This is a genomic window from Bacillus sp. PK3-067 (genome assembly GCF_056738645.1).
Window position 1 is genome coordinate 1,201,374 of record NZ_CP096490.1, and the last position, 57,671, is coordinate 1,259,044.

Here is a 57,671-nt window from a genome sequence, read left to right on the forward strand (position 1 = left end):
TGAAAGTGAAAATTTGCGGCATCACTGATGTGGAAACAGCGAAAAGTGCGTGCGAATATGGCGCAGATGCACTCGGATTTGTTTTTGCAGAAAGTAAGCGGGAAATCACTCCAAAGAGAGCGGAAGAAATCATTCAGGAGCTTCCAGCCAACGTGTTAAAAATCGGTGTTTTCGTAAATGAATCAGTAGAAGTGATCCAGAAAATTGCAGATGAGTGCGGGTTAACACATGTACAACTACATGGGGATGAAGACAATTATCAAATTAGAAGATTGAATATTCCGTCTATAAAGTCACTAGGAGTAACTTCAGAGAGTGATATGAAAAACGCCCAAGGGTATGAAGCGGATTATATATTATTTGATAGCCCGAAAGAAAAGTTTCATGGAGGAAATGGAAAGACATTTTCATGGGAACTACTTAGAGATATGCCAAAAGAATTGCGAAAGAAAATGATATTAGCTGGTGGATTAAACGCTCTTAATATAGAAGAAGCAATTCGAACTGTTCGGCCATATATGGTCGATGTGAGCAGCGGAGTAGAGACAGAAGGAAAGAAAGATGTAGAGAAAATAAAACAATTTATTATAAAAGCGAAGGAGTGTTCCAAATGAACTACGCATATCCAGATGAAAAAGGACATTACGGTATATACGGAGGACGATACGTTCCAGAAACGTTAATGCAATCTGTACTAGAACTAGAAGAAGCATATAAAGAAGCGATGCAAGATGAAGCATTTCAAAAGGAATTAAATCATTATTTAAAAACGTACATCGGAAGAGAAACACCGCTATATTATGCTGAAAATATGACGAAGTATTGCGGTGGTGCAAAGATTTATTTAAAACGTGAAGATTTGAATCATACAGGAGCTCATAAAATTAACAATACAATCGGTCAGGCACTACTTGCAGTGCGAATGGGCAAGAAAAAAGTTGTCGCTGAAACAGGAGCTGGACAACACGGAGTTGCAACAGCTACTGTATGTGCTCTTCTCGGATTAGAATGCGTCATTTTTATGGGAGAAGAAGATGTAAGACGTCAAAAATTAAATGTGTTCCGAATGGAATTACTCGGAGCGAAAGTAGAAAGTGTAGCGGCAGGTAGTGGTACATTAAAAGATGCGGTAAACGAGGCGCTTCGTTACTGGGTTTCACATGTGCATGATACGCACTACATTATGGGATCTGTTCTCGGACCACATCCATTCCCGCAAATTGTACGTGATTTCCAAAGTGTAATTGGAAATGAAACGAAAAAACAATATGAGGCGTTAGAAGGAAAGTTACCAGAAGCAGTCGTTGCTTGTATTGGCGGTGGCAGTAATGCGATGGGAATGTTTTATCCGTTCGTACACGATGAAGAAGTTGCTCTTTACGGCGTAGAAGCAGCTGGAAAAGGCGTTCATACAGAAAAGCATGCAGCAACTTTAACGAAAGGAAGCGTTGGCGTTCTCCACGGATCAATGATGTATCTTCTGCAAAACGAAGAAGGACAAATTCAAGAAGCACACTCTATTTCAGCAGGACTTGATTATCCAGGTGTTGGTCCAGAACATAGCTTGCTAAAAGATATTGGCCGCGTTTCCTATCATTCGATAACAGACGAAGAAGCATTAGAAGCATTTCAATTATTAACGAAAAAAGAAGGCATTATCCCGGCGTTAGAAAGCTCGCATGCTGTCGCATACGCATTAAAATTAGCGCCGCAAATGAAGAAAGATGAAGGGCTTGTCATTTGTTTATCTGGCCGCGGTGATAAAGATGTAGAGAGTATAAAACGTTATATGGAAGAGGTGTAAAAAATGGGAGTAGAAAAAATTAAAGCAGCGTTTGAAAATGGCAAGAAAGCATTTATTCCGTACGTAATGGGCGGAGATGGTGGCCTTGAAAAATTAAAAGAAAGAATTCGTTTTCTTGATGAAGCAGGAGCAAGCATCGTTGAAATTGGTATTCCGTTTTCAGATCCAGTTGCAGATGGCCCAACGATTCAAAGAGCAGGGAAACGAGCGCTAGATAGCGGCGTAACATTAAAAGGCATTTTTCAAGCGTTAGCAGAGGTAAGGAAAGAAGTACAAATACCTTTTGTTCTTATGACATATTTAAATCCGGTACTTGCATTCGGAAAAGAGAGATTCATTGAGAACTGTATAGAAGCAGGTGTAGACGGCATCATCGTTCCAGACTTACCGTATGAAGAACAAAATATTATTGCGCCGTTACTTCGAGAGGTAAACATTGCGCTCATCCCACTGGTTACCGTAACGAGTCCTATTGAAAGAATTGAAAAAATTACGAGTGAATCAGAAGGGTTCGTTTATGCTGTTACAGTAGCGGGCGTAACGGGAGTACGTCAAAACTTTAAAGAGGAGATTCATAGTTACTTAGAAAAAGTAAAATCACACGTCAACTTACCAGTAGTCGCTGGATTCGGCATCTCAACAAAAGAACATGTAGAAGAAATGGTTACAATATGCGACGGAGTTGTCGTTGGAAGTAAGGTCATTGAGCTTTTAGAAAATGAAAAGCGAGAAGAAATATGTGAATTAATATATGCAACAAAACAAAAAGAAGAGGCATAGTCTCTTCTTTTTGTTTTGCGTAATAAGTGTTAAAATATACAGAAAATACATATAATTCAGAGGGGGAGAAGGCATGCTAAGACGTAAATTACTATATCTATTTTTAACTGTACCGCTATACGCTTGGCTCATTAGCATGACGAAAATAGAGTTAATGGCTCTATTTTTAGGGTATGTATTCATCTTTTCCAACTTAAATCGCATTCAAGAACAGTCTATTTTAGAAATATGTCTATTTTCGATTAGTATAGAATTATTTAGTATCGTTTCGATTGTATTATTAAACGAATTATTTCTACGGATTCATTCATTTACATTAATGAAATTTTGGAATATTATATTGCAAGCAATATGTACTTACATTGTGTTTGTTGTGTTGAAAGAAATAGTCGGAAAGCAGACAGTTTTTCAGGATAATAGAAAATGGGAGTGAATGAAAAGGAGCCGTTTGGTTCCTTTTTTGAATCTGTTTTAAAAACAATTGAAAATTATAGCATCTGTTATATAATAGTTAAAAATTGTATTTTAAACGAAATGAGATGATAACATGGCCATATTGTTGGCACTTATCCCAATTATGATGATTTTCATTTGTTTATTTTTATTTAAACAAACGTCATTAAGGTCCTCGTTAATTTCTTATGCTGTGTCTGTTGGAATCGTTTTACTCTCGCCAACGTTTCAATTAGGGATAAGTGAAACTGTACACGCAACGATTAAAGGATGGTTAATTTGTTTTATTGTCGGGTACGTTTTATTTTTCGGTATTTTTTTATTTCACCTCATGAACAAAATGGGGTACATCGATCAAGTAGCATGTTTTCTAGAAGAAGTTACTCAGGATCGCTTATTACAAATGCTGCTTATGTGTTTTGGCATTTGCCCGCTTATTGAATCAGTAAGTGGATTCGGTATCGGCTTCATGGTTGCAGCACCTATTTTTCTTTCACTAGGATATAAACCATTTCAAGCTGTACTACTCTCATTCATCGGCTTACTAGCTAGTTCATGGGGCGCAATGGCAACTGGTACGATTATCGGTTCGCAGCTAATAAATATGCCTCTTACAACACTTGGCACAAATACAGCGCTATTAAGTATTCCGATGTTTGCTTACTTCGTTATTCTTTCTTTACACGTTGTTGGCGGCTGGCAAGCGGTTATAGAAAAGTGGAAAGAAGGAGTAGGATTCTTTCTATTATTTTCTCTCGGAATCTATCTTTCTAATGCATACGTAAGTGTTGAACTAGCCGGGATATTAAGTTCTATCGTTACGATTACCTTTGGCTTTCTTATCATTAAATTAAAAGGAAAAAGTGGGCAAAATCTTATAACAGAGCATGCGGCTGCAACGGAGAGAGAAGTATCCATTATAAAAATTATTAGCCCTTATATATTTCTAACAGTTTGTATTTTACTTTCTCGCCTCGTTCCAGCATTACATGATTTGTTCAGATCATATGCGGTTCTTGATTTGAAATCATACTCTTACAAACTAGAGTTACTATATTCACCAGGATTTTGGCTCGGTATGACTTGCTTATTTACTATTATTTTCTTCCGCATCCCGTCTAATATTATTAAACAATCACTCTCACAAACGATCAAACAATGGATTCCTTTTGCGATTACGACGACAATGTTTATCGCCATTTCAGAACTAATGGGTGCATCAGGCATGCATTCATTACTCGCAAAGACAGCTGGTGATACATTTGGAACATTTTTCGTTTTCGTTGCGCCGTTTATTGGCGCTATTGGTGGATTTTTAACAGGTAGTAACGCAGGATCAAATGCAATGTTTATAAAACTACAAATGCAAACCGCACAAAACGTAGCACTCCCGTGGCAATATGTCACAACACTTCAAAACACCGCATCATCAGTAGCGACAATCGCTTGTCCATCACGGATTACACTAGGTGCTTACTTATGTAATATCCCTTACCGTGAAAATGAACTATTAAAGAAGACGACGTTAATGATTTTTGGTGCGGTTTTGCTTGTAGTGGTAGAGGTTATTGTTTGGTATATGTTGAGAAATTAAAAATCCTCCTAACATAGGAGGATTTTTTTTATGAATGGATAATGATTTAAATATGAATAGCTTCTACTCAATGAATAGGAGATGAAATGTATGCCCCTAAAAAACTACGGTGTATTAAAAGGTACAGTTATACAATCAAAGATGGGAAAAGGGAAAACTCCTCATTATCAAGTTCATTTACAAGATGAAGCAGAAGTAGATTATCGCATTGCAATTAACGTAAAGTCGCAAAGTTATCCGTCAGAAGTTTTATATTTTGCGAGCGACAATATTCGGTCAGAGGCGATTCATATTTTACCGACATTACCATTCGGTTTTACAGAAATAAAAAACAATGAACCGAAAGTAGCTTTAGATTATATAAGAGGAAATCTATTTGACTCAAATCAAATGATTCCTTTACCTCCCGAAAAAGCAGGAGCAGATAATGATTTAAATGAAAAAATAGAACGTTATATAAAACGAGCGATAGAAGAAAAAGCAATTATTTACGCATTTGGCGAAAGATGGGGACCAGAAGAAAATACACCAGATTCCTATTTTCATTTCAAACCAGGAAACGGTATACATGATATTCACATGAATCAAGGAAATGTAGAGAAATGGAAAGCTGATAATGGCATATGGCAAGACGGAGGAATACTCATTCACTTCGAGAAGGAAGAAGAATGGATTGGTATCTTTCTGGCATTCCAATCACAGTCATGGTGTACCGATGAAGAAGGGCATGCTCGTGTGCCTGTTGAGCATTGTGATTATAAGGGGAATAATTAACAAGAAGAGGGCGTTCAAAAAGAACGCCCTCTTCTTATTTTATAAAACGAAAAACTAACGAGTGTAGAAAGACAAGAGAACAGCAGTGCCACACTAGAAAACGCAATGAGATACATATTATATTTCATAACCTGTCCAATTAGCTGATTACTGTCGTATTGAAACAGTCCTGCTATTATGTTGAATAAAAATAAAACGATAAACATGACGATAACCCCGTCTATTGATCCTTTAATGTCTGGTTTACTTAAAGCGATATGTGCGGAAATGCAAATGGCGATAAATAAAAATAACCAAAAGGAAGGATTCAATAAATTACCGATTGTAAATAAGCTTTTCAATAATACAAACGTCGACAAGAGCATGTTTTGGATCATTTCTATATTAATAGAAGTAGAAGCAATCGTTTTTTCGAGAGTTGTATTAAATAAAAAATATGATTCTGGTACGAAATAGCGCATTAAAAGGATTAGTGCAGTAATACCAGAAATAATAGGCCCAATGCCGATGAAGAAATTCCCAATCCGTTGATACACACTTTTTTGATTGTATTGATGTTGTACGTAACCTAAAGCCCCTTGACTTGTATCTGTCGGGAAGAACTGCGTTGCTACAATCTTATGACGGAACAGCACGCACATAATGGCATGTCCAAGTTCGTGAATAGGAACACCAATCCAAGCCGTTAATAGGAATCCTTTTCTTCCGAAAGCTCTCGACCAATACATCCGTGTGAGAGATTCTAAATAGCCTAATAGAAATCCAATTACAATGATAACGCCAATTAAAGATAATAATTGGATTACGCTTGTAAGGAGTATTTGAAAAATTGAGTTTACCAATTCCATTGCCAGTCATCCAATCTGTTAAAAATATTATTTATTCTGTTTCATAATAGCATTTTTTTTCAAGATTACTAGCACATATATTTTCTTTCGGAAGAAGGATTTCAGAATCTTTTTCTTGTAGTCATGTTTTATGTCCAAAGTCATATATTGAACTTGTAACACCCTATAAGGTATATGCTTAAGGAGGGATAAGAGAATGAAATGTCCGTCATGTCATACAGAAAATGCAGCGGAGGCAAAGTTTTGCGGGAATTGTGGACATTCGTTAACGGAAGAAGTAGTGGCAAGTAGTGGCCAAGAAGAAGGGCCGGAACAAGTACGTGCGGCACAAGCAAAGGAAGCTCGGCCAAATGAAACGGTAGAGCAAGCGAAGCGGTTCGCGAGCGGCTATTTTCAATTTTTTAAACATGCATTACAAGCACCCACAGCGATTATGAAAAGCGGCGCTATTGAAGTGCGAAATGGAATTGTAAGTCTTGTTCTTATTTGTTTTTTAGGAGCATGTATTTTTTATAGAATGATGAGTGCAGCATCAGCAGTTACGAGAACATTTGCACCAGATATATCTACTCCCACGTTTTTTGGAGAATCTATAACGGTCTTTTTCTTTTTATTAATTTTAACTTTATTTGTCGGATTTATTATTTTTGTAAGTGGTAAGATGATGAAATCGTCTTTTTCGTTTCTTGAAGTATTTGGTATATGGGGAACGATAGCGACGCCGACTATTGTCATATTAGTCCTTTCTTTTCTTTTTAGTTTCTTATTAATCTTTTTCTTACCTATATTATTATCCGTAGCTGCAACTTATATAGGGATTAGTATAACTGTAGCCGTATTAAAGCTAGACAATGGCGGATTAGATCTCGTTTACACACTTATTATTGCAAATGTTTTAATGGGAATTGCAACGTTCATTGTACTTTGGTCTTACATTAGTACGATAATTCAAGCCTTAACAAAGGGAATAACTGGCTTCTAATGAAAAGGTGGTTGACTGAATGAATGTATGTCCAAAGTGCGGAGCTCAGTTTGAAGATGGTGTGCAATTTTGTCAAAACTGCGGGTCGAAGAGGGGACGTCCTGTAGTAAAGAAGAACATGAGCGGCGGTACAAAAGTTGGCATTACACTGTTAGCACTATTTGTTATAGTGATTATTGGCTTGTATTTGTACGGAGCATCGTATTATACGCAGGTGGCACAAGTAGACCGGATGATTACGATTTTACAAGAGAGGGATGGAGAGAAATTAGCTGAGATCGTTACGGCAGATGATCCATCGGTTATGATAACGAGAGAGAGTTTAACGCCTCTATTTTCATATATAAAAGAAAATCCATCTTACGTAAATGAATTAAAAGGATATTTGAGACAAGGTGAAAAACAACGGGACGGAATAGAAAGAGTTGATTTTTCATTAACGAAAGACGGAAAGTATTTCTTTATATTTGATCGATATAAATTGAAAGCGAAGACGTACTATACAACTTTGCTTACAAATGAAAAAGGCGTATCGTTAAAAATGAATGGAAAAGAAATTGATAAGACAGATGACAAAAAGTTTGAGAAGCAATATGGGCCATTTCTTCCGGGAAATCAAGTGTTTCAATCAGATTATAAAAATGACTATGTAAAATTATCTCGTGAGGAAAAGGTTGTACTTATGAAACAAAGCCAATATAACGTAACGATAGATTTAACGTTGCAAGGTCAATATATTACAGTTCAAACGAACGCGCCTGGTGCAACATTGTACGTAAATCAAAAACCGGTTACAGCGCTGGCAGGAGAAGAAATTACATGGGGGCCTGTAGCGACTGATGGAAGTGCGACGATTTATTTAGAACGAAATGGAGAAAGCGGACGAGAAACGACACAAGTAGAGACGATAACGACACTTTCGTCTTATAATCTTCCATTCCAAAAGAAAAGTACAGAAAAAACAGTTGTTTATAATGTTACTCCAACGCCCGCGACTGGGCATGTATATAATGGTTTCATCTTTCCTGATAGTGATATTCGAAAATTAACGAGTGCAGATTTAACATATTTATCGAAAGAGCAGTTGAAAATTGCTAGAAATGAAATATATGCAAGGCATGGACATATTTTTCAAACGAAAGATATGCAAGCGTATTTTGCAAAACAGTCTTGGTATAGAGAAAATCCTTATTTTAAAGGAACGTTAACAGATATTGAAACTTATAATATTGAACTAATCAAATCAAGAGAATAGGCACTTGAAAAAGGTACAGTGTATATTGCTGTACCTTTTCTATTGTTATTTAGCTGGACCAGGATCCCTTGAGAAAAAGATATGAAAGAGAAATGTGACTTTACTTGATCCTCCTGATGTACTAGCTTGTATATGTGATAAAGGACCAGACGTTAGAGCAGCCTCGGAATGGGGTGGTACGACTATTTTGAGCGCATGATCTGATTCTGGTGAAGCAGTAACAGTAATTGTATCATCAGAGAAGTTTATAATTTTAACAGAACCGACTGGAAAGATGGACTTGCCAGCATGTGATGCTGAAGCGAATTGGGTAGCTTTCCAAATATCTTGCGCAAACGTATCATCGTTAGATAACCAAGCACGAGCGCTATATATTGTTGCATTAATGGAAAATTCTTGGTCAAGTGAGACGGCGGGTTTCGGTTCTTTTGGTTCTTGCGGTTCATCTGGAAGCTGGGCGAGAAGGCCGGCGCACATATATTTCACCTACTTTCAATAGTAACTGTTATAGCATATTAAACATGTTGTTTATAAGACACGACAGTTACCTATTCATACATAAGTTTGTGCACCAAATTTGAAGATAAAATTCTCTTTCTTTACAATGGAGGTAGGTGTTATTTTTATAAAATATGGAAAACGTAAAGAGTATGTAAAAAAGAAGGAGTGGTAAAGTGAACTATGTCATTATTGGCGGAGATGCAGCTGGTATGAGTGCAGCTATGCAAATTGTTAGAAACGATGAAAATGCAAATGTTGTGACGCTAGAAAAAGGTGAAATTTATTCGTACGCACAGTGTGGGTTACCGTATGTCATTAGTGGTGCTATCGCTTCAACGGAAAAGTTAATCGCGCGTAATGTAAAGACGTTTCGTGATAAATACGGAATTGATGCGAAAGTACGACATGAAGTAACGAAAGTAGATACGGAAAAGAAAATGGTATACGCAGAGCATACGAAGACGAAGGATGTCTTTGAATTTCCATATGATCGATTATTAATTGCGACTGGAGTGCGTCCTGTTATGCCAGAATGGGAAGGACGGGAATTACAAGGCGTTCATCTTTTAAAAACAATTCCTGATGCTGAGCGCATATTAAAAACGCTAGAAACGAATAAAGTTGAAGATGTAACGATTATTGGCGGTGGCGCAATCGGACTGGAGATGGCAGAAACATTCGTCGAACTTGGTAAGAAAGTAAGAATGATTGAGCGAAATGATCATATCGGTACGATTTATGATGCAGATATGGCAGAGTACATACATAAAGAAGCAGATAAGCATCATATTGAAATTTTAACGAATGAAAATGTAAAAGCGTTTAAAGGGAATGAACGAGTAGAAGCAATTGAAACGGATAAAGGTACGTATAAAGCAGATCTTGTTTTAGTGTCGGTAGGAGTGAAGCCAAATACTGATTTTCTTGAAGGGACAAATATACGTAAGAATCATAAAGGGGCAATTGAAGTAAATGCATATATGCAAACGAATGTGCAAGACGTATATGCAGCTGGTGATTGCGCAACACATTACCACGTTATAAAGGAAATTCATGATCATATCCCGCTCGGAACGACTGCCAATAAACAAGGCCGACTTGCTGGACTGAATATGCTTGATAAACGAAGAGCATTTAAAGGTACGTTAGGTACAGGCATTATTAAATTTATGGATTTGACGCTTGCAAGAACAGGATTAAATGAAAAAGAAGCGAAAGGGCTACACATCCCGTATAAAACAGTCAAAGTAGATTCGACTAATATGGCGGGCTATTATCCAAATGCGAAACCACTTTACTTGAAATTACTATACCGTTCCGACACGAAACAATTATTAGGCGGACAAGTAATTGGAGAAGAAGGTGTAGATAAACGGATTGATGTAATCGCAATGGCACTCTTCAATAAAATGAGCATTCACGATTTAGAAGATGTCGACTTAAGTTATGCCCCACCATATAACAGCGTTTGGGATCCAATTCAGCAAGCGGCAAGGAGAGCGGAATAGCACTTTTTAAAGTGCTATTTTTTTTACAATGAGGGAGTAAATAAAGTTTCACTTTATTTTGAATATACCGTTTCCCCTTGAAAACATATTACGTATCGCTTATATTTTCATATAGTATTTATTTTTTAAACGAAGCAATGAACGAACCAGGGGGCGCAGTATGGCAATTAACATGAAAACAATCGAAGAATGGATTGCTGAATCAAATGCAAGACATGAAGAAGACTTTGGACACGTTGTGGAAGAAATGAAAGAAGTATGTGTCGGACTTGATAACGCGACATTAATTTATACGAAAAATGTATTTTGTTTCGGTAAAAAAGTAGAAGTATTTTTCTTCTTCCAAGACCATGTCGTGATTGGACAAGAAAAAGACGAATATGTTGAGATTGAAAAATTAAAGTATGATGCCATTACAAATAGTAACTTAAAAACAAATGACAAAAATACTACGTTAGAATTAAAGTTTGCTAACGGACAATCTATCAATTTAGATAGTTTAAATGATAACTACGGTACGAAAAATTGGTTATTTGCTAGACAAATTAAGAGTATTTTTAAGTTAATCTAGTAAAAAAGCACGCCGTCTACCGGCGTGCTTCTAATTATGCAAAGCCCCTTTTAACCAATTCCGCGCCCGATACGCCCCAACTGGAACTTGAATAAGAGACGTTTCATTCCCAGCATCTATTCCGTACAATTGATCACATGAATTTGTATCAAAACTAAGTAAAGGATGCCCGCCCATCCCCATCGCGGTCGCTGCAAAAACGAGTTTATGAACAAGTATACCTGCTTCCATTTGATGAATACGATACCCTCTATAGCCTAATGCATTTGTATAATAATCTTTCTTTCCAACTACATGTAGGCAAAGTGATACTTGAAAAAGGTTTACGTTATCCATCGTCATACTAGATTGAAGAGGATAACGAAGGTCCCCATATCGAAGTGGTTGTATGGAATGCGTTTTACTGTTATAAGTGTAAGCGCCGTTTTTTATATCTTTTACATTATAGAAACATCCATATAATGAAACGCGCGCATTTTCATTTATATACTTACCATCAAGGTCGTTGGAATAAGGGAGGGAGAGGCTCGCTTCTTGTAGTAAAGTAGCGAGCTCGGCTGCATCCCATTTCGTTAAAGTAAAGTCAGCATCAGGGGAATACCGTTTTCTGCAAAGTTGTAAGAAATCATAAGATAAACGCTCTACTTTCGGCAGTTGTACAGCATGCTCATGATATTGATAGTGCTCTTCATGAGCTAGTGTTTGGAAGTGTGCTGTCGATTCGATCATAGAAGCTTCATTTATTTTTGTTATCATCGGATATTCATCTACATGTTTTGAGCGAACGAAATGTTCATGTGCGAGCGGCGGAATTTGTTGCAACAACTCATGAGAAGTAACTGTTTTATTTTCATGGTAATCATTGTGAAACCAATTAGTTTCTGGCTCTGTACTTAAAGGAATAACGGCATACACACTTTCTTCACCTTCTGACAATCCGAGTAAATGGTTCAGTGCACGGTCTAGAAATTGAAAGTATACGCCGTTCGTATAACCGAACTGTTTTGCACATTCAAGTAATTGTCCAATGAGAACCCCGCTATCTAATCCTTGAAGGCGATATGAAAAGTTATTGTATTTAAAGAAGTTTTTCCAAAACATAGTGGATACGAATGCGGCACCGAAACAATCATGTATATTACAGCGATTACCGAGTGCGTCTGCTAAATAAGAATCGAAATTTCCTTCGCGAAGTAAAATAAGCCGGTGATGCGCGGCGTCATAATGGTAAATGCCGTCTGGATAATCGTCAATCTTTAAATAGATATACAATTCATTCGGGTATAAGGCACCGCCTGAAGGAATGGATCTACGTAATACATTTCTCCCGCTATTTAGCTGACATAATTGTGTTACACCAAATGAATACCAAAGGTAGTGACCAATCTCATTTAGAGTAGGTGTAGTAGAAGAGTTCGATAAAGATAACGGGATTTCTAAGGAGAGCGGGATGGTAGGTACATTTCGATATAATTTATAAGGAAGCGGTGCGTCTTTCCAGTCCACCTCATGATTTGGCATAATTTCATCGATAGAGAAATGGAGATGATGTAAAAAAGTATTTAGCTGCATGAAATCCCTCCTTTACTATGGAAACGGATGTGGATGTGGATTTAATTTTTCATTTGTTAAAGGTTCGTCTGTATATCCAAGTGTCATCGGTATGGTATATACCCGGTCCAGTCCTGTAACCCGAGTAAGATGGTGTCCGAACGTCATCGGTAACATACCTGGAATAATAACTTTTACACAGTGTAGTCCGTTCTTTTCTATAAGGGGAACGGTTTGATCTACAACGATTACTTCAAGGTCAGATTGATGCAAACGATTTAAAAGTTGGTGGAGATCGGATGTTAAATCCATATCAAATGATTGTGATACATTCATTTCTTGGAACATTTGCACCGGTGCATCTTCTCGTAAAAGGAAGTGAAGACGTTCTTCCGTTTCTTTCAATCCATACAGCATACTATGGTCTTCCATTTTATTAACGAAATAAGGATCTTGTAAGCATTTTTCGTAGTATTCTCTTTTGTGCTCGAGCTCATCGTCTGTTATAAGTAACATGCCTGCTATTTCTTGAATGGCACTTTTTAAAGCTCGAATAGGATCTAAATGAGCGCCTCCTGCACAAACAACGTTCATTCCATTTTCACGCGTATTTTTTGCAATTACCCATAAGCTAGGGATGCCGTGTTCCATCGTCGCGTTAAAAGCGTGTAATTCATATCCGGTAATCGTACGTAACCGCTGAATCATTAATTGTAATTCTGTATCATTTGCTGAACTCAGATCAAGGCGGGGAAGAGGTAATTCTGCATACCAAGTGAGTAAGAAGGCATCACGCTCTACAATTTCTAAAATGCCGTGAAAAATCGCTTCTTCTAAACTACCGCCAATTGCACATCCATTTGATGTTTCATATACGAAAGCGTCTCGATGACCGAGGCTATAATAAGCAATTGATTCAGGAACTAAAAGCGGTCTGTTTTGTGATAAAGAATATCCCCATACCCAGTTTTGCTCATAATCAGGATCAAACGGTTTAAATGGAAAATTATCACGATTGTAATGTTCATTTGTATGTACACCGAGCGAGAGGGGATTTAGTGCGTGTTCTTCTAAATCATGAAAACTACCATGCACATTTGTCTTTTTCCCGCGAGGCGACATCCCGCAATATCGTTCTAAACCTTCTAAAATAGCAGTTGCTTCACTCACTGCAAATGAATGAGTTCGGCCTGCAACACCTTCATTTCCGAACATTAATGGCATGTTTATAATGACGTCAGCGAATGGTAATAATGAATGCTGCATTTTGCCGTTCAACATACCGACCCGATAATCTAAATAGTCTCTCGTTAAAAATGTGTTTAATTCATGAATGGAACGGCAGCGATACGTTTCGGTGCTTACTTTTAAACTCGGTTGTAAAGAAATTTCCGCCGCATCCGCAGTATCATTAGGTAAATTACTACATACAGGACAGAGAGGATCTGGAAGAAAAGAATGCCGCGTACATTGTAATGTTTGTAAGTTTAGTAAAATAAGTTCATTTTCTAAAGAAGAATGGTTATGAGTTAATATTTTTTCTGTTTCTGCGCAAATAAGATGGCACATTTGTAACATTCCATTTTGGGTGGCACGTACATCACGCCTCGTTACATCATCTGCTTTAAAGGCATATTTCCGCTGTAGTTCCCACATTTCTTTTTGGTCAAAGCCAGCGATAAAACGGCGTCCATCAGAACAATGGGAACATCCGGGCGTAAGAGGATGAATGTAAGGACCGATAATACCTTCGCCAAATGAAGTAAAACCACGTAGCCATGGAATATGATTTGACCGAAAAATTAGCTCAGCGTCATGATGAATAGTAGAAGGAGATCCGTCATGTAATACGAGAGCGAGATGAATATTTTCAGGAAGTACTTCTGGAAGGGTATGCTGACGAATGATGGAATATTGTTTGCATAATTGATCATGTACATAGTCTGCAAGAAGGCCATCTCCTATAAGCAATATATTTTGAGTCATAGACCGTCCTCCTTTGCAATTAATACCCCATACACACCGTCTAAGTTTTCTTTCAAAAATGGTTCGATTGCTAAATCAAACACGAAGGGATAAAAATTATGTTCTTCTAAATGCTGTAAGGCAAGCTGTAAAGATTGCACACTTGGAATTTCTTCTTCCGCTTGTATTTCCACTCTAAAAGAATCCGTGTCATATAAAATAATAGATGATTCAGGCAAGATATTAGCTCTGTAAGGAGTCTCTTCACTTTGAATGTGGAGCAGTGATAGTTGTAGTGCGTTCCGTAAGGCTAACGTCATATTAATATTAGATGCACCGTACCATCTATCATTTATACCAACCCAAATGACTGGAAAACTGAGAATCTCTTCACTCATTGCAATTTTAGGTGTTTCATGAATTGTAGCAAGAGCATCGTAATAAAATCTACAATGTTTATCGTGAATATCAGTTAAATCAATCGTTGTAAGTTCTTCTAGCATATGTGACTGCCGCTCATACAGTTTATTGTTTAAATGTTGTTGTAGTGCCCGGTAAAATCCTTCTGTCATCGTTTCTCCAGCACCGATACCGATATCGTTATGTTCAGGAATAAGGCGGTGAATGATTTCTGCTACATATGTTTCAATTCCTGTTAAACCGGCTTCTCGGCGTGCTTCATTATGAGTCAATCCACTGCAAGTCATAAGAGGCAGAAGGGGAGCTGGGCCATCTGATAGTGGAGTGGCTACTTGAATATAGCACTGTGATAACGGTAATTGATATGAATCTTGTTCATCCCATACATGGAATATACCGGCTTCTTTAGAAGTTAATGAGTCGAAAAAGCGGAATATATCAGTTGAAGTATGTTGGCCATACCGATGCTCAAGTTTTTCAGAAAGATTTTCTATCGTATCAATTGTAAAACTTTCATCAGTTGCAAGAGGGTGTTTTATAAAAGGATGCCACGTTCCTTCAAGTGTTTCATAGTTTAATAAAAAGAATTGTGCTTCTTTTTCACGATAAGAATCATCCGCGACATGTTTAAACAATTCAAAAACGATTACATTTGCTAACATGGCAGATGTAATTTGTGAGAAGGAATCCGATGAATTTTCATTTTGCAAAGTCGTTTCATGTAGCCGATGCCATGCGGATTCCCAGCATTCATCACGATTTTCCATTACGACAGGTCCAGCTATACCGAGTGTTGATAAACAAATAGCTGGTATAAAATTCTTTTTCGTTTCTCTACAAATAGTGTGAACTGTTTTTAAACCGTCAATGTCTCCATTTTGAGAAACATATAAAATCCAATCAAAAGGTTCGAATACTTCATGTAAGGGACGGTCAATTGTAGTATCGATTTCTTGAAGGAGTACACTGTTATCAACTTCATATGCACGTTCTATTAGCTCATGTATTCTGTCATAGTTTGTTTCATCTCGATCTGTAACGAGGTAATGAAATGTAGGTAAACCAGATTCTAATAAAGAAGAAACTAAGGAAGTGAGCATATCCCCAGAACCAAGTACAAGGACATTTGCTCCGCGGTACGTTTCGAATTTTAAAGCACCTGAATGAGAATCGGCTTCTAAAAATTCAATTTGCGAAGCATATCTGTCGAGTAATGTACTGTTTAATTCATGAGGTGCATCTTGATTTGCATCACGCACGAAACCATTTTCATATAAAATCTCTCCAATTTCAAATACACGGTTTTGATAGGGGAGAGGGAGGCCATCGGTTATTTCTGCTAAAGAATAATTCCCGTTAAACATTGGCATTAATTTTTCAATCCAGTCATAAATTCCATCACCGTCCATGCGAAATGAACTGGCGTTATTTCGAAAATAGACACCCCCGTTTGAATCGGGGAGGAAGAAAGTATCCTTATTTACTTTAAGTTTTGCATGAATTGGAAGGTTATTCATTTTAATCCTCCTTACGTTTAGGCATACATTATTACCTTATGTCATGAAATTTGTCCCGTATGAACACAATAAAAAAAGGCTGTAGAATGAATCATTCTACAGCCTTTAATAGATTTTTAATCTATCAACCTTCTAATAATAATGACTTTGGATCTTCAAGCATATCTTTAACAGCAACAAGGAAGCTAACTGCTTCTTTACCATCAACAATACGGTGATCGTAAGATAAAGCAATGTACATCATTGGGCGGTTTTCCATACGCTCGTTATCAATTGCAACTGGGCGTACTTGGATTTTATGCATTCCTAAAATACCAACTTGAGGGCTATTTAGGATCGGTGTTGACATTAGAGAACCGAATACACCACCGTTTGTAATTGTAAATGTACCACCTTGTAGTTCTTTTAATGAAAGTTTGTTATCGCGTGCTTTTTTACCTAATTCACGAATTTCGCTTTCGATTTCAGCGAAGTTTAATTGGTTAGCATCGCGTACAACTGGAACAACTAATCCATCTGGAGCTGCTACTGCAATACCGATATCATAGAATTTTTTAATGATAAGCTCGTCACCTTGAATTTCAGCATTTAATAATGGGAATTGTTTTAATGCTGCAACAACTGCTTTTGTGAAGAATGACATGAAGCCAAGACGTACATCATGTTTTTTCTCGAAAGCATCTTTGCGTTCTTTACGTAATTCCATGATCGCACTCATATCAACTTCGTTAAATGTTGTTAACATTGCAGATGTTTGTTGAACTTCTACAAGACGTTTTGCAATTGTTTGACGGCGGCGGGACATTTTCACGCGCTCAACTGGTTTTTCGAATTCCGTTTTTGCAACTGGAGCAGGAGCTGGACTCTTTGGAGCAGCTGGTGCTTCTTTTGGTGCTGCAGCATGAGCTTGTACATCATGTGGTCTCACGCGTCCAAGTGGATCTGTACTACGTACGTCGTTTAAGTCGATTCCTAATTCACGAGCCATCTTTCTAGCAGCTGGTGATGCGATAGGACGGTTTGTATTTGGTAACCCTTGTAGTGTTGTAGTTTGCTCAGCACTTGGTGCCGCAGCTTTCGGTGCTTCAGCTGTTTCTTGTTTTGGTTGCTCAGCAGCCGGTGCAGGTGTACTTACTGCAACTGGTGCTCCATTAGCATCTAAAATTGCGATAGTTGCGCCAACTTCAACTGTATCCCCAGGTTCGCCTAGTAACTTCGATACAATACCTGAATCTTCTGCAATGATTTCTACATTGACTTTATCAGTTTCAAGCTCAACAACGCTGCCACCTTTCTCAACTTTGTCGCCTACGTTGATAAGCCATTGTGAAATAGTTCCTTCAGTAATAGATTCTGCAAGCTCAGGTACTTTAATTTCGATCATTTTAAATGTCCTCCCCTTATTTGCCTAACGGTGTGTTTTTTCTTCTTTTGTCTTCGGTAATCTCCATTTGTTAGCCTGGCCTTGGGCAGATATTCTGCCCAAGGAACAAGCTAGAAACCTTCATTGTTACTTTTTAGTTGCTGTAAACTTCAATTTCTTGTTTATCTTGACGGAAGTTATACTTCACATCTAAAGCATGTGCAACAATTAGCTCTTGCTCAGCTTTGTGAGCGAATGGATCGCCGCCAGATGGACTAGAGCGATCAGGACGTCCAATGTAGCCTGTTTTCACTTTATCTCCAGCAAGTTCGAACAGAATTGGAGCCATGTAATGCCATGCGCCCATATTACGAGGTTCTTCTTGAACCCAAATGATTTCTTCTAAGTTTTTAAAGCGTTTAATAATAGATTGAACTTTCTCAGCAGGGAATGGGTACAATTGCTCAATACGAACGACATGAACTTCGTCTAAGTTGTACTCATGTTTACCCGACTCGATTTCTGCTGCTAAGTCAATCGCCATTTTACCTGTGCTTAAAACAAGACGTTTTACTTTATTTGGTTTCATGCCAAGGTTTTCTTGTTCTAAAGCAGGTTGGAAACGTCCTTCGCTTAACTGACTAGCAGTTGAAAGCGTAAGTGGGTGACGTAATAAACTCTTCGGCGTCATCAATACTAATGGTCGAACAGCTTCTGTTCCTAAGATAGATGCTTGACGACGCAGGATATGGAAGTATTGAGCCGCGCTCGTTAAGTTTGCAACTGTCCAGTTATTCTCAGCAGCTAACTGTAAGAAACGCTCTGGACGTGCACTAGAGTGCTCTGGTCCTTGACCTTCATAACCGTGTGGTAATAGAAGAACTAAGCCAGATTTTTGACCCCATTTTGCTCTTCCAGCTGAAACATATTGATCAAATAATGCTTGCGCAGTATTTGAGAAGTCACCATATTGCGCTTCCCACATAACAAGAGTTTCTGGAGCGAATACGTTATAACCATATTCGTAACCAACAACAGCAGCCTCTGATAACGGACTGTTATGAACAGAGAACGATGCATTAATGTTTGGTAAGCGATGTAACGGTGAATATGTTTCATTTGTATCAGTATCGTGTAATACGATATGACGGTGTGCGAATGTACCACGCTGTGAATCTTGACCAGTTAAACGAATTGGCGTACCTTCTTGTAAAATAGAAGCGAATGCTAACGATTCAGCAAGTGCCCATTCAATTTTACCGTTCTCTTCAAGAGCATCTTTACGGCGCTCAAGAATTTTCTTCACTTTCGGATATACGTTAAATCCTTCTGGCCAAGATAGTAGACCTTCATTAATTGCACGAAGTGAGTCAATCTCAACACCAGTATCAATTGGTTGAATACCTTTTGCAACAACATCTGGTACTTTAACGTGAATTGTTGCGTCGCTCGTATCAGCTGGTGGTACTTGTGCATAGTCGGATTTTAATTGCTCTTGTGTAAACTGTGTAATTGTTTCAACCTCATCTGCATTTAGAACACCAGCAGCTTGTAATTGATCTGCATAAATTGCCCTTACAGTTGGATGGTTTTTAATTTTTTTGTACACTTGTGGTTGCGTAACTGCTGGATCATCCATTTCGTTATGACCGTAGCGGCGGTAACCAATTAAATCGATTAAGAAATCTTTTTTGAACAACATGCGATATTGAATCGCAAGGTTAGCAGCTGCAAGACAAGCTTCCGGATCATCAGCGTTCACGTGAACAATCGGAATATCGAAACCTTTTGCAAGGTCACTAGAATATTTCGTAGAACGAGAATCATAGCTATCAGTCGTAAAACCAACTGCATTGTTTGCGATAACATGAATCGTTCCGCCTGTTTGATACGCGTCCAATCTGCTTAAGTTGAGTGTCTCAGATACAATACCTTGACCAGGGAATGCAGCATCACCATGAACTAAAATTACGAATGATTTTGAAGTATCTTGATCTGGAAGACCAGATTTTTTACGATTCTCTTGAGCAGCACGTGCGAAACCTTCTACTACAGGATTCACGAACTCAAGATGACTCGGGTTATTTGCTAATGTCACGCGAGTGCTAACTTCTTCGTTACTAACGACTTGTTCTCTACCTAGGTGGTATTTCACATCGCCAGTCCAGCCAGAATTAGCCACTGCGCCTTCTATTTTTGCATGTTTGAACTCAGCAAACATGTGGCTATATGGTTTTTCTAATACGTGAGCAAGTACGCTTAGGCGACCGCGGTGAGCCATACCAATCATGACATCCTCAACGCCGTTTTTAGCACCTTCTAGAACAATTTCATCTAAAACAGGTACAAGCATATCAACGCCCTCGATAGAGAAACGTTTTTGCCCAACGAATGTTTTATGCAAGAATTGCTCGAAACCTTCAACAGCTGTTAAACGTTTTAAAAGAGCAGTTCGTTTTTTATTTGATAGTGGTTGACGCAATGAATTTGATTCCACCATTTGATGCAACCACGCGCGTTCTTCACTATCTTGTATATGAGAAAATTCATAAGCTAAAGATTTTGTATAAACGTCTTTTAATCTATGAATTACATCAAGTGCAGTGTGAATACCTTCTGGTGCATCTGGCCATACTGTTTTCGCTGGAATCGCTTTCAAGTCAGCATCGCTCAGTTCGTTCAATGCTTTCTCAAGAAGAGATTGTCCATTTGCAGCATCTTCCATCGGGTTGATGTGAGCCAACGTGTGCCCGAAAGAACGAATCTGCTCAACAAGTTGAACGACTTTAAGAATTTTTTCAATGTTACCTGTGTTTTGAGGAGAAAAATGTGTTGCTGTGTTGTCCCCTGTTACGACATCATCTTGAAACGAAGGAGCTCCAAAAATTTCAAAAAGCTCTTGTAATTCCGGATCAACAGAACCTGCTCCAGTTACGTAAAGATCATACTGTTCAATAACATAACCAAGGTTCGGACCGTGGAACTTGGCCCAAGGGTTTGTCGTTGTATTCTTCCTCGTCATTTGTTTAAACCTCCCAATGCATATAATCCTTTTCCATACAAAGGTGCATTTTGCTCTTTTTCAATAAGTAATGAATCAATAATCAATGTAAATGTTTTCTTTACTCTTATGTTATTACAATAATTTACATAATACCAAACACTATTACTTATCTGTTTTGTAAAAAAACATTCACAATAACTTATCACCCAAGTTAATCTTTCATGTTATAAAGTAATTTTACAGAAAAATGGGGTGGATATATTTGGTATGCCTATACTAATAGCTATAATTGTTGCATTTAAATATAGGTATAATAGTTAGAATGTTTCGATAAAATTAGTTTGAATTATGTATATTGAAATAATAAGCGCTTTCATAGATATTATACAACAATATAACGGAATATAGTATAAAAAATAAAAAATTATGAATTTATCGTAAACTTTATTTAGATAGTGTTAAATATTGAAAGGAAAGTGAAGGATTTCTACAAAAAAAGTTGCTAAACATAAAAAATGCTCCATAAACAGTTAGTTTCTATAAATATGACGAAAAACACCGTAAAACCAATAACACATTTCATCTAATAAAGAAGAGAATGAAATATTTTAAAAGGATAAAACAAATATGAAGATATTAAATTTTAAAAAAGGTGAGGAGGAAATATAGTAACGATTACATACAGTGTTCCATGTTTTATTACAAAATAGACGTGCTCAAATCGAACAAGTTTCTTCTATATAAATAGAGTGAAAAATGATTGGAATAAATGTAAAGGAACCTTGACGTAAAGTTTACCTTACATATATACTCGATATATGGAAGGAGGGAGAAATTTCCTTGGAAAATAAAATGGTCGAATACCGAAAAAAATTTGGACTATCTCAAGAAAAGTTGGCTGAGAAACTTGGAGTTTCCAGACAAACCATCATTTCAATTGAAAAAGGGAAATACGATCCATCACTTCCGCTAGCCTTTGAAATAGCAAAAACATTTCAAACAACGATAGAACATGTATTTATTTATGAAGGAAAAGAAGAGGTGGAATAGGGATGAATTATTCACAAAAGTACTTTGTAATTATGGGGATTATTTTTCTATTTATGAGTGGATTTATGATATTAACAGGTATAATGACGCATTCTGCACCGCCAAGTCCTACTTATACGTTACTTGCAATGATGGTTATGTGTTTCTGCCTTAGTTACTTACACCCGCAATTTAAAGAAAAAGACGAGCGAATGAAACTTATTCGTTATAAAGGAATGTTTGTAACCTTTTTTGCATTAACGGCATATTATCTTCTTTTCTCTATCGGCTTAAACTTAAAAATACTTACACTATCTGCTACTGAATTATTGAATATACTTATGGCACTTACGATGAGTACCGTCTTTATCTCATTTGTTGTTTTGGCAAAAAGATATTAAGATGGAAGAGAGAAAGGAAGATTAACATATGCAAATGATGTATGCTTTTGGCATTGGGCTTGTATTATTTTTAGCAGTATTCTTATTTATTCGTAAAGACGTTCAAGGCGGGACGTTAACGAAACGAGGATTTTATAAAATGATCGGCTGTTTAGTTGTTATGTTTATAGCGATTATTGTAATGATTGTTTTAATAAGTCGGTCACTATAGAATGTAAAAACGAAACCTTACTTCGGTAAGGTTTTTTCTTTATTGTTCAACCTAAAAATTACCACTAAATCCATTTACTATAAATAACTTATATTATATAATCCAATGAAATGATAGATAAGGAGTGTAGTATATGAATAAAAAAACTATCTTCTATTTATTAACTTGTCTACTACTTGTAGCTAGTACTACTTATATAATATGTAACAAACGAGAACAAGTGCCACCTATGTTAGTATGGGACGAACAAGAATACTATGTTACGAATGAATCTGCCAAAATAGAAGAAGTTGGGCAAAAACTTGGCGAAGTAACAAAGGAAATTAAAACAAGTAGAAAACCTACTAAAAATAGAGAATCTAATACATTACAAGAGAAAACAGAAGTATTTACAATGATTGAGGAAGAAAAAAGTGATTACCCGCCTTTAATCATAAAGGAAGCTTATAGTGATGAATATAGGGTAGTGAGGCCGATGTTGAAGCAAGTATTGTGATGAAAAGGGGATTCATATGCAGACAGTAATTTCGTATCCGTGGGTGTTAAGAAAAATATTTGTCTTTTTCCTCCTATCGGTGCTGTTTACATTTTGATGAATAGAGGAGCGATACAAAAGAGAGATTTTATATTTATTATTTGCTGCTATGAATATATCACTTTGGTTATTGCTTATGATTTTTGATTGGAGTATGTGGATGGTAGTAGGGCATTATTTGTTTGGAGCAGTTGTTATTGTTTTTTCGAATATGAATAAGAGCTAAGCCAGCAACCTTAAAGTTGCTGGTTTTTATTTTGCTATTTATAATGAAGAAACAAATTTTTAATAGAGAGTAGTGGGCGTTATGAGATGGAAAGAGGGAACGTTTGAAAAAATAGACACGAATAACTCATCTGTTGAGCAACTTATAAACACGTTTAAGGAACAAAACTTAATTGGTGGAGCAATAATAAGCTGTTTTAAAGTGCATAACGAAAATTTTTTAAAGAAATACCACATTCGAAAGATGGACATGAGCACTTCTTTAGAAGAATTTTCAACTCTTTAGATATAATCAATAACTTAGAAGAGTTAAAAATACATACATCAGACAAATATAAGTTTCGTTTTAAAGAGCAGCTGGCAGTTATGCTTGATGGTAGCATTGCTGCGCAAATTTTGTGGGGCGGAGCATATGAAGGGTTTAAGGAACGACCAGTTATCGCAAAACAATTAGCAGTCAATGTATGTCAATATATGTTCCAAGATCGATACGAAGATATTAAAGTGTTCGAAAGCTATCGCCCTTGGACAGATTGGTTTTACGATGTTGCGTGGGATGTTACTTGGATGGTGTTAGATAGTAGGGAACAGAAAATGTGGTTCATTTGTGCTACGGATACAGATTGATAGAAGAGGGACCTTGTAGGAATGCTGCAAGGCCCTTTATCTTTTGGGAATTAATAGAAAACGAATCATATAAATGCTATACTAAAAAATGTTTGTAATGTCAGTTTCATAATATTGTATGATGCTGACTTACTAGAAAAGATAAGAGGAGAATGAGCGTGCAAAAGATAAAGAGATTATTGCTATTAATGATGGTAGTAGGATTAACAGCAGGTGTTTTAGCAGGGTGTGCAAATCCGAAAGATACTACAGAAGAATTTTTAACAGCGATACAAAAAGGTGATGTAGAAAAGGCTCGTACATTTGTTGAGAGTGACAAGGAATTTAATAAGCTAAATGAAAAAACAGATGATGCTGAGGCAAAAGCAATGCTAAGTGCAATTACAAAGAACTTTAAATTTGAAAAGCTAGAAGAAGTATCGAAAAAGGATGACAAAGCAGAAGTGAAAGTGAAAATTACATCTGCTGATCTATCCGTTGCTGTAACAAAAGCAGTGGGAGAAGTTATGCCAATGGCCTTCGCTAGCGCATTTAGTGAAGACAAAGAACAATCTGAAAAAGCAATCGAAAAAACAATGACCTCAACCATCATCAAAAACTTAGCAGATAAAGATGCAGCAATGGCAACTCGCGAAGTTACATTGAACTTAAAGAAAGACAAAGATGGCGACTATAAAATCGTTGCTGACGATAACTTGAAAGAAGTATTGTTTGCAAATGCGAAATCTTTGGAGAAGATGTTTGGTGGGAAGTAATTGAATTAGATAAAAAAGAGACACTATATCACGTAGAAGGTTGATATGGTGTCTCTTTTTTATATGACCCCGGAGAGGCTCGAACTCACGACCTCCACCCTGTCAAGGTGGCGCTCTCCCTGCTGAGCTACGGGATCCCAACTATAAATGTTACCATCAGCAATGTATTTTCATTTCATTCGTGTAATCGGAGGATTTGTACAATTTGTTGAGTATTGTAACATTTGATGTATTCCTATAATAGCAACAAACTTTAGTAGTGTAAAGATGTAATTTTCTGAATATTATCATTCTAATTTGTATATAAAAAATAAGCCCCGAAGAGCTTATTTCAATAATAATAATATCACCGCAATTATCAATGATATCATCAAAAATACAAGTATAAATAATGGAGCTTGTTCATAAGCTATCGTCCTGTAACTGTCATTCCTGCTGTGTAAATTGTATCAATAGAACCGTCAGCGCCTTTTATTTCGACTTTATAACGATATGTTCCATCCTCATAAATATCATCGCCATATCCTGTGAAAGTTGCAATTTCATCATTGCTTCCAGCTGGGACCCATTGATTTTGCCAACGGAAGTTGGTTTCAAATTCTCCCCATCTATCGCCATATTTCTTTTCAAGGCTGACATTGTAATGAATTTCTTCAGCTCGGTCATTTGTAATTCTTGCAATTACGCTATTACCAAAAGTAACTTGTGTAGAGTGTACCTGAACTGTAACACCGTTCACCGTTTCACCAGGACCACAAATGTAATGACAACCATCCCATTCGTCAGCATGTGCTTTTGGTGTTTCAATGTTCATAACCGTTAAACCCCCTAAAGCTAAAGCTCCTGTTAATAATACTTTACTAAATGCCTTCACTTGAAATTCCCCCTAAGTATATTCTCAATTCGTTCGATAGATATCACATTAAGTAGTTTTATAACATTAATCTAATCGAACACTTTTTTCCTCGAGTGTATTCGCTATGAATCTTTCATCTTGTAGTAATCTAACCTCTACATAAAATTTCATAGTTTTGATTTCATATATGTATCATGATTTACATAGAACAAATCTGTTAATACGTTTTGGTTATTTGCTTATCCCACTACTCTTTATTACCTTTTATTGGTAAAACGTTGGTTTTATTATATACCATTATTATCTATTTACAAGAGAAAACAATACTGTATGCAAAAATGCATAATAAAAAACACTACTTGTATTCTGAATTACAGAATACAAGTAGTGTTGGGTTTCAATTAATATTTAATTGGAACCTAATGCTAATTTTTTATGTTTAACAGTATACATATATCACTGTTTTTTTAGTCATAATTGATAAAATTTGTTCAGGGGACGCTCTTCCTGTTGAGCTATGGGATCTTTAAAAGGGAAAGTATAAGCGATTATGAGAGTAATGTATGAAGGGATAATGATGAGAAGCGAATTTAGTAGAAAGTAGTCTTTGGATGTAGAGGTTATATTATTTCCGATACCAATCCAAAGGACCTTCATCACTCAAATCAACAAGAAAAGGGAACAAGAAGTGTAAAGGTAAGCTTATAAGTTCTGGCATAGCGTTCACTGTTTTCTTTGATAGATATTGCCTCCCAAAACAATACGGACAATCTTTTTCAAATGTCACGAGTATTGACCATACATCTTTTACTTTCCACTTCGTTTTACAATACGTACAACGCGCCATTGAGTTCCTCCTCAGTTTAAGGTGTTTTCTAATATATTCTACTTTATTGTACGAAAGTCATTTGAATTTGATGTGGTAAAATGCAAAACAAGCCTAACCTCGTTCTACATTCAGGGAGGGGTTAAGCTTGTTTTAATTCCGTTCAATGTCTCTTTGTATCAGGCTGTTTATACATTGCCTAGATAGCTTCGTGTTAAATTCGGGAGAATAATTTTTCCATCTTTACTGTATTTTTCGAATAGCTCTGATAGGAGAAAAATAAAGTTTTTATACTGTTCGTCATTTTCTTTCGGAGCATAAGATGCTGATAAATTCCTTCCCAAAAACCCTTCATAATCAAAAAGTAAATCATTTTGATATTCTTTAAAATCATACTTTCCATCTTTAAAAAAGTTGTTAAATACTTCTGGAGTTTCATCTATTCCACCGCTAAAGCCTTTAAAGTTTGGACAGGTTTTCTGGCAAATTTCTGCATTCTCTTTAATAAGTGGACTAGTTAAATCTCTACTATTCCAAACAAGTGCAACATTTGCTTTTTGTTTTAAAATTCGTTGGCATTCGATTTTGAAAGCCTCTTTATCAAACCAATGAAATGCTTGGGCAACAGTTACTAAATCTACACTATTTTCTTTTAAAGTGGTATTTTCAGCAGTTGCTTTTATGGATTGAAAACGAGAATATAGTTTTAATGATTGCTCAGCCATCTTTCTCATATCATCATTTGGCTCAACTCCAATAACATGTAAACCACTTTCAAGCAGCTGGTGGCTAAATATCCCCGTACCTGAACCAATATCAGCCACAATCCGATTCCCTTTCAGTTGGTTAGCTGAAAGCAAGTAATCAATATATTCATTAGGATAACTAGGGCGATATTTTGCATATATATCGGCCCTGTCAGTAAAATTTTCTGTTGTTTTCACAGTACTACCTTCTTTCTTACGATATGATGTACAGAAATAGAAATTAAATATGAATTCAGGCATCAGTCTTTAAGTCTACAACTTAAGAATCCAGCTAAATAGAGGGCCTCAGTTTCTTTATTCAAATATCCTTTATCCGTTTAGTATACTATTTTAGATAATATCTTCCAAAAGACTAGAATGGCTTACTCAATTATGTTTTAAAGTGTATATTTTTATGGATTTATTTAATAATTTATGAGCGATTGTATGTCGTATTACGTTTACGTAGGTAAGAGATTTTTATTTTTGCTATTTAAATTGGCCAATATATCCTTTTTACAATTTACTGAAAATCATGTATAACAGAGATACATGATTATTTTATCTCGCTATTTGCGGGCAGTAAGATCCCTTACCTCGAAATTCAGCAAAAGTAAAGAAGTTAGGTTCGGGTCGGAATGCCCGTAAAAGTCCGATTCGTGAGGGTTGATGAAAGTTTCACTTTATAAATATTCAGAAGTAGAGGGAGAAAAGTTGTAATGGTAAGAAAAACGTTCAAGATGCGCGTGTCTAAAAATAGAACGATTTCGATTAATGGATCGATTCTTGATGTGGATGTTACACATGATGAATTTTTACAAGAGTTTGTTGAGTGGGTTGATTCTAAAGGTTGGTCGTTTATGGGAATAACAGATGAGATTACGCCCGAGGAAGCTAGTCAAAAGTTAATAGATTCGTTGATTGATGAGAAGGATAAGAAAGAGTAATTCCTTCTTATTTTTATTGTATATTTATGTTCTTTATCGTAAAAGTATGATATAGTAAAAAATAGTGAAATTTCTTCCAATATAATACAAATTACATATGATTGGTAGATTTATTATTTTGTTAAGGAGTAAATGGAAAAGGGAGAGTCATATGGTAAATTTTAAGAAAATTTTGGTTTTTATTACAGTTATTTGTTCGTTTTTTTTGACGCCCATAACATTGCGTGCTGAGACGAATATTGGAGTAAATCCAGAACAAGTTGCACCACCACCTGCGGAAGGACCGAATGTTTTTAGTCAGTTTGCAACGACAATTGATGCGAAAACAGGAGATGTTTTGTATGATAAAAACGCATATCACCGAGCATATCCTGCTAGTACGACGAAGGTGTTAACAGCGATTTTACTCATGGAGCATACAAAGCCAGAGGATCAATTTACATTTTCACAATTAGCATTAGATCAAGAGAAGAGTAATTATCAAATTGAGTTTCAACCTGGAGAGACAATTAATAGAAATACTGCGCTTATGATTTTAATGGTGCTGAGTGCGAATGATGTGTCGTATGCGATTGCGGAGCGGATTGGCGGGAGTGTTGAGAATTTCGCTAATATGATGAATGAGAAAGCGAAGCAATTAGGAGCGAAAGATAGCCACTTTGTAACACCGAATGGATTGCATGATCCGAACCATTATACGACGCCGTATGATATGGCTATGATTACGAAGGGTGTGCAAAAGTATCCTGAAATTTTACAAGCAATGAATACGAAAAGAACGACAGTTACGACGTCTAGGCAGACGGTGTCTATTTTTAATAAATCTAATTTTTTTGAAAATCCATATAGCATTGGCGGTAAGACAGGGTTTACGAATGAAGCACGTAATACACTTGTTTTATTAAATGAGAAAGATGGAAATCGTATTATAAGCGTAGTAATGGCTTCTCAAAGACCTGAAATTTATGAAGATTTGAAGCAGATGGCGGAATATTCTTTCGGTCAATTTACGAAGCAAATGGTGCTTGATAAACATAATTGGCATCAAAAAACAACATATTTAAATAAAGATGTTAATTCTGAGTTGGAACAAAGTGCGGAGCTTATGCTTAAGAAAGATGAAGGGAAAAATGTGAAAACTATTTTCCGGGCGGCTTCATTAGATAAAGAATCTTTATATCATAAAGGAATACATCGTGGTGAGGTAGTTGGTGCAGTTGATATTACGAAAAATAATCAAACAATTGCGACGGTAAATGTTCTTTCAACAGAAGATGTCACTTTTACGATGCCTAAAAAAGATACAACTATGCCTGAAGTAAAAGACTCAAATGTGAAAGTAATAAGTGTTGGGATAGGTGCGATTATATTATTTGGAGCAATTTTATATGTAGTGTTGCGCCGAAATACAAAAGGAATGAAATCAGAAGGTAAATAAATTACTAATAAAAAGACTGTGTAAAATTTTGGCACAGTCTTTTTTCTATATTTTAAATAACTAATAATTGTAAATTTTCTTATTGCAATAACTTAAAGTTCGTTATATCATTTACTTGTGTTCTTGTTAAAGAACAAAGTGGATATTGCATACTTCAAATAATATAAAACAACGGAGAGGGAGAGAGACGATGAAATTAATATGGAAGATAATTAGCAACGCGATCTCATTTGTTTTATTTGCATTGATGGTTTTTTTAGCTTTTGTAGTTATTTCTTCAAAAGCAAGCGGTGGTGATCCGACAGTGATGGGATATCAATTTAAGAGCGTTCTTTCAGGATCAATGGAGCCGACGTTTTTAACAGGATCAATCATTGCAATAGAACCAAACAAAGATGGTTCTAAATATCAAAAAGGTGATGTTATTACCTTTAAAGAGAAAGATCAAAAAATTATCACTCACCGTATTATCGGTGTGAAAGATACAAATGGAAAAGTAATGTATGAAACAAAAGGGGATAACAACAACGGACCAGATTTAGAGCCAGTACTTGCAGAAAATGTAGTTGGAAAGTATGCAGATATTACAGTTCCGTATGTTGGTTATTTACTGAATTATGCGAATTCAAAAGCGGGAGCAGCATTGCTTCTTATTATTCCAGGAGTCTTTTTGCTTGGTTATTCCGCTATTTCTATTTTTGGTGCTATTCGTAGCATTGACGGAGAAAAGAAAGATAAAAAAGTAGAACAATCCGTCTAGTTCGTTTGGTTATACTTTCCGTTTAGGAAGTTAACAAATATATATTAAGGGGATATGGACATGACTTTAAAGAAAAAATTAGGAATGGGTATTACATCAGCAGTATTAGGAGCAGCTTTAGTTGGTGGAGGAACATTTGCATTTTTCAGTGATAAAGAAGTGTCAAACAATACATTTGCGGCTGGAACACTGGATTTAGCATTAAATCCATCAACAGTTGTTAACGTATCGAATTTAAAACCTGGGGATACAATTGAAAAAGAATTTAAACTAGAAAATAAAGGTTCTTTAGATATTAAAAAGGTTCTACTGAAAACAGATTATAATGTAGAAGATGTAAAGAAAGATAATAAAGATGATTTTGGTAAACATATTAAAGTAACATTCTTAAAAAATGTAGATAAGCATGAGACAATTGTGAAACAAACTACTTTAGATAAATTAAAAGGTGACACACTTACAGCTGTAGATAATGATTTATCGGCTTGGTTCTGGGATGAAAAAGGTATTTCAGCAGGTAAATCTGATAAATTCAAAGTGAAATTTGAGTTCGTTGATAATGGAAAAGATCAAAATCAATTCCAAGGCGATAAGTTACAATTAAATTGGACGTTTGATGCACAACAAACAGCAGGTGAAGAAAGATAATAATAAAAAGGGCTATCACATGGATAGCCCTTTTTCTATTTTTCTAGTATTTGTCTATCAATTTTAATAGTTCTTTACTATAATATAGATAATGTTCTGTATAAAGAACGTAATGTTCGATGGGAGAGATTAAGATGCTGAAAAGACCGCTTAATTTTAAAAAGATGCTTATATTGCCGTGTATGTGTTCTATTACGTTTTATTTAGGATCTCAAATTATGACGCATACAGAAGCGGCGTTCATTCATGAAACGAAAGTAGAAGCGACGCTTTCTACAGCAATTATATTTCCGAAAACAGTTAATACGTTAAAAGAGCAATCTGAGAAACATAAACAGTTTATTGAGCGTGAGTATGGAACGATGAAGGGGAAATCGAAAGCAACTTCTATTGAAGAAATAAAACAGGCGATTTCTGTATGGCAACAAGGGCGTGAGAAAATTGTTGCTGAGAAGGAAGCTCTGCAAAATGTATATACTGAAATAGAAGCTCCTTACAATCAAATACAAGAAGAATTAAAGGTAAATAAAGATGAGTCGATGCAGCAAGTGTCCATATATGTAAATGAAGGCTTTCGCAGTATCAAAGAGAAGCGTGACTATATTGAGAAAGAAATTAGCTTGAAAGCTATTGATGAGCAAATTCAGGCTCTTCAGCAACAATTAAACGTTGCAATTGAAGCGGAAGGACAAAAGAAAGTAGAAGAACAAAAGAAAGCAGAGGAACAGAAGAAAGTAGAAGAACAAAAGAAAGCCGAAGAACAAAAGAAAGTAGAAGAACAGAAGAAAGCCGAAGAACAAAAGAAAGCCGAAGAACAGAAGGAAGTAGAAGAACAGAAGAAAGTAGAAGAACAGAAAAAAGTAGAAGAGCAAAAGAAAGTGGAAGAACAGAAAAAGCTAGAAGAGCAGAAGAAAGCGGAGTAACTGCTTTAGTGAAACAGCCAGAAAACAAGAATGTGGTGTAAGAGAGAGTGAACGAATAAGCAAGACTAGTAATATTTATACGAGTGTGAGGGAACGTTAGCCCTCACCTCTTTGTTTTTCTTTTTTCTTATAGTATTAAGTGATTTGAGTGTGAAAAAAGTTATAAATTATCGATATTTTTCTGAAAAGTCTAAAAAATATTGAGAAATAAAAATAACTGAAAATATTAATAAATATGTGTTGTGTTTATATAGGGTTGTTCGTTATAATGAACATAAGGTTTTTAAAAAAGAACGCATATTAGCTAAGCTAATATAGTTTTCTTTACATCTCTTATTGAAAAATAAGTGATAAAAATATAAAAAAAAGCTAGGGGGAATTGATTGTGAGTCTGAAAAAGAAATTAGGTATGGGAGTTGCATCAGCAGCATTGGGGTTAGCTTTAATTGGTGGAGGAACATTTGCATTCTTTAGCGATAAAGAAGTATCAAACAATACATTTGCAGCTGGGACGTTAGACCTTACATTAAACCCTAAGACGCTTGTAGATATTAAAGATTTAAAACCAGGGGATTCTGTTAAGAAAGAGTTCTTATTACAAAACAGCGGTTCGTTAACTATTAAAGACGTTAAATTAGCAACAAAGTATACTGTTAAAGATGCAAAAGGTGATAATGCTGGTGAAGACTTTGGTAAGCACGTTAAAGTAAAATTCCTTTGGAACTGGGATAAACAAAGTGAGCCTGTATATGAAACAACTTTAGCAGACTTACAAAAAGTTGATCCAGATCTTTTAGCTAAAGATATCTTTGCTCCTGAGTGGGGAGAAAAGGGTGGATTAGCAGCTGGTACAGAGGATTATCTATGGGTACAATTTGAATTCGTAGATGATGGAAAAGACCAAAATATCTTCCAAGGTGATACATTGAATTTAGAATGGACATTCAATGCCAACCAAGAAGCTGGGGAAGAAAAATAATAAAAAAGCGGGTATTCCCGCTTTTTTTTATAAAGAAAAAGAAGTGCTGGTTGTAAGCACTTCTTTCTATTATTATTTTTGATTTTGCTTCCACTTTGTAAATTCAAGAAATTCACGAAATTGTTCTTTGGAGACACCAGAGTTCATTGCATCTTTAACGAGTTGTGTCCATTCGGAGTCTAGGTTAGTTTCCTTTGTTGTTTCATCATGAAGTAAAGTATCAACTGGAATTTGTAGAACTGCTGCGATCTTTTCAAGAAACTGAATGGAAGGGTTTTTTTGTAAATTTCGTTCTATAGAACTAATGTAAGATTTAGCAACGCCAGCTTTTTCGGCAAGTTCAGTTAATGAAATCCCTTTTTGTAAACGAAGGCGTTTTATACGTTCTCCAATCATATTTGCGCACCTTTCTATCAATATGTAGTTGTCTTATGATGTCATTATTATAACATAAACTTCGTTAAAAAGAACAAACCTATTGAGCCTGACTGGATGGCTTCATACGTTGGAAAAATTGCTCGATGTCTTGCATGGCGATACCAGCATCTAGAGCTTCAAGTATTAAATCAATCCATTCTTGATCCAGTGCGTCTGTCTTATCTTTGTACAAATGTAATTCCTCCCTAATTATCGGTCATAATTGCTGCTACAGAATATATGATAATGCAATCGGATTTTGTGTTTTATATAGTGAATTATCAAATATTGTGTAGATGAAACAAAGATAAAATCCCCATTAAACTCCCTCTATGGAAATTATAAATTGTTCGATAAAAACTTTCAATATTTTCAGAAAACATTGTTGAATTGTGATATATTCGTATGCTAACTATGAAATTTTTACAAATATATTAAAAATATTACATAATATGACTAAATATTGAAAAAATATTGAATTTTTAATAAAATTCAATTTGTAATACATATTATTTATTAGGGGAGGAAATAAGGGATGAACAAGAAACCGTTCAAAGTTTTGTCATCAATCGCTTTAACAGCTGTATTAGGCCTTTCATTCGGAGCTGGTACTCAATCTGCATATGCTGAAACGCCTGCGAATAAAACAGCTACGAGCCCAGTTGATGATCACTTAATTCCGGAAGAACGTTTAGCAGATGCGCTAAAAAAACGTGGGGTAATTGATTCGTCAGCTTCAGAGAAAGAAACAAAGAAAGCTGTCGAAAAGTATGTAGAGAACAAAAAGGGTGAAAATCCTGGGAAAGAAGTACCAAATGGGGATCAACTTACGAAAGAAGCATCTGATTTTTTAAAGAAAGTGAAAGATGCGAAAGCAGACACGAAAGAAAAATTAGATAACCCTGCAACAGGAACACCTGCAGCGACAGGCCCAGTTAAAGGCGGTCTAAATGGTAAAGTACCAACTTCTCCAGCGAAACAAAAAGACTATAACGGTGATGTACGTAAAGATAAAGTACTCGTTTTACTTGTAGAGTACGCTGACTTTAAACATAATAATATCGACAAAGAGCCTGGATATATGTATTCTAACGATTTTAATAAAGAACATTATGAAAAAATGTTATTCGGCAACGAGCCGTTTACATTAGATGATGGAAGTAAAATTGAAACGTTTAAACAATATTACGAAGAGCAATCTGGTGGTAGTTACACAGTGGACGGAACAGTTACAAAATGGTTAACAGTTCCTGGTAAAGCTGCTGATTACGGTGCAGATGCTGCTAGCGGCGGTCATGATAATAAAGGACCAAAAGGCCCACGTGATTTAGTAAAAGATGCATTAAAAGCAGCTGTAGATAGCGGTCTTGATCTATCAGAGTTTGATCAATTTGATCAATATGATGTAAATGGTGATGGAAATAAAAATCAACCGGATGGTTTAATTGATCACTTAATGATTATTCATGCAGGTGTTGGACAAGAAGCAGGTGGTGGTAAATTAGGTGATGATGCAATTTGGTCACATCGCTGGACAGTTGGACCAAAACCATTCGCAATTGAAGGTACACAAGCGAAAGTTCCATATTGGGGTGGAAAGATGGCAGCGTTCGACTACACAATTGAACCAGAAGATGGAGCAGTTGGTGTATTCGCGCATGAATATGGTCATGATTTAGGTTTACCAGATGAGTATGATACACAATATAGCGGTGCTGGTGAGCCAATTCAAGCTTGGTCTATCATGAGTGGCGGAAGCTGGGCTGGTAAAATTGCAGGTACAACACCAACGAGCTTATCACCACAAAATAAAGAGTTTTTCCAAAAAACAATCGGTGGTAACTGGGCAAATATCGTAGAAGTAGATTACGAGAAATTAAATAAAGGTATCGGCCTAGCAACATATTTAGACCAAAGTGTTACGAAATCTAACCGTCCAGGTATGATTCGTGTTAACTTACCAGACAAAGATATAAAAACAATTGAGCCGGCATTCGGAAAACAGTATTACTACAGCACAAAAGGTGATGATCTTCATACGAAGATGGAAACACCACTGTTCGATTTAACAAATGCAACGACTGCAAAATTTGACTTCAAATCATTATATGAAATTGAAGCAGAGTATGATTTCCTTGAAGTACACGCTGTAACGGAAGATGGTCAACAAACGTTAATTGAAAGACTTGGTGAGAAAGCAAATAGTGGAAATGCAGATTCGACAAATGGAAAATGGATTGATAAATCATATGATTTAAGCCAGTTCAAAGGTAAGAAAGTAAAATTAACATTTGATTACATTACTGATGGTGGTTTAGCATTAAATGGTTTCTTACTTGATAATGCTTCATTAACAGTAGATGATAAAGTAGTATTCTCTGATGACGCAGAAGGTACGCCACAATTCAAATTAGATGGTTTTGCTGTTTCTAACGGAACAGAGAAGAAAAGCCATAACTACTATGTTGAGTGGAGAAACTATGCTGGTTCAGATAACGCGTTAAAATTTGCACGTGGTCCAGTATATAACGCTGGTATGGTTGTATGGTATGCAGATTCAGCTTACACAGATAACTGGGTAGGTGTACATCCAGGACACGGTTTCCTAGGTGTAGTTGATTCTCATCCAGAAGCAATTGTAGGAACTTTAAATGGTAAACCGACAGTGGAAAGTAGTACGCGATTCCAAATCGCAGATGCGGCGTTCTCATTCGATAAAACGCCAGCTTGGAAAGTTGTATCTCCAACGCGTGGAACGTATACGTATGATGGTTTAGCAGGTGTACCGAAGTTTGATGATTCTAAAACGTATATTAATCAACAGATTCCAGATGCAGGACGTATTTTACCGAAGCTTGGTCTGAAGTTTGAAGTAGTAGGACAAGCTGATGATAATTCTGCAGGTGCTGTTCGTTTATATCGTTAATACTGTAAAACTACCGAGAGATTTTCTTTCGGTAGTTTTTTGTGAGCAATGAATTTTATATAGCTGAAAAAGTCATATATAATGTAACCTTAAGAATAGAAATTTGTTATATATGAAGTCTATATAAATAATGAAAGAATTGGATAAAAATAGTGGGAGAAGGTGAGTGAATGAGTATTTCCTCTATTGTAAGTAGGCAAAAGGAATATTTTTTAAAAGGGCATACGAGAAGCATCGAAATGCGAAAGAATAATTTGAAGAAGCTTTATGAAGGCATTCAGCATTTTGAAGAAGAAATATTTCAGGCATTGAAATTAGATTTAAATAAGTCAGTTCACGAGTCGTTTACAACGGAAGTTGGATATGTATTAAAAGAAATTTCCTTTCAATTGAAACATATGTCATCGTGGAGTAAACCGAAACGAGTTCGAACAGCACTTACTCATTTTGGATCAAAAGGAAAAGTAGTGCCAGAACCGTATGGTGTGACACTTATTATTGCACCGTGGAACTATCCTTTTCAATTAGCAATTGCACCACTTGTAGGAGCACTGGCAGCTGGAAATACAATCGTTTTAAAGCCGTCAGAGTTAACACCAAGCGTTTCAAAAGTGCTTAAGAGAATGTTAGATGAATTATTCCCAGAAGAGCTTGTAGCGGTAGTAGAAGGTGGCGTTGAAGAGAGTACATCTTTGCTGAGGGAACCATTTGATTATATTTTCTTTACTGGTAGTGTTGGCGTTGGAAAAGTTGTAATGGAAGCAGCAGCGAAACAGTTGACGCCGCTCACTTTAGAACTTGGCGGGAAAAGTCCTTGTATTGTACATAAAGATGCAAAGATAGAGATGACAGCAAGAAGAATTGTTTGGGGTAAGTTTTTAAATGCAGGGCAGACGTGTGTAGCGCCTGATTATATGTATGTGCATTCTTCCGTGAAAGAAAAGCTAATTGAGGCACTGCGACATGAAATTATAGAGCAGTATAGTAAAGAACCTTTGCAAAATGAAAATTATGTGCGTATTGTAAGTGAGCGTCATTTTGAAAGATTATGTGGATTTTTACAAGATGGTCAAGTCGTAATTGGTGGAAACTATAAGAAAGATACATTACATATTGAACCGACAGTACTAGCGGATATTACATGGAAAGATACTGTTATGGAAGACGAAATTTTTGGTCCGATTTTACCAATCATAGAGTACGACAACATAGAAGATGTAATTGGCACAATCCAGCAACATCCGAAGCCGTTAGCGTTATATGTATTTTCTGAAGATAAAGAAGTACAAAAGAAAGTGACGAGTAATATTTCATATGGTGGAGGCTGTATTAATGATGTTGTCTATCATCTTGCCACGCCATATTTACCTTTTGGGGGTGTTGGAAGTAGTGGATTAGGGGGTTATCATGGGAAAGAAAGTTTTCGGACTTTTTCACATTATAAAAGCATTTTAGCCCAATCTACAGCATTCGACATGAAAATTCGTTACTCTTCTACAAAAAGTGCTTTAAAATTCATACGAAAGTTGTTAAAATGATGATGGTGTTTATCAGTAGGCGTAGCCGTATGATAATAGCCCCTTCGCAATGGAAGGGGTTTTTCTGTTCGACGTTATGTATCATGCGAAAATGAATCAAACATACTACATAAAGAATAGAAACGAACGCTTGTTAAATAACCATTTTTGTTTGGATCGAAACAAAAAATAGTCTATAGAACATAAATATTTATTCATGAATATAAAAATTTAAAATTTAAGGTAGATAGGACGGGAAAATGAAAAAGATTATTAAAGTTGAAGCAGTTGAAAAACATTTTGGAAATCAAGTGATTATCCCACCTCTTTCTTTAGATATTAAAGAGGGAGAGTTTTTAACAATTTTAGGGCCGAGTGGCTGCGGGAAAACGACTTTACTTCGTATGATCGCAGGATTTGAAACTCCAACTAAAGGGAATCTTTTATTAGATGATGAAAGAATTAACGATTTGCCGCCATATAAGCGTCATATGAACCTAGTGTTCCAACATTACGCACTATTCCCACATATGACAGTAGAGAAGAATATTTGTTTTGGTATGAAAATGCAGAAAGTATCAGCAGCAGAGCAGAAAGAGCGTGCTGAAGAGGCAATGCGTTTAACGCAGTTACTTGAGTTCCGTAATCGTAAACCTGCGAAGCTTTCTGGTGGACAACAGCAGCGTGTTGCAATTGCAAGAGCGATTGTAAATAATCCGCGTGTATTACTATTAGATGAGCCACTTGGAGCGCTTGACTTTAAGTTACGAAAAGACTTGCAACGTGAATTGAAAAACTTACAACGTAATTTAGGAATTACGTTCATATACGTAACGCACGATCAAGAAGAAGCAATGAGCATGAGCGATCGTATTGTCGTTATGAATAAAGGACATATCGAACAAATCGGAACGCCGAAAGAAATTTATAATAAGCCGAAAACATTGTTCGTTGCGACATTCATCGGTGAAAATAATATTGTGAAGAACGGGGAAGGCTATGTAGCAATTCGCCCTGAAAATGTAAAAGTACGTTCGGTTGAAGAACCAATTTTAAAAGAATACCATCTTGGACATATTGAAGATATTGAGTTTGTCGGAAATATGGAGAAGCTTTATGTACGTGATGAGAAAACATCAGAATTACTAATGGCATATCAAACTGCTGAAGAGGCAGCGCAGTGGAGCATTGGAGATAATGTATATGTAGGCTGGGAGCAAGAGGACGAGGTGACCTTAAATTGAAAAAAGGGAAATTACTCGCACTACCTACAGTCGCGTGGCTGCTAATTTTCTTCCTAATCCCGCTCGTATTCGTATTAGGATTCGCCTTCATGCAGCGCGGAGCTTACGGGACAGTAGAAATGCAATTTACGCTGGAGAATATATCCCGTGTATTTGATCCATTGTACTTAGGAACGTTATGGGAAACTGTTAAAATCGCAGTTATTACAACAGTAATATGTTTATTAATTGGTTATCCGTTTGCGTATACAATTACAATTGTTGACCGCAAATACCGCTCTATTCTTTTATTATTGGCAACGATCCCGTTTTGGATTAACTTTCTTGTTCGTTCATACGCATGGATTGTTATTTTACGTTCACAAGGTCTTGTGAATACGTTGTTATTAAAGCTTGGCATTATTAGTGAACCGTTAAATTTATTATATAATACTCCTTCTGTAATACTCGGAATGGTCTATTCTTTATTACCATTTATGATTTTACCAGTGTATGCAGCAATTGAGCAGCTGGATAAGCGTAAGCTAGAAGCGGCTTATGATTTAGGAGCAACACCAATAAAGGCATTTTGGAATATAACAGTGCCGATGACGATGTCAGGAATTGCGACTGGTTCTATTTTAGTATTCGTTTCTTCTATCGGAATGTTTGTTGTATCAGACGTGATGGGCGGATCGAAAGTAGCATTAATCGGAAACGTTATTCAAAATCAATTCTTAGGTGCACGTGACTGGCCGTTTGGATCTGCGTTATCGATTATCGTTGTTCTATTCTCTGTTCTGTTAATTTACTTATATTATCGTGCAACGAAAGTATATAAATATAATGAGAACGGAGGGGAATAGGCAAAGATGAAGAAGTTTTTAGTTTCTTATTCTTGGTTAATTTTGTTATTCTTGTATTTTCCAATGATGGTTTTAATGGTCTATTCTTTCAACGACTCTCGCATTAATGCGGAGTGGGAAGGTTTTACATTCCATTGGTATACAGATTTATTTCAAAAACAAGATGTTATTGATGCATTTGTAAATAGTATTACGATTGCAGTTATAACAACGATTGTGACAACGGTACTTGGTGTATTCTTTGCAATTGCTTTACATCGTTATAAATATCGTTTCGAAGGGGCTATTAATGGCCTTGTATATTTACCAATTTTAATTCCTGATATTTTAATGGGATTATCTTTACTAATTCTTTTCAGTCAGTTAGGAATGGAACTTGGACAAACAACGATTATTATTGCACATATTACATTTAGCATTTCGTTTGTTGTTGTTATTTTAGCTGCGCGTCTTTCAAGTATGGGACGTGACTTAGAAGAAGCTGCAAATGATCTAGGAGCAACGCCTTGGCAAACGTTTCGTTATGTAACGTTCCCAGCAATTGCACCGGGAGTTATTTCGGCAGCATTATTAACATTCACATTATCAATTGATGATTTTGTAATTAGTTTCTTCGTATCAGGACCAGGATCAACAACATTGCCACTATACATTTACAGTATGGTTAAGCGCGGAGTATCACCAGAAATTAATGCTCTTTCTACAATTTTAATTGTTGCTATCGTAGGATTAATGGTTCTATCTGAAATCTTCCGGAACAAAGGTGCAGATGGTGAAGAAAACTCTGGAGGACACCTTCCTTTATAATACGAACGATATAGAAAGTACAAGGGGGTAATAAACCGATGAAATTAATGAAAAGAATAGCTGGCGCAGCAATTAGCTTTAGCCTTGTTGCTGGTGTGCTTGCTGGTTGTGGTGAAAAGAAAGAAGAATTAAATATTTATAGTTGGGCTGACAATTTTGATGAGCAAGTGCTAAAAGATTTTGAAAAGAAGTATAATGTGAAAATTAACTATGACAAGTACGCAAGTAATGAAGAAATGCTTGCGAAATTACAAGCTGGTGGCGCAAAGTATGACTTAATTCAGCCGTCGGATTACATGGTTAAAACAATGGCGAAAATGGACTTATTAGCGCCGTTAGATAAAAAGAATATCCCGAATATCGAAAATATGGTTTCTAATTTTAAAACACCTGCGTTTGATCCAGAGAATAAATATTCTTTAGTGTACACTTGGGGTGTAACAGGGATTGCATACAATAAAAAGTATGTGAAAGAAGCACCTACAAGCTGGGCGGACTTATGGAATGAGAAATATAAAGGACATGTAACGTTACTGAACGATTCTCGTGAAGTATTAGGAGTGGGTCTTAAGAAGCACGGGTTCTCAAACAGTACGAAAGACGATGCACAATTAAAGACAGCAGCAGATGATTTAAAGAAGCTGCTTCCAAACTTATTAGCATTTGATACAGATAACATTAAACAAAAATTCATTACAGAAGATGCTTGGATCGGAACAGTTTGGTCTGGAGATGCAGCATTTATCGCAAAAGATAATAAAGATGTAGAATATGTTGTACCAAAAGAAGGCGGCACAATTTGGGCTGATACGTTAGCAATTCCAAAAGGTGCAAAACATAAAGAGCTTGCTGAGAAATTTATGAACTACTTACTAGATGAAAAAGTAAGTGTGAAAAACTACGAGTCAATTGGTTACAGTAATCCAAATGAAAAAGCTCATCCTCTTCATAGTAAAGAATACCGTGATAATCACATGATTTTCTTAACGAAAGAAGAGTTAGATCGTACAGAATGGCTTGTTGATGTAGACGATAAGTTAAAAGACTATGATCGTTACTGGACAGAGCTAAAAACAAAAGGTAAATAAGCAAGGAAATGCGGTTTCTAAAGTAGAAATCGCATTTTTTCATAGTAGGAGGAAATCGTTTGAAGAAGAAGTTACATCAGTATGAGGTAATGTGTATCGGTTTGTTATTTGCTGTATTTGGTATTGTTGCTTGGCGCGTACATGCAGGTGGCGTTACAGTGATGGATACATATGTCCGTGGATTAGTAAGAGGGCTACAAACGGAAAGTTCTCTTACATTTTTCTCGTACTTTACAAAATTGGGATCAGCAATTGGGATAGTCGCTACGCTCGTTATAAGTTTGCTTGTTTTTTGGAAGAAGCGTTATTATGCTGCGATGATTGTATATCCAATGGGAATTTTAGTAACACATCTTGTGAATAAAGGGATAAAAGAGATTGTAAAGAGAGAACGTCCGTCATTAAATGAAGCGCTAGATGCACTTGGATATAGTTTTCCTAGTGGACATGCAATGCTATCAATTATGACATTTGGATTTCTTACTTATATCATTGCTGCTAATTTGAAAAGCGTAGCTGGGAAATGTGTCACAACGATTTTGATGGGTATAGTAATTCTATCGATTGGATTAAGTAGAGTCATTTTAAATGTACATTACCCAACTGATATTTTAGCTGGTTACTGCGTAGGTGGTATTTTGTTAATTATCGCGATTTACTACCATCGTTTACTTACTGAGAGATTAGGGCTTAATAAAGAGAGATAGAAAAACGTCTGGAAAAACTATTATTATAGTTTTTCCAGACGTTTTTTGTTTATATCAAGATGTGATACAGTATAAGTGACAATTGAATTATGTAAAGTAGGTGAAAATGTGTGAAGACAAATGTACATAAAGTTGATAAGTGGGGGAAGTTAGGAGCCTTTTTGTATCAGTTTCGTTATACAGTAATTGTAGCGTTACTGTTGCTCGCAATCGCACTTGGGATTTTTGCTCCAAAGCTACCGGGAGTATTAGGTGGTGACGGTTTCCAAACGGAAGGCGACTATCAAAAAACGAAAGAAATTTTAGATAAAGATTTTAAGAAGTCTCAAGATACGCTGCTACTCGTTTTTGAGAAAAATAAAGATGCTTCGCATGAGGAATTTAAAAAGCGAATAAATGAAATTGTAAAGAATGTTCAAGAGAAAGAGAACTATGAATCTTTCCATCACCCAATCCAAAATAAAGAAATGCTACAAGATGACATCGGCTATGCGACAATTTTATTTTCCGGGAAAACAAATAAGGAACGAATGGAAAAGACATTACAATTTGCTGATGAGATTGAGAAAGAAAGTAATATAGCATTAAAAGTAACACCTACAGGGTTTCCGAAAATTAATAAAGAGATTAATGAAAGAACGCAAAATGATTTAAAAGTAGCAGAGATGATTGGATTACCAATTGCGTTTCTTGTATTACTATTTTCGTTTGGTAGCCTTTTGGCATCAATTTTACCGATTTTGAATGGGGCGCTTAGTGTTATTAGTACGATGGGTATATTGTATTTCATCGGTGTTGATAAAGAACTATCTATTTTCGTGTTAAACGTTGCACCGATGATTGGACTTGCATTATCTATTGATTTTGCGCTATTATTTGTGAACCGTTTTCGAGAGGAAGTTGCTAAACGAACGGTAAAAGAAGCGATAGCAATTACATATCAAACGGCAGGACGTGCGATTGTATTTTCAGGATTATGCGTATTTGTTGGGTTATCCGGTTTATTTTTCTTTAAGATAGATTATATTCAATCTGTCGCGATTAGCGGAATGATTGTTGTCATTATGAGTATTTTATTCTCACTCACACTTCTTCCAGCACTATTATCGTTAATCGGTAAAAGAATATTAAAAAAGAATCAAGTAGCACATACGCCGGCAAAAGCATGGCGTAAATTTGCAAAATTTGTGATGAAACATCCAATTGCAATGATTATTGTTGTTACAACATTTATTGTTATTTGCTTATTACCGTTACGTACAGCTAATTTGCAGTTCCCTGGTGTTGAAGCTTTACCTGAAAAGAGTGATACAAGGATTGCATATGAAAAGTATGAAGAAGCATTTAATGAAACTGTCAAAACACACGCTGATGTTACGTTAGTTGTAGAGACGAAAAAAGATATGAAAGAAAAAGAAAGTCTACAAAAGATAGAAGAAGTCGTTCAAAAGTTAAAAGGTGATAAGAAAGTACATGAAGTAAGAAGTTTATACGACGGGTTAACTGGAATGAAAGCAGATCAAGTTGTTGGAATGTTGCAGTCGCCAGAATCAGCGAAACTAGCTCCTGTATTTGAAGCATACACGCAAGGGAATAAGACGACGATAGAAATATTTTTGAAAACAAAACCACGTACAGAGACTGCAAAACAGTGGGTACGTGACTTTAAAAAGAACTATAAAGAAACGGATGTTACGTATTATCTAGGCGGAATGACGACGTTTCAACAAGAATTAGAAGATGAAATTAAAGATAAAGTTGTAATTGGTATGTCTGTTATATTTGGATCGACCTTTGTTATATTATTATTTGCATTCCGATCTATACTCATTCCAATTAAGGCAATTGTTATGAATATACTTAGTTTAAGTGCAACCATTGGAATTGTTGTTTGGTTATTTGAAGGTGGTCATTTCGGTTTAGAAGCAAGTCCGGTTCTGTTTGTCTTACCAATCTTCATTTTTGGCCTCGTATTTGGGCTTAGTATGGATTATGAAGTATTTCTTATTTCACGTATTCATGAGCTCTATGAAGAAACAGGAGATAACGATCAAGCAACGTTAGAAGGGCTCGTTTCAACAAGTAGAATCATTACATCAGCTGCTTTAATAATGATTGTTGTAACTGGTGCATTCGCATTTACTGATATTTTACCAGTAAAGCAGATGGGTCTTGGCGTTGCATTAGCAATATTTCTTGATGCAACAATTATTCGTCTTATGCTCGTACCAAGCTTAATGAAGTTATTTGGAGACTGGAACTGGTGGTTACCATTTCGAAAAAAACGAGAAAAATCATCGTAAAAAATGCTCATCAATATGATGAGCATTTTTTATGAATAGCAAAGCCTACATTTTGCAAATAGTATGTGATAAGAACATTACATAATAAGTAGGTGAAGGCAATGTTTCGTTATTTTAAGTTTAAGTTAAATGATACAGTACAGTTTGCCGAGAACGATGGGCATATGTATCGCATTGTCGGTTATCGGTTAGAAAAAGGATTTTATCCAAAAGATGAATGGACTCATATCATTTATGAACTACTTAGAGAATTTGACGGGTATACGATGGATGCGGAAGAGGAAGAACTTGTAAAGGTCGTTCAAGTAGAGGATGAGTATTACAAAATACAAGAAGTATCAGGTTATCGCTATCCAGTAAAAATGAAACAAAAACAACAAGTGATGAAAATAGAAAAGATGGACGATTTATTAGATGCTTACAATGATTATAAAAGGTTGGCGGATTTCTTTAAGGATTTATCGTATGAACAAAAAGCTGAAGAAGTATTGTTAGAAATGAAAAGACTTAGAGCTTGAGGGGCAGTCTATTATAAGACTGTCCTCTATTTTTGACGGTGCATCAAAGTGTGTTTTCCGTTACAATGAGAGAATCAATAGAAATAAGGTGATAAACAGTATGGAAACAAAGAAAAAGGGTAAATGGTGTGAAATTACCGTTCCAGCTAAATGGAATGGTATAAGTATTGAATCGGTATTAAAAGTAGAATGGGAAATACCGAAAAAGCTATTACATCAGCTTCGTATGGAAAAAGGTGTTACGGTTAACGGGGAACAAAGAAGATGGAATGAGCTTTTAAAAGAGAACGATAAGTTACAAGTCCATATGTTTGCGGAGGAAGAGTACGGTGTAGATCCAGAATATGGTGAATTACATGTAGTATACGAAGATGATCACGTACTTATCGTAAATAAACCAGAGCAAATGGACACACACCCTGCTGAAAAAGGTGGAACCGGGACGCTTGCAAATCTTGTTGCTTTTCATTTTCAAATGCAAGGTTTAGAGACGAAGGTGCGTCATATTCATCGTTTAGATAAAGATACGACAGGTGGTGTCGTGTTTGCTAAGCATAGAATTGCTGGTTCAATTATGGATCGCTTATTAATGGAAAGAAAAATTAAAAGAACGTACGCAGCGCTCGTTGAAGGGAAAGTAAAGAAGAAACAAGGAAAGATTGATGCTGCTATCGGAAGGGATCGCCATCATGCTACAAGGCGTCGTATTTCTCCAAAAGGTGACCAAGCTATCACATATTATAAAGTAGAAAAGTATTTTAAGAAGCAAAACACGACTCTCGTAACGTTACAATTAGAAACGGGTAGAACACATCAAATTCGTGTTCATATGAGTCATAATGGTAATCCATTAGTTGGGGATGTATTATATGGTGGACAAACAAAATATATGTCCAGTCAAGCATTGCATGCGATGAAGATACATTTCTTGCATCCAATTACGAAAGAAGCGATTGAAGTTGATGTGCCGTTTCCTACAAAGTTAAATAATAAAATAAAAGAATTTCAAAAAGAAAATGCGTAAAGTATAAGTTTTAACTTGAAAAAAGTAGATTTTTGCAGGGATTTCTCTAAAAGAAGCGAAGCCGTTAAGAGAAAAGAGAGGTGAGAATCACTTGATTAAATATAAGTATGTACTGGGAATATTTTTCGCTTGTCTTTTACTTACTCTATTTCTCTATCCCTATTTACCAAATCGTATGGCAGTACATTGGAATGTAAATGGTCAGCCAAACGAGTTTATGAGTAAACAAGTCGTTGTAGCATTTATTCCCTGTTTTATTATTTTTTCATATGGATTTTTGTATATTATTTCACATAATATATTTAAGTTTAATGAAAGAGAGCATGGTATTATAGGCGGATTTATAAAGAAAATTACGTTATTTATGTTGTTTATTCATACGCTTATCCTCTTTATTAATTTTGGGGATTTGATATCCTTTCAAACAGGATTAACGATTGGGATTAGTATGTTTCTTTTTATGCTGAGTAAAGAATTTAAGAAAATAAAAGGCAAAGAAAAAGAAAAAGATCCAATTAAATTACAAAAAATTTGTTTAGTGAGTAGACGGATTTTTCAAGTGATGGCATGTGGCATATTGTTTTCATTGTTTTTGAACTTAGAGTGGGGATTTTATGTATTGCTTAGTGTAATAAGCTGTGGATCTATGTTGTTTATGTTATATATTTTCTATTCATACATAATAGAAAGCTATGAAACTTAAAAAAGAGTCTTCTCATTATGAGAAGACTCTTTTAATCTATTTACTTCGTAATAAATTGTTGTGTCCAGTAGTTGCCGCTTTCTACATAACCAACACCGATGTGAGTGAAGCCGTTATTTAAGATGTTTGCACGGTGTCCAGCGCTGTTCATCCAAGCTTGTACTACTTCTTCAGGTGTACGTTGACCTTGAGCGATGTTTTCACCTGCAGATGTATAAGAAATACCAAATTTCTTCATCATGTCAAACGGAGACCCGTATGTAGGGCTGTTATGATCAAAGTAGTTGTTTTTTTGCATATCTTCAGACTTAATACGTGCTACTTTGCTTAATTCAGTATCGATTTTTAGTGCTGGTAAGCCTTGTTTTGCACGCTCAGCGTTTGTTAATTCAACAACACGTTGTTCAAACTCGCTTAAAGATTTTGCTTCTTCAGCAGGCTTTTGCTCAGCTGGTTTTTGTTCAGCAGGTTTTTGAGTATTGTTGTTTTCAGCAGGCTTTTGAGCTTCTGGTTTTTGAACTTCTTCAGCAGGCTTTTGCTCGGCAGGTTTTTGCTCAACTGGCTTTTGAGTTTCTGGCTTAGCTGTTGGTTGCTCAGTTACAACATTTCCAGTAGGTTGTTGACCAGGAATGAAGCAGTTTGGTTGGAAGTTTCCTTGTTGCCATTGTGCTAATGATTCAACTCCCATAGATTGTAAGAATGCTTGTAATTCTTGTTGGCTCATTTGTTTCATCATTACTTTTGAATGCTGAATATTTTGAACCTTTACGTTAGATGGTTGTACTGTTGCAGCTTGTGCATCTAGAGAAGATACTCCTAAAGTAAGAGCTGTTGCAGCAGCTACAGATAATAAAACACGCTTTTTCATGATGTGTGTCCCCCTATATAAAGTTTTAATTTGTTTTCACACGATTTGTTTTTGACAGCCTGTCTGACTGACAAATTCATCGTAGCATACAATTTGCGAGAAAAAAGATGGAAAAAAATTCATAGACTTTAAAATTACCTAATTTATCCTAAGAGAAGAAGGGAGCAAAAATAAGAGAAATATAGAGTATAAAAGGAATTTATAGTGTTTTTATACTTGGTTTTAAGAGGGGGTTTTTGGATAAAGTTACCTAAATAGAAAATGAAGAATCCTATTGTATCAATGGTTTGAACGTTTTTTTGAGGAATATAATGGATTGATTTTTACAAAACTGTAATGTTTCTGTTGTTCTTTTTTATAATAAAGTAACATATTTTTAATGTTGTAGCAGACAAAAAAGCGGCTATCTCTTTACATAGACGAAGGAGATAGCCGTTTTCCTATTATTACGTATGTTACGAGTTAGTTTCAATTGCTTCTAATAATAAATCCACAATGTGAATTCCTCTCATTTTATGAGAAAGCCCTTCTCGCTCAATACCCAATTTCATTTGTAATAAACAACCTGGATTTGCAGTAACAATGGTTGCTGCTTCTGTTTCATGCACACGGTCCATTTTGTAATCTAGAAATTCCATTGATAACTCTGAATGAACAATATTGTAAATACCAGCAGAGCCACAGCAGCGGTCGGCATCTTTCATTTCTCGATATGTTGCACCTTGGATAGCCTCTAGTAACATACGAGGTTCAGAAGATGTGCGCATAACATTGCGTAAATGACAAGAGTCTTGATACGTAATAACTTGCGGCGTGAGTCGTAAGTCAGTTCGCTTATGGAAGTCTAGTTCTACTAGTATAGCAGTAATATCTTTAATTTTAGAAACAAACTGCTTAGCACGTTCAGCCCAATCCGGATCATCTTTTAAAAGATAATCATAGTCTACGAGATAAGCCCCGCAACCACCTGCATTCGTAATAATATAGTCGATGTTTAAATCTTCGAATGCTTTTATATTTCGCTTTGCTAATTCTTTTGCTCCACTCTTTTCACCAGCATGTCCATGCAATGCACCGCAGCAACTTTGTGTTTTTGGAATAACGATATCACAACCAGCTAATTGAAGAAGTTTCATCGTTGCGTTATTTGTTTCTAAAAACATCGTATCCATTAAGCAGCCTGTGAAGAATGCAACTTGTTTTTTCTTTGTGCTTTCTGCAGGTAAAAATGAAGGACGATCTTTCATGGCTTTCATTTTAGGGACTTTTGGTAAAACGAGATCCATCGTTGCAAGCGTTTCAGGGAATAACTTCATAATCCCTGTTTTATGTGTTAGCGTTTGTAAACCAGAACGTTGATAAAATCCGATTAGTCCAGTTAATGTTCTCATTCGATTTTGATGGGGGAATAGTCCTTCAAAAACGACTTTTCGAACAGCTTTCACTGGCACTGAGAATTTTTTATTTTGATTAATAATATCACGAGCTTCTTCTAATAAATGTCCATAATTTACACCAGATGGACAAACAGGTTCACAAGCACGGCAACCAAGACAAACGTTTAATGTATGTTCAACATCTTCATCTGGTTCGATTAAACCATCAACGACTGCTTTCATTAATGCGATACGTCCGCGTGGTGAATGTGACTCTTTATATCCGGATTGAATGTAGGTAGGACAAGTAGGTAAACAAAAACCGCATCGCATACAGTTTAGTAATTCATCTTCACTTAATCGTTCTTTAAATTCTTTTTGAATATTTTCTTTATTTAATGTGGTCATTGCTCAACCACCACTCTTTTTCGAGTGTCTTTCGCGAACATTTTTCCAGGATTCATAATGTTATTTTGATCGAAAGCTTGCTTTATTCCTTGCATAGCTGCAATACCTTCTTTACCTAATTTCATTTCTAAATATGGAGCTTTCATTGCACCAACACCATGTTCACCAGTAATTGTGCCACCAAGTTCAATTGCTTTCGCAAATATTTCAGCAAAAGCTTGTTCAGCTCGGTGCATTTCTTCTGCATTACGAGCGTCTGTCATACAAGTTGGATGTAAATTACCATCACCAGCGTGTCCAAACGTACAAATAGGAATATTATATTTTTTTGCAATGGCATTAATAGCTTCAACCATCGGAGCGATTTGTGAACGTGGTACAGTCGCATCTTCTAATATTGTAGTAGGTTTTAATCGTGCGAGCGCTGATAGAGCACTACGGCGAGCGGTACGAAGCGCATCTGCTTCTGTTTCGTCTTTTGCAATACGAACATCAACTGCATTCATAGAGCGGCAAACATTAGCCATGTTTTCAATATCTCGATTGACTACTTCGGGAGGGCCGTCTTGTTCAATTAATAAAATTGCTTTTACATCTGTAGGTAAACCGATTTGCGCAAACTCTTCTACTACTTCAATTGTCGGTTGGTCTAAGAACTCCAGTGTTGCTGGAATGATTTTATTTGCAATAATAGAAGAAACAGCACGTGCAGCTTCATTAATATCTTCATATAGTGCAAGCATTGTTTTCTTTGTTTCAGGCATAGGAACAAGTTTTAATATAGCTTCTGTTACCACGCCAAGTGTTCCTTCAGAACCGATAAATAAACGAGTTAAATCGTAACCAGCTACATCTTTTGCTAATTTACCACCAGTGCGAATAATATCGCCATTTGGTAAGACAAGTTCAAGCCCCATTACATAATCACGTGTTACGCCGTATTTCAAACCGCGTAATCCACCTGAGTTTTCATTAATATTACCGCCGATTGTAGAAATTTTCATCGAGCTTGGATCTGGTGGATAAAATAAACCTTTTTCTTCTACTGCTTTAATAATATCAAGTGTAATGACACCAGCTTGTACAGTAATTGTTAAGTTTTCTTCATCAATTTCTAAAATATTGTTCATATGGCGGAAAATAAGGACGATACCGCCTTCAAGTGGACATGTTCCTGCGCAAAGATTTGTTCCAGACCCGCGCACATACACAGGAATTTTGTGAGTGTTACATACTTTTAATACTTCAGCTACTTCATTTGTATTACGAGGAGCAATGACTGCATCAGGCATTGCTTGGAAGTTTGGAGTGGCATCATAACTATAAGTTAAACGCCCCATATTGGATGTATCTACATTATCTTCGCCAACAATAGATACGAATGAATGAATAATTTGTTTTTCTAACATTGGAAATCCCCCTCAAACTGTTAACGTGTTTAGTTATAATAAACAACGTGGTAACAGTGCTTTCATTATAATGATAAAAAAGTCGAGGGATTCTTTCTATGTATAATCATCTAAAGATTAATCTGTTTTATCGTTCTTTTTTGTATGATCATCTAATAGGAGGAGTGCGAAGTATAAAACGTTTAAGTCTTTGAATTGCTTTGGATCAAGTCCTGTATGTTCTTCAATCTTTTTTAGCCTGTAATGTAATGTGTTAATGTGTATATGTAATTGTTTAGCCGTCTGTTTATAAGATTGGTTATAATCGATAAATAAGCGCAAAGTATGTATAAGCTCAGGAAATGATAATAAGTTTTCGATGGTACGCTCTAGAAATTGTTCACGCGTTTCGGCAGAAATATCTTGTAAACACATTTCTAAACGTAAATCTTCATTAAATACAATTTTTTTCGTTTCCAATGATACAGAAAGAGCGCGTAATGCTTGTTCGTAACATATGTTCATATTGTTTGAGGTAACTGTTTGTCCAATCCCGATATATAAAGAAATAGAAAATAAAGTTTCGCAGTCTTGTTTTAACCGTTTTAAAAATTGATAAGTTTGCTCTTTTGAGCTCGTTGCTGTAAATAAAATAAAACGATCATTTCCCCAACGAACAAATAGATGCTCTTTTGTTAAAATATTACGTATGTGTTGCCATATTTTACGCTGGAGCATCGTGTCATTTTTGCCAATAGAAAACAAAATAAGTTGTTTTTTCTTATATAAATCAATGCCAAGTGTTTTGGCGCGATCAAGAAAACTCGGGGACCACTCTGTATTTTGAAGCCAATCAAAGACAAAAGCTTCATAAGAACGGTGCTCAAGTTCTAGTTGCTCTAAAAAGTAGTTTTCATGAATTAATAATTCGGTCATCTTACGCAATATTTCTCCGTAGCGTGAAATATTTTCAGGTTCTCCTGTAATCCCAATGACACCAATTACTTCATCATGAAATAATAAAGGAAGATTCATCCCAGCCTTTACACCTTGCAATCGCCTTTCATCTTCTTTTGTAATGATGACGGTTTTCTTTTGTTTGGCGCAGCGGAGTGCACCTTCATGAAATTGACCAATTCTTTCTGTATCTGTACTTGCGATAATAACGCCTTCTATATTAATGATAATAATATTTTCTGTAATTAGTCTGCGTACTTCTCGTACAATTTTATTCGCTAAATCAGGAAATAGCATAATTGACACACCTCAAATTCTATTTGTTGTACATTATATATGTAAATTGAGTAAGAAAGGGAAATTTCACACTTTCCACACATTTATTTGTTATTTTACAATTATAACGAAATCATCCGAAGATGGAGGGAATCTTTTGAGAAAGTATGTTTTTCTTCTCTGTTTTTTATTTCTACTAGTAGGGTGTCAAGGAAGTTCATATACACCAATTGCTAAAGATAAAAATGTTATTATAACTACGAATATAAAAGAAGGCAGCATTAGTTTTATTGATAAAAAAGATAAAAAGTTAATTACGACATGGGAACTAAATGAGCCAATGGCCGGAATCACACTGCTTCCAAATGGCGATGAAATACTTGTATACGGTAAGCAATTAGAATATATGTATGTATATTCACTAGCGGAAGGAAGGCAAGTGGGAAAATATAAAACTGGAAAGGGCATTGTAAATGTGGTGGTATCAGCAGATAAAAAACAATTATTTGCTGCTGATCAAAATGTTCAAAAGGTAAGGTTCTTTACGATAAATGGGAAAGAGACAGGAAGTGTTTCAACAGGAAAAGGGCCTATAACGATGGTAGAGTATCAGAATCGGTTATCTGTACTAAACTTTTATGATACGAAACTAACGACAATTGATACGAAGAAAAAAGAAGTTATTCAATCCTTTATGATTCCGCCAGCATCAACAGGAGCGACGATTAGTCCTGATGGGAAAGAAATATGGATTGGCGGACATGGTGATGGAAATCAAGTAAATGAGAAAGTGTTAGTGTATTCTTTACAGAGTGGAGAAATGGTGCGTTCTTTACACGCTCCATTTATGCCTGTGAATATAACGAAGGATAGTAAGTACGTATATGCACTCAGTCATGGATCGAATACACTTAGAAAGTTTGATATTAGCACATATAAAGAAATAGCTTCTGTAGAAGTAGGGTCGAATCCATTTGCATTTTTTGAGAGCGGAGCAGAAGGGTATGTAGCCAGTTATGATAGTGATGAAGTGTGCGTTATAGATATGAAGAATTTGAAAATAAAACAAACAATTAAAGTCGGAAAAGGACCGTTTCAACTCATAGAGAGGGAAGGGAAGGACAATGAATAAATATAGAGTGCTAGTTGTAGATGATGAAAGTGATATGAGACAGCTTGTTGGAATGTATTTGGATAACTTTGGATATGAGTGGGGAGAAGCTGAGAATGGAAAAGAGGCTCTTAAAAAACTAGAAACGGATCATTATGATTTCGTTGTATTAGATATAATGATGCCAGAAATGGATGGACTTTCAGTTTGTAAAGAAATTAGAAAAACGTCAGATGTGCCGATTATATTTTTAACGGCAAAAGGTGAAGAGTGGAATAGGGTGAACGGCTTACGTATGGGAGCAGATGACTATATTGTAAAACCGTTTAGTCCTGGTGAATTGGTTGCCCGTATGGAAGCTGTGCTAAGAAGATATACAAAGCAAGAACAGCAAGAAGAGATTCAATTTGGACCAATTCTTATCAATGAAAAAAGTAGACGAATAGAGGCGGGTGGTGAGCCGATTTCTCTTACTGTAAAAGAGTTTGATTTATTATATTTTCTTTGCCAACATACAGGACAAGTATTTAGCCGGGAGCAATTACTTGAAAAGGTATGGGGATATGATTATGCCGGAAGTACAAGAACGGTAGATACGCATGTGAAAACGATGCGCTTGAAGCTTGGAGAAAGTGGAAACTACATTCAAACTGTTTGGGGTGTAGGCTATAAATTTGAGGTGTAACGTATGTTTACGATGGTACAAAAACTTTGGCTTACAGTAGTATGTGCAGTATGTGTAACAGTGTCCTTTCTTTATTTCGTATCTTTATACTCGTATGAAAAATTATACGTTGATAATTTAAAAGCTTCGTTAGTAATGGAAGGAAAAAGTCTTGCTGCTCAATATGATAAGCGTGAAGGAATATCAACTTTTGAAGAGAAAGTAAGATCGTTTGATCAAATATCTAGTTCAGACGTTATTTTCGTGTCTAATCCGCGTGATTTAAGCGCATGTTTGCCTTTTGATGTGCATCATCATTCTCTTATAAGTGAAGGAGATAGGCAAACGCTATTAGACGGGAAAACTGTGACAAAAATAGGATATGAAGAACATTTTGACCGTAATATTATGGGGGTTGTCATCCCTGTATTGGAAAATAAAAAATTAGTCGGAATTGTCTATTCGTATATTCCTTTAAAAAGTATAAAAGATTTAATCTATGATATGGGTCTTATTTTAGCACCGTTAGCAATTGCTATGATTTTAATTACGATATGGGTTGGAAGGAAAATTATAATTGCAATTACGAAGCCACTTTCGCAAATGGAGCGGGTTGCAAATCATTTGGCTACGGGAGATTTTTCGGAGCGGATTACAGTTTCTTCAGAGGATGAAATTGGACGATTAGGAAAAGCATTTAATAAAATGGCAAATTCATTAGAAACAGAAGATGTAAAGCGTAAGGAATTTTTAGCAAATGTTTCGCATGAACTTAGAACACCACTTAGTTATATAAAAGGGTATAGCGAGGCTATTTTAGATGGTGTTGCAAAGGGACCGCAGCAGGAAAAAGTAACGCAGCTAATTCATAAAGAAGCAGGTCGTATGCAGCGTCTCGTTCATGACTTGTTAGACTTAGCACAATTAGAAGGTGAGCACTTTCCGTTAAAGAAGCAACCTATCGTTTTTTCACAGCTGATTGAAGACGTATTAGATACGTATGAGATTAAGTTTATAGAAAAGGAAATTCATATTTCAACCAATTTAAATCCAGAGGTCATTGTCATGATTGATGAGGATCGTATGCAACAAGTGCTTCATAATGTGTTAGATAATGCGATACGGTATACAAATCAAAAAGGAAATATCGTTATAACTTTAGAGCAAATCGATGATTACTGTGAATTAAAAATAAAAGATACAGGAATTGGTATTGATATAGAACATTTGGAGAATCTTGGAGAACGCTTTTACCGAGTTGATAAAGCGAGAAGTCGTCAACACGGTGGAACAGGTTTAGGCCTTGCTATTGTGAAACAAATTGTTCATATACATGGTGGACAGTGGAAAATTGAAAGTGAAAAAGATAAGGGAACAACGGTTATTATTAAACTGAATGTACAGGATGAGGGGAGCATGTTCTAATTTTTAGGACATGTTCTTTTTATTGAAGAAAATATTTATCCCGCTATTCGCCGGGCAGTAAGACACTCACCTCAAAATTCAACGGAAGCAAAGAAGTTAGGTGGAGGCCCTGCTGCCCGTAAAAGCCCGATTGGTGAGAGCTAATAATCAGTGGGCGATGAACAAAACCTCCACTGATTAAAGTTTCACTTTATACGTAAAAATATAAATTAATATGTAATAAATATCGAAAATTTGACTATTTTATGAACAAAACATTTGTACTTCTTATCAATTCGGTCTAAAATAGTTATGATGCAAAGTTCTTATAAATCGTTTCAATTGTTGTTTGGAAGATACTGAGGTGATTTAACTGGAGTACAAATCTATTAAACCGAAAAAAATTTACGAAGAAGTATCTGAAGCTATTTTAACAATGATTAAAAATGGTACGTTAAAACCTGGTGACAAACTACTCCCTGTGCATCAATTAGCTGAGCAGTTTCAAGTTGGCAGATCTGCTGTTCGTGAAGCGCTAAGTGCGCTAAGAGCGATGGGCTTAATTGAGATGAAACAAGGAGAAGGTACATATGTGAAGAACTTCGATTCTTCTTCATTAACGAAATCATTAAACAATAGATTATTAATGAAGAAAGAAGATATTTTGAATTTATTAGAAGTACGAAAGGTGCTTGAAGTGGGGGCAGTTCGAGTAGCGGCGGCAAAACGTACGGAAGATAACTTACAAAATATGAAACATTGGTTAGATGAAATGGCAAAGAGCATTGGAGATGAAAAGGCTGGCGAAAAAGCCGATTTTCAATTTCATATGGGAATTGCAGAGTCTTCGCATAATAACATTTTGCTTGAACTCATGAATCATGTTTCAGAGATGATTGCTGAAACAATTGGTGAATCAAGACGCATTATTTTATATGGTGAACAAACGACATCAGAACGACTTATAGAAGAGCATCAAGTTATATATGATGCGGTGTTAAAACAAGATGTAGAATTAGCGCAGCAAGCAATGCTAGATCATTTAACAAATGTAGAACATATTGTCACAGGTAAAAACGATATAAATTCGTAATTTAATCTTTTAAAAATTTAATTTTCTGATAAAATAGAGAAAGATTAAGTAAGCGTTTTCTTTAGAAGAGGGAGAGGATAGGCCATGGTTGAGCCTATTTCTTCTCTACTAAGTCATCTGATGACCATATGTTTGTTGGTGAAGTTGTAAAAAGGGGGAGTAATAGTTATGAAAGTTACTTTATTTGTTACTTGTTTAGTCGATATGTTTGAAACAAATGTCGGCAAAGCAACAGTTGAAGTGTTGGAGCGTTTAGGTTGTGAAATTGAATTTCCAGAAGCACAAGTTTGTTGTGGGCAGCCTGCTTATAATAGCGGCCATGTAGAAGCAGCAAAAGAAGCGATGAAACATATGATTGAAACTTTTGAAGGTGCAGAATATATTGTTACGCCATCTGGTTCTTGTGCGACAATGTTTCATGAGTATCCGCATGTTTTCAAAGATGATCCAAAGTGGGCTAAACGTGCACAAAAAGTTGCTGATAAAACTTATGAATTTACACAGTTTATTGTAGATGTTTTAAAAGTTACAGATGTTGGTGCAAGTTTACCAGGGATAGCTACTATTCATAAATCATGTCATATGACGCGTATGCTTGGAGTAAAAGAAGCACCAGGAATTTTATTATCAAATGTAAAAGGATTAACTGTGAGAGATTTGCCAAACGTGCAAAATTGTTGCGGGTTTGGGGGAACGTTTTCAGTTAAGATGACTCCAATTTCTGAGCAAATGGTAGACGAAAAAGTAGATAGTGTCATGGAAACAGGTGCAGATTATTTAATCGGTGCAGATTGTGGGTGTTTGTTAAACATTGGCGGACGTATTGAGCGTTTAGGAAAAGAAGTAAAAGTAATGCATATTGCTGAGGTACTGAATAGTCGCTCATGAAGGGGGAACATAAGCTATGTCTATGAAAATCAGTGAGAAAAAATTTAATGATCGCGTTGGTGATGGAATTCAAGATTCGTTTATGCGCGGAGCAGTATCTTCTGCACAAACGCGTTTATATACGAATCGCTTAAAAGCTGCAGATGAATTAGGAAACTGGGAAGAGTGGCGTGAACTAGGTGAACAAATTCGTCAACATACGTTAGAAAATCTGGATTATTACTTAATGCAGTTAAGTGAAAATGTATCAAAAAGAGGCGGACACGTGTACTTTGCGAAGACGAAAGAGGAAGCTGCAAAGTATATTCAAGACGTTGCCAAAAAGAAACAAGCGAAAAAAGTA

At 36.0% G+C, this 57,671-nt stretch carries 55 protein-coding genes, 1 tRNA gene and 2 pseudogenes (3 of these 58 running past the window's edge); 41 read left to right on the forward strand and 17 right to left on the reverse strand.

Annotated features, from left to right (window positions below):
* Positions 1 to 3, forward strand: the 3' end of a protein-coding gene (trpC, locus tag M1D73_RS06240; protein WP_000536699.1) for an indole-3-glycerol phosphate synthase TrpC. The gene continues 759 nt to the left of window position 1, outside the view; 3 of the gene's 762 nt are visible here — the last part of the coding sequence; the start codon falls outside the window, past its left edge; the stop codon is at positions 1 to 3.
* Positions 1 to 614, forward strand: partial view of a phosphoribosylanthranilate isomerase gene (locus M1D73_RS06245; protein WP_000865141.1) — the 3' portion only. Its footprint begins 1 nt before the window's first position; only the last 614 of its 615 coding nucleotides appear in the window; only part of the start codon is in view: it crosses the left edge, with 2 bases visible at positions 1 to 2; its stop codon occupies positions 612 to 614. The genes trpC and M1D73_RS06245 overlap by 4 nt, the downstream gene beginning before the upstream one ends.
* Positions 611 to 1,804 (forward strand): tryptophan synthase subunit beta, encoded by a 1,194-nt coding sequence (gene trpB, locus M1D73_RS06250; protein ID WP_001105014.1) that lies wholly within the window; start codon positions 611 to 613, stop codon positions 1,802 to 1,804. Before M1D73_RS06245 ends, trpB begins: the two co-directional genes overlap by 4 nt.
* Positions 1,805 to 1,807: 3 nt before the next feature.
* Positions 1,808 to 2,584 carry a tryptophan synthase subunit alpha gene (trpA, locus tag M1D73_RS06255; RefSeq protein ID WP_000537823.1) on the forward strand — a complete coding sequence of 259 codons (777 nt, stop codon included), beginning with the start codon at positions 1,808 to 1,810 and terminating at the stop codon, positions 2,582 to 2,584.
* Between the two features lie 73 nt (positions 2,585 to 2,657).
* Positions 2,658 to 3,017, forward strand: coding sequence for a DUF4029 domain-containing protein (locus M1D73_RS06260; protein ID WP_000946131.1), 360 nt, complete (start codon positions 2,658 to 2,660; stop codon positions 3,015 to 3,017).
* Positions 3,018 to 3,131: 114 nt separating this feature from the next.
* The gene (locus M1D73_RS06265) at positions 3,132 to 4,631 is read left to right on the forward strand and encodes an L-lactate permease (RefSeq protein ID WP_000996251.1); all 1,500 of its coding nucleotides are present in this window, start codon (positions 3,132 to 3,134) and stop codon (positions 4,629 to 4,631) included.
* Between the two features lie 90 nt (positions 4,632 to 4,721).
* The gene (locus M1D73_RS06270; RefSeq protein ID WP_100654929.1) at positions 4,722 to 5,405 is read left to right on the forward strand and encodes a DUF2278 family protein; all 684 of its coding nucleotides are present in this window, start codon (positions 4,722 to 4,724) and stop codon (positions 5,403 to 5,405) included.
* A gap of 14 nt (positions 5,406 to 5,419) precedes the next feature.
* On the opposite strand, the gene M1D73_RS06275 is transcribed toward M1D73_RS06270, so the two are convergent.
* A complete protein-coding gene (locus M1D73_RS06275) occupies positions 5,420 to 6,253 on the reverse strand; it encodes a hypothetical protein (RefSeq protein ID WP_048538162.1) in 834 nt (277 codons plus the stop codon).
* Positions 6,254 to 6,449: 196 nt separating this feature from the next.
* Between M1D73_RS06275 and M1D73_RS06280 the strand changes: the two genes are divergently transcribed.
* Positions 6,450 to 7,235 (forward strand): zinc ribbon domain-containing protein, encoded by a 786-nt coding sequence (locus M1D73_RS06280; protein ID WP_050279596.1) that lies wholly within the window; start codon positions 6,450 to 6,452, stop codon positions 7,233 to 7,235.
* Between the two features lie 19 nt (positions 7,236 to 7,254).
* Positions 7,255 to 8,490, forward strand: coding sequence for a TcaA 3rd/4th domain-containing protein (locus M1D73_RS06285; RefSeq protein WP_063220253.1), 1,236 nt, complete (start codon positions 7,255 to 7,257; stop codon positions 8,488 to 8,490).
* Between the two features lie 45 nt (positions 8,491 to 8,535).
* On the opposite strand, the gene M1D73_RS06290 is transcribed toward M1D73_RS06285, so the two are convergent.
* A complete protein-coding gene (locus tag M1D73_RS06290) occupies positions 8,536 to 8,967 on the reverse strand; it encodes a hypothetical protein (protein ID WP_000332407.1) in 432 nt (143 codons plus the stop codon).
* 197 nt (positions 8,968 to 9,164) lie between these two features.
* Between M1D73_RS06290 and M1D73_RS06295 the strand changes: the two genes are divergently transcribed.
* Together M1D73_RS06295 and M1D73_RS06300 are read left to right on the forward strand one after the other, a co-directional pair.
* Positions 9,165 to 10,499, forward strand: a complete 1,335-nt coding sequence (locus M1D73_RS06295; protein ID WP_001110222.1) for a CoA-disulfide reductase — start codon at positions 9,165 to 9,167, stop codon at positions 10,497 to 10,499.
* 160 nt (positions 10,500 to 10,659) lie between these two features.
* Complete coding sequence (locus M1D73_RS06300) at positions 10,660 to 11,070, forward strand: DUF3908 family protein (protein ID WP_000996782.1); 411 nt, start codon at positions 10,660 to 10,662, stop codon at positions 11,068 to 11,070.
* Positions 11,071 to 11,100: 30 nt separating this feature from the next.
* Here M1D73_RS06300 and M1D73_RS06305 read toward each other — a convergent pair whose 3' ends face one another.
* The 5 genes from M1D73_RS06305 to odhA all read right to left on the reverse strand — a co-directional run bounded on the left by M1D73_RS06305 (position 11,101) and on the right by odhA (position 20,908).
* The gene (locus tag M1D73_RS06305) at positions 11,101 to 12,642 is read right to left on the reverse strand and encodes a SagB family peptide dehydrogenase (RefSeq protein ID WP_001176762.1); all 1,542 of its coding nucleotides are present in this window, start codon (positions 12,640 to 12,642) and stop codon (positions 11,101 to 11,103) included.
* 15 nt (positions 12,643 to 12,657) lie between these two features.
* A complete protein-coding gene (locus M1D73_RS06310) occupies positions 12,658 to 14,607 on the reverse strand; it encodes a TOMM precursor leader peptide-binding protein (protein ID WP_000192983.1) in 1,950 nt (649 codons plus the stop codon).
* Complete coding sequence (locus M1D73_RS06315) at positions 14,604 to 16,523, reverse strand: putative thiazole-containing bacteriocin maturation protein (protein WP_001061553.1); 1,920 nt, start codon at positions 16,521 to 16,523, stop codon at positions 14,604 to 14,606. The genes M1D73_RS06310 and M1D73_RS06315 overlap by 4 nt, the downstream gene beginning before the upstream one ends.
* 124 nt (positions 16,524 to 16,647) lie before the next feature.
* Positions 16,648 to 17,907, reverse strand: a complete 1,260-nt coding sequence (gene odhB, locus M1D73_RS06320; protein ID WP_000569900.1) for a 2-oxoglutarate dehydrogenase complex dihydrolipoyllysine-residue succinyltransferase — start codon at positions 17,905 to 17,907, stop codon at positions 16,648 to 16,650.
* A gap of 133 nt (positions 17,908 to 18,040) precedes the next feature.
* Positions 18,041 to 20,908: a 2-oxoglutarate dehydrogenase E1 component gene (odhA, locus tag M1D73_RS06325; protein WP_121868127.1), complete on the reverse strand. Its 2,868-nt coding sequence runs from the start codon at positions 20,906 to 20,908 to the stop codon at positions 18,041 to 18,043.
* A gap of 822 nt (positions 20,909 to 21,730) precedes the next feature.
* On the opposite strand from odhA, the gene M1D73_RS06330 reads away from it, so the two are divergent.
* The 7 genes and pseudogenes from M1D73_RS06330 (at position 21,731) to M1D73_RS06360 (ending at position 24,673) form a co-directional block, all read left to right on the forward strand.
* Positions 21,731 to 21,940, forward strand: a complete 210-nt coding sequence (locus M1D73_RS06330) for a helix-turn-helix transcriptional regulator (RefSeq protein WP_000428509.1) — start codon at positions 21,731 to 21,733, stop codon at positions 21,938 to 21,940.
* A gap of 2 nt (positions 21,941 to 21,942) precedes the next feature.
* Complete coding sequence (locus tag M1D73_RS06335) at positions 21,943 to 22,320, forward strand: permease (protein WP_100654925.1); 378 nt, start codon at positions 21,943 to 21,945, stop codon at positions 22,318 to 22,320.
* Between the two features lie 28 nt (positions 22,321 to 22,348).
* Positions 22,349 to 22,531, forward strand: a complete 183-nt coding sequence (locus M1D73_RS06340; protein ID WP_001178303.1) for a DUF3976 domain-containing protein — start codon at positions 22,349 to 22,351, stop codon at positions 22,529 to 22,531.
* 133 nt (positions 22,532 to 22,664) lie between these two features.
* A complete protein-coding gene (locus M1D73_RS06345; protein ID WP_100654924.1) occupies positions 22,665 to 23,027 on the forward strand; it encodes a hypothetical protein in 363 nt (120 codons plus the stop codon).
* 16 nt (positions 23,028 to 23,043) lie between these two features.
* A pseudogene (locus M1D73_RS06350) lies at positions 23,044 to 23,292 on the forward strand (hypothetical protein).
* An 81-nt stretch (positions 23,293 to 23,373) separates the two neighbouring features.
* Positions 23,374 to 23,918 (forward strand): annotated as a pseudogene (locus M1D73_RS06355) (hypothetical protein).
* Between the two features lie 158 nt (positions 23,919 to 24,076).
* The gene (locus M1D73_RS06360; RefSeq protein ID WP_121868128.1) at positions 24,077 to 24,673 is read left to right on the forward strand and encodes a DUF4878 domain-containing protein; all 597 of its coding nucleotides are present in this window, start codon (positions 24,077 to 24,079) and stop codon (positions 24,671 to 24,673) included.
* 64 nt (positions 24,674 to 24,737) lie between these two features.
* Here the strand turns inward: M1D73_RS06360 and M1D73_RS06365 are convergent.
* From M1D73_RS06365 to M1D73_RS06380, 4 genes are all read right to left on the reverse strand, one after another.
* Positions 24,738 to 24,810 (reverse strand) — tRNA-Val (locus tag M1D73_RS06365).
* A gap of 272 nt (positions 24,811 to 25,082) precedes the next feature.
* Positions 25,083 to 25,547 carry a hypothetical protein gene (locus M1D73_RS06370; protein ID WP_000643273.1) on the reverse strand — a complete coding sequence of 155 codons (465 nt, stop codon included), beginning with the start codon at positions 25,545 to 25,547 and terminating at the stop codon, positions 25,083 to 25,085.
* Between the two features lie 607 nt (positions 25,548 to 26,154).
* Positions 26,155 to 26,376, reverse strand: a complete 222-nt coding sequence (locus M1D73_RS06375) for a hypothetical protein (protein ID WP_000090221.1) — start codon at positions 26,374 to 26,376, stop codon at positions 26,155 to 26,157.
* Positions 26,377 to 26,543: 167 nt separating this feature from the next.
* Positions 26,544 to 27,299 carry a class I SAM-dependent methyltransferase gene (locus M1D73_RS06380; RefSeq protein ID WP_000858661.1) on the reverse strand — a complete coding sequence of 252 codons (756 nt, stop codon included), beginning with the start codon at positions 27,297 to 27,299 and terminating at the stop codon, positions 26,544 to 26,546.
* Positions 27,300 to 27,820: 521 nt separating this feature from the next.
* Between M1D73_RS06380 and M1D73_RS06385 the strand changes: the two genes are divergently transcribed.
* The 6 genes from M1D73_RS06385 to calY all read left to right on the forward strand — a co-directional run bounded on the left by M1D73_RS06385 (position 27,821) and on the right by calY (position 32,796).
* On the forward strand, positions 27,821 to 28,048 hold the full coding sequence (locus tag M1D73_RS06385) for a hypothetical protein (RefSeq protein ID WP_000251856.1): 228 nt from the start codon (positions 27,821 to 27,823) through the stop codon (positions 28,046 to 28,048).
* Between the two features lie 151 nt (positions 28,049 to 28,199).
* Positions 28,200 to 29,486: a D-alanyl-D-alanine carboxypeptidase family protein gene (locus M1D73_RS06390; protein ID WP_000247031.1), complete on the forward strand. Its 1,287-nt coding sequence runs from the start codon at positions 28,200 to 28,202 to the stop codon at positions 29,484 to 29,486.
* Positions 29,487 to 29,676: 190 nt separating this feature from the next.
* The gene (gene sipW, locus M1D73_RS06395; RefSeq protein ID WP_000767792.1) at positions 29,677 to 30,246 is read left to right on the forward strand and encodes a signal peptidase I SipW; all 570 of its coding nucleotides are present in this window, start codon (positions 29,677 to 29,679) and stop codon (positions 30,244 to 30,246) included.
* 60 nt (positions 30,247 to 30,306) lie between these two features.
* On the forward strand, positions 30,307 to 30,894 hold the full coding sequence (locus tag M1D73_RS06400) for a CalY family protein (protein WP_000172852.1): 588 nt from the start codon (positions 30,307 to 30,309) through the stop codon (positions 30,892 to 30,894).
* Between the two features lie 134 nt (positions 30,895 to 31,028).
* Positions 31,029 to 31,817, forward strand: a complete 789-nt coding sequence (locus tag M1D73_RS06405) for a DUF4047 domain-containing protein (RefSeq protein WP_121868145.1) — start codon at positions 31,029 to 31,031, stop codon at positions 31,815 to 31,817.
* 385 nt (positions 31,818 to 32,202) lie between these two features.
* Positions 32,203 to 32,796 carry a biofilm matrix protein CalY gene (gene calY / locus M1D73_RS06410; RefSeq protein ID WP_000053713.1) on the forward strand — a complete coding sequence of 198 codons (594 nt, stop codon included), beginning with the start codon at positions 32,203 to 32,205 and terminating at the stop codon, positions 32,794 to 32,796.
* A 72-nt stretch (positions 32,797 to 32,868) separates the two neighbouring features.
* Here the strand turns inward: calY and M1D73_RS06415 are convergent, their stop codons facing one another.
* Positions 32,869 to 33,192, reverse strand: a complete 324-nt coding sequence (locus M1D73_RS06415; RefSeq protein WP_000578885.1) for a helix-turn-helix domain-containing protein — start codon at positions 33,190 to 33,192, stop codon at positions 32,869 to 32,871.
* 79 nt (positions 33,193 to 33,271) lie between these two features.
* Positions 33,272 to 33,406 carry an anti-repressor SinI family protein gene (locus M1D73_RS06420; protein WP_000276219.1) on the reverse strand — a complete coding sequence of 45 codons (135 nt, stop codon included), beginning with the start codon at positions 33,404 to 33,406 and terminating at the stop codon, positions 33,272 to 33,274.
* Between the two features lie 342 nt (positions 33,407 to 33,748).
* Here M1D73_RS06420 and inhA1 point away from each other — a divergent pair, with 342 nt between their 5' ends.
* The 11 genes from inhA1 to M1D73_RS06475 all read left to right on the forward strand — a co-directional run bounded on the left by inhA1 (position 33,749) and on the right by M1D73_RS06475 (position 46,895).
* Positions 33,749 to 36,139, forward strand: a complete 2,391-nt coding sequence (gene inhA1 / locus M1D73_RS06425) for a M6 family metalloprotease immune inhibitor InhA1 (protein WP_001035936.1) — start codon at positions 33,749 to 33,751, stop codon at positions 36,137 to 36,139.
* A 170-nt stretch (positions 36,140 to 36,309) separates the two neighbouring features.
* Positions 36,310 to 37,677 (forward strand): aldehyde dehydrogenase, encoded by a 1,368-nt coding sequence (locus M1D73_RS06430; RefSeq protein ID WP_000028375.1) that lies wholly within the window; start codon positions 36,310 to 36,312, stop codon positions 37,675 to 37,677.
* A 239-nt stretch (positions 37,678 to 37,916) separates the two neighbouring features.
* On the forward strand, positions 37,917 to 38,900 hold the full coding sequence (gene potA / locus M1D73_RS06435) for a spermidine/putrescine ABC transporter ATP-binding protein PotA (RefSeq protein WP_000720333.1): 984 nt from the start codon (positions 37,917 to 37,919) through the stop codon (positions 38,898 to 38,900).
* Positions 38,897 to 39,745, forward strand: coding sequence for a spermidine/putrescine ABC transporter permease PotB (gene potB / locus M1D73_RS06440; protein ID WP_000715500.1), 849 nt, complete (start codon positions 38,897 to 38,899; stop codon positions 39,743 to 39,745). Before potA ends, potB begins: the two co-directional genes overlap by 4 nt.
* 6 nt (positions 39,746 to 39,751) lie before the next feature.
* Positions 39,752 to 40,552 carry a spermidine/putrescine ABC transporter permease PotC gene (gene potC / locus M1D73_RS06445; protein ID WP_000714192.1) on the forward strand — a complete coding sequence of 267 codons (801 nt, stop codon included), beginning with the start codon at positions 39,752 to 39,754 and terminating at the stop codon, positions 40,550 to 40,552.
* Positions 40,553 to 40,590: 38 nt separating this feature from the next.
* Positions 40,591 to 41,640, forward strand: a complete 1,050-nt coding sequence (gene potD, locus M1D73_RS06450) for a spermidine/putrescine ABC transporter substrate-binding protein PotD (protein ID WP_000772485.1) — start codon at positions 40,591 to 40,593, stop codon at positions 41,638 to 41,640.
* A 59-nt stretch (positions 41,641 to 41,699) separates the two neighbouring features.
* Positions 41,700 to 42,347, forward strand: coding sequence for a phosphatase PAP2 family protein (locus tag M1D73_RS06455; protein ID WP_000727797.1), 648 nt, complete (start codon positions 41,700 to 41,702; stop codon positions 42,345 to 42,347).
* A 110-nt stretch (positions 42,348 to 42,457) separates the two neighbouring features.
* Positions 42,458 to 44,650, forward strand: coding sequence for an MMPL family transporter (locus M1D73_RS06460; RefSeq protein ID WP_000856405.1), 2,193 nt, complete (start codon positions 42,458 to 42,460; stop codon positions 44,648 to 44,650).
* Positions 44,651 to 44,751: 101 nt separating this feature from the next.
* Positions 44,752 to 45,168: a hypothetical protein gene (locus M1D73_RS06465; protein WP_000490301.1), complete on the forward strand. Its 417-nt coding sequence runs from the start codon at positions 44,752 to 44,754 to the stop codon at positions 45,166 to 45,168.
* 100 nt (positions 45,169 to 45,268) lie between these two features.
* A complete protein-coding gene (locus M1D73_RS06470) occupies positions 45,269 to 46,192 on the forward strand; it encodes an RluA family pseudouridine synthase (RefSeq protein ID WP_098212771.1) in 924 nt (307 codons plus the stop codon).
* Positions 46,193 to 46,283: 91 nt separating this feature from the next.
* Positions 46,284 to 46,895: a DUF1648 domain-containing protein gene (locus M1D73_RS06475; protein WP_006917704.1), complete on the forward strand. Its 612-nt coding sequence runs from the start codon at positions 46,284 to 46,286 to the stop codon at positions 46,893 to 46,895.
* A 40-nt stretch (positions 46,896 to 46,935) separates the two neighbouring features.
* On the opposite strand, the gene M1D73_RS06480 is transcribed toward M1D73_RS06475, so the two are convergent.
* The 4 genes from M1D73_RS06480 to M1D73_RS06495 form a co-directional block, all read right to left on the reverse strand.
* Positions 46,936 to 47,763 (reverse strand): CAP domain-containing protein, encoded by an 828-nt coding sequence (locus tag M1D73_RS06480; RefSeq protein ID WP_000747603.1) that lies wholly within the window; start codon positions 47,761 to 47,763, stop codon positions 46,936 to 46,938.
* Positions 47,764 to 48,218: 455 nt separating this feature from the next.
* A complete protein-coding gene (locus M1D73_RS06485; protein WP_000209620.1) occupies positions 48,219 to 49,547 on the reverse strand; it encodes a (Fe-S)-binding protein in 1,329 nt (442 codons plus the stop codon).
* Positions 49,544 to 50,956: a glycolate oxidase subunit GlcD gene (glcD, locus tag M1D73_RS06490; RefSeq protein ID WP_121868146.1), complete on the reverse strand. Its 1,413-nt coding sequence runs from the start codon at positions 50,954 to 50,956 to the stop codon at positions 49,544 to 49,546. The genes M1D73_RS06485 and glcD overlap by 4 nt, the downstream gene beginning before the upstream one ends.
* 117 nt (positions 50,957 to 51,073) lie before the next feature.
* Positions 51,074 to 52,189, reverse strand: coding sequence for a CdaR family transcriptional regulator (locus tag M1D73_RS06495; protein ID WP_000898641.1), 1,116 nt, complete (start codon positions 52,187 to 52,189; stop codon positions 51,074 to 51,076).
* Positions 52,190 to 52,325: 136 nt separating this feature from the next.
* Here M1D73_RS06495 and M1D73_RS06500 point away from each other — a divergent pair, with 136 nt between their 5' ends.
* The 6 genes from M1D73_RS06500 to M1D73_RS06525 all read left to right on the forward strand — a co-directional run.
* On the forward strand, positions 52,326 to 53,300 hold the full coding sequence (locus M1D73_RS06500; protein WP_001234154.1) for a YncE family protein: 975 nt from the start codon (positions 52,326 to 52,328) through the stop codon (positions 53,298 to 53,300).
* Positions 53,293 to 53,964 (forward strand): response regulator transcription factor, encoded by a 672-nt coding sequence (locus tag M1D73_RS06505; RefSeq protein ID WP_001046398.1) that lies wholly within the window; start codon positions 53,293 to 53,295, stop codon positions 53,962 to 53,964. Before M1D73_RS06500 ends, M1D73_RS06505 begins: the two co-directional genes overlap by 8 nt.
* Before the next feature lie 3 nt (positions 53,965 to 53,967).
* Positions 53,968 to 55,368 carry a sensor histidine kinase gene (locus tag M1D73_RS06510; protein ID WP_000494796.1) on the forward strand — a complete coding sequence of 467 codons (1,401 nt, stop codon included), beginning with the start codon at positions 53,968 to 53,970 and terminating at the stop codon, positions 55,366 to 55,368.
* A gap of 415 nt (positions 55,369 to 55,783) precedes the next feature.
* Positions 55,784 to 56,440 carry a FadR/GntR family transcriptional regulator gene (locus M1D73_RS06515; RefSeq protein WP_000594450.1) on the forward strand — a complete coding sequence of 219 codons (657 nt, stop codon included), beginning with the start codon at positions 55,784 to 55,786 and terminating at the stop codon, positions 56,438 to 56,440.
* A gap of 168 nt (positions 56,441 to 56,608) precedes the next feature.
* The gene (locus M1D73_RS06520; protein ID WP_098212769.1) at positions 56,609 to 57,328 is read left to right on the forward strand and encodes a (Fe-S)-binding protein; all 720 of its coding nucleotides are present in this window, start codon (positions 56,609 to 56,611) and stop codon (positions 57,326 to 57,328) included.
* A gap of 16 nt (positions 57,329 to 57,344) precedes the next feature.
* A protein-coding gene (locus M1D73_RS06525; protein WP_000061930.1) for a LutB/LldF family L-lactate oxidation iron-sulfur protein crosses the window boundary here: on the forward strand, positions 57,345 to 57,671 show its 5' end (the start). The gene runs 1,095 nt beyond the window's last position; only the first 327 of its 1,422 coding nucleotides appear in the window; it begins with the start codon at positions 57,345 to 57,347; its stop codon lies off the right edge, out of view.

Bases quoted from the DNA above. Each gene is read 5' to 3' on its own strand.
- M1D73_RS06465 (WP_000490301.1), top strand. From the start codon at position 44,752: ATGTTTCGTTATTTTAAGTTTAAGTTAAATGATACAGTACAGTTTGCC.
- M1D73_RS06520 (WP_098212769.1), top strand. From the start codon at position 56,609: ATGAAAGTTACTTTATTTGTTACTTGTTTAGTCGATATGTTTGAAACA.
- M1D73_RS06290 (WP_000332407.1), bottom strand. From the start codon at position 8,967: ATGTGCGCCGGCCTTCTCGCCCAGCTTCCAGATGAACCGCAAGAACCA.
- inhA1 (WP_001035936.1), top strand. From the start codon at position 33,749: ATGAACAAGAAACCGTTCAAAGTTTTGTCATCAATCGCTTTAACAGCT.
- M1D73_RS06480 (WP_000747603.1), bottom strand. From the start codon at position 47,763: ATGAAAAAGCGTGTTTTATTATCTGTAGCTGCTGCAACAGCTCTTACT.
- M1D73_RS06300 (WP_000996782.1), top strand. From the start codon at position 10,660: ATGGCAATTAACATGAAAACAATCGAAGAATGGATTGCTGAATCAAAT.
- M1D73_RS06310 (WP_000192983.1), bottom strand. From the start codon at position 14,607: ATGACTCAAAATATATTGCTTATAGGAGATGGCCTTCTTGCAGACTAT.
- M1D73_RS06315 (WP_001061553.1), bottom strand. From the start codon at position 16,523: ATGAATAACCTTCCAATTCATGCAAAACTTAAAGTAAATAAGGATACT.
- odhA (WP_121868127.1), bottom strand. From the start codon at position 20,908: ATGACGAGGAAGAATACAACGACAAACCCTTGGGCCAAGTTCCACGGT.
- M1D73_RS06265 (WP_000996251.1), top strand. From the start codon at position 3,132: ATGGCCATATTGTTGGCACTTATCCCAATTATGATGATTTTCATTTGT.
- M1D73_RS06400 (WP_000172852.1), top strand. From the start codon at position 30,307: ATGACTTTAAAGAAAAAATTAGGAATGGGTATTACATCAGCAGTATTA.
- potC (WP_000714192.1), top strand. From the start codon at position 39,752: ATGAAGAAGTTTTTAGTTTCTTATTCTTGGTTAATTTTGTTATTCTTG.
- M1D73_RS06390 (WP_000247031.1), top strand. From the start codon at position 28,200: ATGGTAAATTTTAAGAAAATTTTGGTTTTTATTACAGTTATTTGTTCG.
- M1D73_RS06510 (WP_000494796.1), top strand. From the start codon at position 53,968: ATGTTTACGATGGTACAAAAACTTTGGCTTACAGTAGTATGTGCAGTA.
- M1D73_RS06340 (WP_001178303.1), top strand. From the start codon at position 22,349: ATGCAAATGATGTATGCTTTTGGCATTGGGCTTGTATTATTTTTAGCA.
- sipW (WP_000767792.1), top strand. From the start codon at position 29,677: ATGAAATTAATATGGAAGATAATTAGCAACGCGATCTCATTTGTTTTA.
- potA (WP_000720333.1), top strand. From the start codon at position 37,917: ATGAAAAAGATTATTAAAGTTGAAGCAGTTGAAAAACATTTTGGAAAT.
- M1D73_RS06280 (WP_050279596.1), top strand. From the start codon at position 6,450: ATGAAATGTCCGTCATGTCATACAGAAAATGCAGCGGAGGCAAAGTTT.
- M1D73_RS06375 (WP_000090221.1), bottom strand. From the start codon at position 26,376: ATGGCGCGTTGTACGTATTGTAAAACGAAGTGGAAAGTAAAAGATGTA.
- M1D73_RS06430 (WP_000028375.1), top strand. From the start codon at position 36,310: ATGAGTATTTCCTCTATTGTAAGTAGGCAAAAGGAATATTTTTTAAAA.
- M1D73_RS06270 (WP_100654929.1), top strand. From the start codon at position 4,722: ATGCCCCTAAAAAACTACGGTGTATTAAAAGGTACAGTTATACAATCA.
- potD (WP_000772485.1), top strand. From the start codon at position 40,591: ATGAAATTAATGAAAAGAATAGCTGGCGCAGCAATTAGCTTTAGCCTT.
- M1D73_RS06345 (WP_100654924.1), top strand. From the start codon at position 22,665: ATGAATAAAAAAACTATCTTCTATTTATTAACTTGTCTACTACTTGTA.
- M1D73_RS06505 (WP_001046398.1), top strand. From the start codon at position 53,293: ATGAATAAATATAGAGTGCTAGTTGTAGATGATGAAAGTGATATGAGA.
- M1D73_RS06285 (WP_063220253.1), top strand. From the start codon at position 7,255: ATGAATGTATGTCCAAAGTGCGGAGCTCAGTTTGAAGATGGTGTGCAA.
- M1D73_RS06415 (WP_000578885.1), bottom strand. From the start codon at position 33,192: ATGATTGGAGAACGTATAAAACGCCTTCGTTTACAAAAAGGGATTTCA.
- trpA (WP_000537823.1), top strand. From the start codon at position 1,808: ATGGGAGTAGAAAAAATTAAAGCAGCGTTTGAAAATGGCAAGAAAGCA.
- M1D73_RS06470 (WP_098212771.1), top strand. From the start codon at position 45,269: ATGGAAACAAAGAAAAAGGGTAAATGGTGTGAAATTACCGTTCCAGCT.
- M1D73_RS06385 (WP_000251856.1), top strand. From the start codon at position 27,821: ATGGTAAGAAAAACGTTCAAGATGCGCGTGTCTAAAAATAGAACGATT.
- M1D73_RS06405 (WP_121868145.1), top strand. From the start codon at position 31,029: ATGCTGAAAAGACCGCTTAATTTTAAAAAGATGCTTATATTGCCGTGT.
- M1D73_RS06515 (WP_000594450.1), top strand. From the start codon at position 55,784: ATGATTAAAAATGGTACGTTAAAACCTGGTGACAAACTACTCCCTGTG.
- M1D73_RS06485 (WP_000209620.1), bottom strand. From the start codon at position 49,547: ATGACCACATTAAATAAAGAAAATATTCAAAAAGAATTTAAAGAACGA.
- M1D73_RS06495 (WP_000898641.1), bottom strand. From the start codon at position 52,189: ATGCTATTTCCTGATTTAGCGAATAAAATTGTACGAGAAGTACGCAGA.
- glcD (WP_121868146.1), bottom strand. From the start codon at position 50,956: ATGTTAGAAAAACAAATTATTCATTCATTCGTATCTATTGTTGGCGAA.
- trpB (WP_001105014.1), top strand. From the start codon at position 611: ATGAACTACGCATATCCAGATGAAAAAGGACATTACGGTATATACGGA.
- M1D73_RS06305 (WP_001176762.1), bottom strand. From the start codon at position 12,642: ATGCAGCTAAATACTTTTTTACATCATCTCCATTTCTCTATCGATGAA.
- odhB (WP_000569900.1), bottom strand. From the start codon at position 17,907: ATGATCGAAATTAAAGTACCTGAGCTTGCAGAATCTATTACTGAAGGA.
- M1D73_RS06335 (WP_100654925.1), top strand. From the start codon at position 21,943: ATGAATTATTCACAAAAGTACTTTGTAATTATGGGGATTATTTTTCTA.
- M1D73_RS06275 (WP_048538162.1), bottom strand. From the start codon at position 6,253: ATGGAATTGGTAAACTCAATTTTTCAAATACTCCTTACAAGCGTAATC.
- M1D73_RS06260 (WP_000946131.1), top strand. From the start codon at position 2,658: ATGCTAAGACGTAAATTACTATATCTATTTTTAACTGTACCGCTATAC.